The organism is Polaromonas sp. P1_G1 (assembly GCF_056405595.1).
In genome coordinates this window covers 56,156-113,826 of the sequence record NZ_JBFUBU010000004.1, presented here as the reverse complement: position 1 = coordinate 113,826, position 57,671 = coordinate 56,156, and the positions used below count along the sequence as shown (strand labels likewise).

Annotated in this window: 40 protein-coding genes (2 of these 40 running past the window's edge); 14 read left to right on the top strand and 26 right to left on the bottom strand. The window is 62.9% G+C overall.

Translation table 11 applies throughout. From position 1 onward, the window contains the following. The 3 genes in view from AC1D1Y_RS02900 to AC1D1Y_RS02890 are tightly spaced (at most 17 nt apart) and all read right to left on the bottom strand, a layout consistent with a single transcriptional unit that may run on beyond the window. Window positions 1-857, bottom strand: the start of a protein-coding gene (locus AC1D1Y_RS02900; protein ID WP_477681029.1) for a DUF6531 domain-containing protein. 1,480 nt of this gene lie to the left of the window's left edge; the window shows 857 of its 2,337 coding nt (coding positions 1-857); the start codon lies at window positions 855-857; its stop codon lies beyond the left edge, outside the window. Between the two features lie 17 nt (window positions 858-874). Beyond that, window positions 875-4,162 (bottom strand): LamG-like jellyroll fold domain-containing protein, encoded by a 3,288-nt coding sequence (locus tag AC1D1Y_RS02895; RefSeq protein ID WP_477681049.1) that lies wholly within the window; start codon window positions 4,160-4,162, stop codon window positions 875-877. A gap of 5 nt (window positions 4,163-4,167) precedes the next feature. Further along, the gene (locus tag AC1D1Y_RS02890) at window positions 4,168-6,858 is read right to left on the bottom strand and encodes a LamG-like jellyroll fold domain-containing protein (protein WP_477681048.1); all 2,691 of its coding nucleotides are present in this window, start codon (window positions 6,856-6,858) and stop codon (window positions 4,168-4,170) included. Window positions 6,859-7,800: 942 nt separating this feature from the next. On the opposite strand from AC1D1Y_RS02890, the gene AC1D1Y_RS02885 reads away from it, so the two are divergent. Next, window positions 7,801-8,850 carry a S1C family serine protease gene (locus AC1D1Y_RS02885; RefSeq protein WP_477681028.1) on the top strand — a complete coding sequence of 350 codons (1,050 nt, stop codon included), beginning with the start codon at window positions 7,801-7,803 and terminating at the stop codon, window positions 8,848-8,850. A gap of 17 nt (window positions 8,851-8,867) precedes the next feature. Here the strand turns inward: AC1D1Y_RS02885 and AC1D1Y_RS02880 are convergent, their stop codons facing one another. The 4 genes from AC1D1Y_RS02880 to AC1D1Y_RS02865 all read right to left on the bottom strand — a co-directional run bounded on the left by AC1D1Y_RS02880 (window position 8,868) and on the right by AC1D1Y_RS02865 (window position 21,578). Next, window positions 8,868-10,496 (bottom strand): methyl-accepting chemotaxis protein, encoded by a 1,629-nt coding sequence (locus AC1D1Y_RS02880; protein ID WP_477681027.1) that lies wholly within the window; start codon window positions 10,494-10,496, stop codon window positions 8,868-8,870. A gap of 838 nt (window positions 10,497-11,334) precedes the next feature. After that, the gene (locus AC1D1Y_RS02875; RefSeq protein WP_477681026.1) at window positions 11,335-13,026 is read right to left on the bottom strand and encodes a ShlB/FhaC/HecB family hemolysin secretion/activation protein; all 1,692 of its coding nucleotides are present in this window, start codon (window positions 13,024-13,026) and stop codon (window positions 11,335-11,337) included. A gap of 27 nt (window positions 13,027-13,053) precedes the next feature. Beyond that, window positions 13,054-20,247, bottom strand: coding sequence for a YDG domain-containing protein (locus AC1D1Y_RS02870; protein ID WP_477681025.1), 7,194 nt, complete (start codon window positions 20,245-20,247; stop codon window positions 13,054-13,056). Between the two features lie 404 nt (window positions 20,248-20,651). Next, window positions 20,652-21,578 (bottom strand): NAD-dependent epimerase/dehydratase family protein, encoded by a 927-nt coding sequence (locus AC1D1Y_RS02865; protein ID WP_477681024.1) that lies wholly within the window; start codon window positions 21,576-21,578, stop codon window positions 20,652-20,654. Window positions 21,579-21,639: 61 nt separating this feature from the next. Here AC1D1Y_RS02865 and AC1D1Y_RS02860 point away from each other — a divergent pair, with 61 nt between their 5' ends. Both AC1D1Y_RS02860 and AC1D1Y_RS02855 read left to right on the top strand, forming a co-directional pair. Then, on the top strand, window positions 21,640-22,692 hold the full coding sequence (locus tag AC1D1Y_RS02860) for a CDP-6-deoxy-delta-3,4-glucoseen reductase (RefSeq protein WP_477681023.1): 1,053 nt from the start codon (window positions 21,640-21,642) through the stop codon (window positions 22,690-22,692). Between the two features lie 232 nt (window positions 22,693-22,924). Further along, on the top strand, window positions 22,925-23,863 hold the full coding sequence (locus tag AC1D1Y_RS02855; protein WP_477681047.1) for a Bug family tripartite tricarboxylate transporter substrate binding protein: 939 nt from the start codon (window positions 22,925-22,927) through the stop codon (window positions 23,861-23,863). A 274-nt stretch (window positions 23,864-24,137) separates the two neighbouring features. On the opposite strand, the gene AC1D1Y_RS02850 is transcribed toward AC1D1Y_RS02855, so the two are convergent. From AC1D1Y_RS02850 to AC1D1Y_RS02830, 5 genes are all read right to left on the bottom strand, one after another. Next, window positions 24,138-24,524 (bottom strand): DUF2845 domain-containing protein, encoded by a 387-nt coding sequence (locus AC1D1Y_RS02850; RefSeq protein WP_477681022.1) that lies wholly within the window; start codon window positions 24,522-24,524, stop codon window positions 24,138-24,140. Between the two features lie 174 nt (window positions 24,525-24,698). Continuing rightward, complete coding sequence (locus AC1D1Y_RS02845) at window positions 24,699-25,418, bottom strand: ABC transporter ATP-binding protein (protein WP_477681021.1); 720 nt, start codon at window positions 25,416-25,418, stop codon at window positions 24,699-24,701. Between the two features lie 14 nt (window positions 25,419-25,432). Beyond that, complete coding sequence (locus AC1D1Y_RS02840; RefSeq protein WP_477652693.1) at window positions 25,433-26,200, bottom strand: ABC transporter ATP-binding protein; 768 nt, start codon at window positions 26,198-26,200, stop codon at window positions 25,433-25,435. Between the two features lie 11 nt (window positions 26,201-26,211). Further along, window positions 26,212-27,330, bottom strand: coding sequence for an ABC transporter permease subunit (locus AC1D1Y_RS02835; RefSeq protein WP_477652692.1), 1,119 nt, complete (start codon window positions 27,328-27,330; stop codon window positions 26,212-26,214). Window positions 27,331-27,363: 33 nt separating this feature from the next. After that, complete coding sequence (locus AC1D1Y_RS02830; protein ID WP_477652691.1) at window positions 27,364-28,293, bottom strand: branched-chain amino acid ABC transporter permease; 930 nt, start codon at window positions 28,291-28,293, stop codon at window positions 27,364-27,366. Window positions 28,294-28,662: 369 nt separating this feature from the next. Between AC1D1Y_RS02830 and AC1D1Y_RS02825 the strand changes: the two genes are divergently transcribed. Further along, window positions 28,663-29,556, top strand: a complete 894-nt coding sequence (locus AC1D1Y_RS02825) for a LysR family transcriptional regulator (protein WP_477681020.1) — start codon at window positions 28,663-28,665, stop codon at window positions 29,554-29,556. A 14-nt stretch (window positions 29,557-29,570) separates the two neighbouring features. On the opposite strand, the gene AC1D1Y_RS02820 is transcribed toward AC1D1Y_RS02825, so the two are convergent. The 3 genes from AC1D1Y_RS02820 to AC1D1Y_RS02810 form a co-directional block, all read right to left on the bottom strand. Continuing rightward, a complete protein-coding gene (locus AC1D1Y_RS02820; protein ID WP_477681019.1) occupies window positions 29,571-30,584 on the bottom strand; it encodes an asparaginase in 1,014 nt (337 codons plus the stop codon). A gap of 132 nt (window positions 30,585-30,716) precedes the next feature. Continuing rightward, the gene (locus AC1D1Y_RS02815; protein ID WP_477681018.1) at window positions 30,717-31,856 is read right to left on the bottom strand and encodes a branched-chain amino acid ABC transporter substrate-binding protein; all 1,140 of its coding nucleotides are present in this window, start codon (window positions 31,854-31,856) and stop codon (window positions 30,717-30,719) included. A 139-nt stretch (window positions 31,857-31,995) separates the two neighbouring features. Then, a complete protein-coding gene (locus tag AC1D1Y_RS02810; RefSeq protein WP_477681017.1) occupies window positions 31,996-33,297 on the bottom strand; it encodes a replication-associated recombination protein A in 1,302 nt (433 codons plus the stop codon). 132 nt (window positions 33,298-33,429) lie between these two features. Between AC1D1Y_RS02810 and AC1D1Y_RS02805 the strand changes: the two genes are divergently transcribed. Further along, on the top strand, window positions 33,430-33,810 hold the full coding sequence (locus tag AC1D1Y_RS02805; protein WP_477681016.1) for a nuclear transport factor 2 family protein: 381 nt from the start codon (window positions 33,430-33,432) through the stop codon (window positions 33,808-33,810). A gap of 12 nt (window positions 33,811-33,822) precedes the next feature. Here the strand turns inward: AC1D1Y_RS02805 and lolA are convergent, their stop codons facing one another. The 3 genes from lolA to AC1D1Y_RS02790 all read right to left on the bottom strand — a co-directional run bounded on the left by lolA (window position 33,823) and on the right by AC1D1Y_RS02790 (window position 37,591). Continuing rightward, window positions 33,823-34,467: an outer membrane lipoprotein periplasmic chaperone LolA gene (gene lolA / locus AC1D1Y_RS02800; protein WP_477681015.1), complete on the bottom strand. Its 645-nt coding sequence runs from the start codon at window positions 34,465-34,467 to the stop codon at window positions 33,823-33,825. Between the two features lie 5 nt (window positions 34,468-34,472). Continuing rightward, window positions 34,473-36,821 (bottom strand): DNA translocase FtsK, encoded by a 2,349-nt coding sequence (locus AC1D1Y_RS02795; protein WP_477681014.1) that lies wholly within the window; start codon window positions 36,819-36,821, stop codon window positions 34,473-34,475. A gap of 92 nt (window positions 36,822-36,913) precedes the next feature. Further along, window positions 36,914-37,591, bottom strand: a complete 678-nt coding sequence (locus AC1D1Y_RS02790; RefSeq protein ID WP_477652686.1) for a Crp/Fnr family transcriptional regulator — start codon at window positions 37,589-37,591, stop codon at window positions 36,914-36,916. Window positions 37,592-37,765: 174 nt separating this feature from the next. Here AC1D1Y_RS02790 and trxB point away from each other — a divergent pair, with 174 nt between their 5' ends. The 3 genes from trxB (at window position 37,766) to rpmG (ending at window position 39,287) form a co-directional block, all read left to right on the top strand. Continuing rightward, window positions 37,766-38,710, top strand: coding sequence for a thioredoxin-disulfide reductase (trxB, locus tag AC1D1Y_RS02785; protein ID WP_477681013.1), 945 nt, complete (start codon window positions 37,766-37,768; stop codon window positions 38,708-38,710). A 164-nt stretch (window positions 38,711-38,874) separates the two neighbouring features. Then, window positions 38,875-39,108 carry a 50S ribosomal protein L28 gene (rpmB, locus tag AC1D1Y_RS02780; RefSeq protein ID WP_092128623.1) on the top strand — a complete coding sequence of 78 codons (234 nt, stop codon included), beginning with the start codon at window positions 38,875-38,877 and terminating at the stop codon, window positions 39,106-39,108. Window positions 39,109-39,119: 11 nt separating this feature from the next. Continuing rightward, on the top strand, window positions 39,120-39,287 hold the full coding sequence (rpmG, locus tag AC1D1Y_RS02775) for a 50S ribosomal protein L33 (RefSeq protein ID WP_007863188.1): 168 nt from the start codon (window positions 39,120-39,122) through the stop codon (window positions 39,285-39,287). 228 nt (window positions 39,288-39,515) lie between these two features. On the opposite strand, the gene AC1D1Y_RS02770 is transcribed toward rpmG, so the two are convergent. From AC1D1Y_RS02770 to AC1D1Y_RS02755, 4 genes are all read right to left on the bottom strand, one after another. Then, complete coding sequence (locus tag AC1D1Y_RS02770) at window positions 39,516-39,911, bottom strand: diacylglycerol kinase family protein (protein WP_477681012.1); 396 nt, start codon at window positions 39,909-39,911, stop codon at window positions 39,516-39,518. A 127-nt stretch (window positions 39,912-40,038) separates the two neighbouring features. Continuing rightward, on the bottom strand, window positions 40,039-41,964 hold the full coding sequence (locus tag AC1D1Y_RS02765; RefSeq protein WP_477681011.1) for a linalool dehydratase/isomerase domain-containing protein: 1,926 nt from the start codon (window positions 41,962-41,964) through the stop codon (window positions 40,039-40,041). A gap of 415 nt (window positions 41,965-42,379) precedes the next feature. Then, the gene (locus tag AC1D1Y_RS02760; RefSeq protein ID WP_477681010.1) at window positions 42,380-43,579 is read right to left on the bottom strand and encodes a DesA family fatty acid desaturase; all 1,200 of its coding nucleotides are present in this window, start codon (window positions 43,577-43,579) and stop codon (window positions 42,380-42,382) included. 197 nt (window positions 43,580-43,776) lie between these two features. After that, window positions 43,777-45,030 (bottom strand): RsmB/NOP family class I SAM-dependent RNA methyltransferase, encoded by a 1,254-nt coding sequence (locus AC1D1Y_RS02755; protein WP_477681009.1) that lies wholly within the window; start codon window positions 45,028-45,030, stop codon window positions 43,777-43,779. 67 nt (window positions 45,031-45,097) lie between these two features. On the opposite strand from AC1D1Y_RS02755, the gene AC1D1Y_RS02750 reads away from it, so the two are divergent. Together AC1D1Y_RS02750 and AC1D1Y_RS02745 are read left to right on the top strand one after the other, a co-directional pair. Continuing rightward, window positions 45,098-45,358: a DUF1653 domain-containing protein gene (locus AC1D1Y_RS02750; protein WP_477681008.1), complete on the top strand. Its 261-nt coding sequence runs from the start codon at window positions 45,098-45,100 to the stop codon at window positions 45,356-45,358. Between the two features lie 25 nt (window positions 45,359-45,383). Then, window positions 45,384-47,000 carry a peptide chain release factor 3 gene (locus AC1D1Y_RS02745; protein WP_477652678.1) on the top strand — a complete coding sequence of 539 codons (1,617 nt, stop codon included), beginning with the start codon at window positions 45,384-45,386 and terminating at the stop codon, window positions 46,998-47,000. 103 nt (window positions 47,001-47,103) lie between these two features. On the opposite strand, the gene AC1D1Y_RS02740 is transcribed toward AC1D1Y_RS02745, so the two are convergent. Next, the gene (locus AC1D1Y_RS02740) at window positions 47,104-48,495 is read right to left on the bottom strand and encodes an esterase-like activity of phytase family protein (protein WP_477681007.1); all 1,392 of its coding nucleotides are present in this window, start codon (window positions 48,493-48,495) and stop codon (window positions 47,104-47,106) included. 200 nt (window positions 48,496-48,695) lie between these two features. Here AC1D1Y_RS02740 and AC1D1Y_RS02735 point away from each other — a divergent pair, with 200 nt between their 5' ends. Then, a complete protein-coding gene (locus AC1D1Y_RS02735; protein WP_477681006.1) occupies window positions 48,696-50,531 on the top strand; it encodes a sensor domain-containing diguanylate cyclase in 1,836 nt (611 codons plus the stop codon). 136 nt (window positions 50,532-50,667) lie between these two features. On the opposite strand, the gene AC1D1Y_RS02730 is transcribed toward AC1D1Y_RS02735, so the two are convergent. Beyond that, window positions 50,668-51,135, bottom strand: a complete 468-nt coding sequence (locus tag AC1D1Y_RS02730; protein ID WP_477652813.1) for an Lrp/AsnC family transcriptional regulator — start codon at window positions 51,133-51,135, stop codon at window positions 50,668-50,670. Between the two features lie 106 nt (window positions 51,136-51,241). On the opposite strand from AC1D1Y_RS02730, the gene mdeB reads away from it, so the two are divergent. Beyond that, a complete protein-coding gene (gene mdeB, locus AC1D1Y_RS02725) occupies window positions 51,242-53,899 on the top strand; it encodes an alpha-ketoglutarate dehydrogenase (protein ID WP_477681005.1) in 2,658 nt (885 codons plus the stop codon). Window positions 53,900-53,957: 58 nt separating this feature from the next. Here mdeB and AC1D1Y_RS02720 read toward each other — a convergent pair whose 3' ends face one another. Together AC1D1Y_RS02720 and purN are read right to left on the bottom strand one after the other, a co-directional pair. Next, window positions 53,958-54,512, bottom strand: a complete 555-nt coding sequence (locus AC1D1Y_RS02720; RefSeq protein ID WP_477681004.1) for a fasciclin domain-containing protein — start codon at window positions 54,510-54,512, stop codon at window positions 53,958-53,960. A gap of 184 nt (window positions 54,513-54,696) precedes the next feature. Further along, a complete protein-coding gene (purN, locus tag AC1D1Y_RS02715) occupies window positions 54,697-55,302 on the bottom strand; it encodes a phosphoribosylglycinamide formyltransferase (protein ID WP_477681003.1) in 606 nt (201 codons plus the stop codon). A gap of 155 nt (window positions 55,303-55,457) precedes the next feature. On the opposite strand from purN, the gene AC1D1Y_RS02710 reads away from it, so the two are divergent. Next, a complete protein-coding gene (locus AC1D1Y_RS02710; RefSeq protein WP_477681002.1) occupies window positions 55,458-56,639 on the top strand; it encodes an acyl-CoA dehydrogenase family protein in 1,182 nt (393 codons plus the stop codon). Between the two features lie 35 nt (window positions 56,640-56,674). Next, a protein-coding gene (locus tag AC1D1Y_RS02705; RefSeq protein ID WP_477681001.1) for an acyl-CoA dehydrogenase family protein crosses the window boundary here: on the top strand, window positions 56,675-57,671 show its 5' portion. Its footprint extends 119 nt past the window's final position; only the first 997 of its 1,116 coding nucleotides appear in the window; it begins with the start codon at window positions 56,675-56,677; the stop codon falls past the right edge of the window.

Genomic DNA, 57,671 nt, shown 5'->3' with positions numbered 1-57,671 from the left:
AACCCCGGCGTACCGGCAGTCAAGCTGTCGGCGCTGTTGGCGGCGTCCCACGTACCGGTGCCGGCATTCCAGTCAAAGACGCGTATGGAACCATCGCCGAAATTGACCTTGGCTTTGCTGCCGGCCGTCGATGGCGGCCCTTCAAAGTTCACCGACACCGCATGGTTGTGCGACCACGGCTGGCTTAAACCGGCTTCCACCGCAAAGCCTTTGGCGCCGCCGGCCGCCCACTGGCTTCGGTAGCTCCGCACAAACGCCAGCCCATCCGGGCCGGAACCTGCATAGTCCTGCTCAGTCTGGATCTTCTCTCCCGTTCCGGGAATGATGGGATTGGCGACGCGTTGACCGTCCGCCTGAGAGCAGAAATTTGGCTTCGGCTTTGGGTCTGGCGTCGGATCCGGCTTCGGGTCTGGTTTTGGCTCTGGCTGTGATTCCGGCTTTAGCTCTGGCTTTGGCTCCGGTTCCGGCAAGACGGGCTTGGCCCAGCAGATCATCCCGATGTCCGCCAGCTGCGGGCTGTCGTACCTGAAATTGGGATCGAGCTTATTCAGGTGGGAATAGGTCCAACTGACCCCGGCGTTGCAGCTCGTCATGAAGACCGGTTTGTTGTACACCTCGCGGGCATCGGATGCGGCCACGGCGGCCGCAGCCGCCCCGCACCAGCTGGCGCCCTGGTTCTCGGGCCTGAAGTCGTAATAGTAGAGAAAATAGTCCAGCACTTCACCGGCCGGGCAGGCCGTCATGCTGGTACCGTAATAGGCTTTTCGAGTCCATAGCGGGCCGGCCGAGGCACCCAGCGTCACACAGGCTAAAACCGCGACAACGACTGCGCGCTTCCTCAGATGATTGCGGCTCATTGAGTTGACTGCGGCTCTCAATTGCCCGCTCCAGTGACTTGCTGCACCCGGTTCAAGGCGTCGTAGACGCGCGTGATGTTTCTCTGCAGGTTGCTCGAGGGGTCCTTGACCTGCTCGCCGACCTTGTTGCCCATGGCGTCCAGGGTGTAGGTGACGGTATTGCCTTTGGCATCGGTGACACTGGTCAAGCGATGTGCTGCGTCATAGCTGTAGCTCATCGTCGTGGCATCGGGCATTACCACGCCGGTCAACTGGCCCGCGTTGTCATAGGTATAGGTGGTGGTGCGTGCAGTGCCACCGGGTGGCGTCACCACCACGCTGCTGACCCAGCCCCTGGGGGTGTAGCTCATGTCGGTGACGATTCCGTTGGGATCGACCATCTGCCTGACCCGCCCGGCCCTGTCGTACAGCGTGAACTGGGTTACATGCCCCGCGGCATTGGTGATGCTCTGCAGGTCGCCAGCCGTGTGGCCTACGGCATTTGGGTCAATGACCGGCGCCGCATTTGGAAATGCCTCGGCCGGTGGCGTGAAGCTGGCGGTGTAACGTGCAATGCCCTTGGTGATCCGGAGGTCGTCGATATACCCATTCACATACCGGGGACTGCTGTCAGCGAAACGTCCCACAAACAGCGACCAACCGGCCGTCAGCGTGTTCGGCGCAAAATTCGCGCTGGCCGAACTCTGCAGCACGCCGTTGAGGTACAGGGACAGGACACCGCCATTGCGCACGAACGCGAGGTGGTACCAGGTGTTTGCCGTCAAGGCGCCGGACGAGTCAACACTGTATTGATCGGCTCCGCTGTAAATGAAGGCGCGCACCTTCCCGGAGAGTAATGCGCCAAAGTGATGGATGCCCATGGCCACGTCGGCCCCGGCGGAAACGGACGGCCTGTTGACGCTGAGGATGGCCTGGTCCGTCGTCGCCGAACCGGCGTAGTACCAGGTCTCCACCGTGAAGTCACCCAGCCCGACGTCCAGGCTTGCATCGGCCGGTATCGAGAGGTAGCTCCCGCTGCCATTGAAGTACGCGGACGCGCCACCAAACCTGCTTTGCGCCGTGCTGACTCCGGCACTTCCGGCTGCGGTGATGGTTTTGGGGGCCGGGCTGCTGTCGGTGAAGAGGGTGCTGCCGTTGGCGCCGTCGCCGTGCAGCAAAAGACTCACGCTGGCAAAGCCTGCATCGCTGGTGCCGCTAAAGCTGGTGCCTGCATAGTAGGCGTAGCTGGTGGTCATGTTGCTCGGATCCACACGGGTGAGGACTCGGCCGCCGTCGTCATACGTGAAGCGGGTGATTCTGGCGAGCGTTGCCGGATCTGGGCTGCCATTGCCCAATGTGGCCTGTTCGATCCGCTTGCAAACGACAGGCAATACGGTGCCGCCCGGAAGTGTCGAGGCCGTCGTGCAGCTCGCTGCAATGTTGCTGTTGAAAGGGTCGGGCTGCCCGTGGTAAACCAAAGCTGTGTTCAGCAAGGGTTGAATCACCTTTGCAGGCAATCGCCAATCCGGATGCCAGGTGGTTTCAATTTTTCGGGCTCCTGAAGGCAACGCCGCGCCACTGGGCAAGACGGCGGTACACGATGCCGTGTTGGCCAGGCCTTCGACCCGCGTAGTCTCACGGTTGCCGCTGTCGTAGGCATAGCAGCTGCGCTGGCCGGTGAAGTCGTCCTTGCTCACGACATTACCGCTGGTGTCGTAGCCCAACACGCTGGTGGAGGCACTGCAGCCGGAGCCCGCCGGCTGGCTGATGCTGGTCATCGTGGGCGCTCCCAGCACTGCGCTGGCACCCAGGCTGGCACTTTGCGCATTGGGCGTGGACAGGCTAACGCCCGATGGAGCCTGCCATTCGTGGTAGCGGTAGGTGATGGCGGCCGCTGCGTCGTAGACCTGGTTGACGGCCACCGTCGGCGGCGTGCCGTAGCTCACACTGTAGCGGTTGACGCCGCCTGCGTATTCCGTGGAAATCGCCCGCCCGGCACTGTCATAACCGAAAGTGGACCGCCGGCTGTTGTTCTCGTCCACGACACCCGTCAAGGCCCAGCTCAACAGCGGGTTTTCATAAACGAACCGGCGGGTCTTGCCGTCCTCCCAGGCAAGAGAAGCCAGGTTGCCATTGGCGTCGTACGTCGTTGTGATGGGCTGGCCGGCCGTATTGATAATGGCGGAAACCCGGCCATCGGTGGCGGCTGCAGCTCCACCGGGCAATGTGTACTCAAAGCGCAGGCTGCGCCCGGTTTGGTCCGTCACCTGCACCAGGTATCCGCCCGCGGGGGCGACGCTGCTTGCACTCGCGCTGTAAGCAAAGTTCAGCGTGTTGCCGGAAGCATCCGCGAGGCTGCTGAGCTGCCCCGTGCCGGAGTAGGTCTCTATGCTTTTGCTGATCGAATCAAGATATCGATAGTTGCGCCCAACCCTGGTCAACTGGTCGCTGCTGTCTGGGTCGGTGACGTAGGCCCCGCCTTCATACCGGAAGCTGACGGCCGTGCCATCGCCCCGAAAGAGCTGGGCGCCAAAGCCCGCCGGGGAAATGACCAGGCGGCGATGCAGGCTGCTCAACCATAACCCCCCGAAAGACGGGGCATCGCCAAAGTCTTTCGCTGCCACCGCAGCCGCAGCGGCCGTGGTTTGCCTGGCGCTGTCATAGGTCAGGCGCAGCGCCTGTCCGCCAACGGTCAAACCCGTTTCTACAACTTCTTTTTTGCCCCCGGTCAGAGGGTAAATCGGGTTACCGAAACCTGGATTTAGCGCAGGGCACGAATTCCGGTTTTTACTCGCACGAAGCAGGTCTACCGTTTCACTTTGATAGCAACCGTCGTTGCCCGCATTCTGCAGATAGCCTGCATTGCAAGTACAGGTAGCGCCCGACAGGGTGGAGTTGGCCGGGCAATAATTTTCCAGCCAGGTATATATATAGAAGGAGCCGGCACCAGAGTAGCTGTTGCTCCCCTTTGCATACTGGTAATAGGTAAAGGATTGCGAACCCGTCGCGGTGTTGGACAAGGAGGTGACAGTGAATGAACAGCTACCGGGAGAGCCGGGCTGCCCAACATAGTTGGCGCAAATGTAATACGAGGCGCTTTGCTGCGTTAACAGCATCGCCGAGGCCGCCGCATTCGCATCCAGAAATCGCGGAGCCGGCGCCGCGCCCCAATAGAACACCCGTGTGTTCGACGCCGCAGGGAATGTGGCATGCGCATCTGTCCATGCCGTGCCCAGTGCACATGCCAGAAGTGCCGCAACGCCAAAACGCTTGAGCCAGCTTGGAGCGACAACACGAGGCCTCTTGTTGAGGCTGCTTTCTGGCATGTTTTTCAATTGCCCGCTCCCGTGACTTGCTGGACCCGGTTCAGCGTGTCATAGATGCGCGTGATGTTTCTCTGCAGGTTGCCCGAGGGGTCCTTGACCTGTTCGCCGACTTTGTTGCCCATGCCGTCCAGCGTGTAGCTGACGGTGTTGCCCCTGGCATCGGTGACGCCGGTCAAGCGATGCGCGGCGTCGTAGCTGTAGCTCATCGTCGTGGTGTCGGGCATTACCACGCCGGTCAGCTGGCCCGCGTTGTCATACGTATAGGCAGTGGTCCGGGCCACTCCACCCGGCGGCGTCACCGCCACGCTGCTGACCCAGCCACGGGGGGTGTAGCTCATGTCGGTGACGATCCCCTTGGGATCGACCATCTGCCTGACTCGCCCGGCTCTGTCGTACAGCGTGAACTGTGTGACGTGACCTGCTGCGTTGGTCACACTTTGCAGGTCGCCCGCCGTGTGGCCCACGGCATTGGGATCAATGGCGACGGGTGCGCTAACGGGAAAGGCCTGAGTCGGTGGGGTGAAGTTGGCGGTGTAACGGGCAAACCCCTTGGTGATCCGCAGATCAGCGAGATAACCGTTCCAGCCGCCCGCGCCGATCGAGTCGGCGCCGATGGCAACATTGCGCGAAGAAACGTCCAGGCTGGCGGAAAGCGCTGCGGAGCCAACACTGATGCCATTGACGTACAAGGTCACCAGGTTGCCATTGCGCACTGCCGCGAGATGATTCCAGGTGTTCAGGGCAAGTGCACTGGGCGCATTGATGACAGCCACCAGTGAGCTGCCCGCGAAGAAGGCGGCCTGGGGACGCCCCTCAATGGTGAGCAATCCAAAGCTGGCGTTTCCATTTATACCCAGCTGGTACTGGCCCACGATGCTTTGAATCCCCGATGGGTAGCCCGTGGTGTTGTTTGCCTGGTAGACCCAGCTTTCAATGGTGAAGTTTCCCGCGCCAAACTGGAAGGCCGCTGCGGCGGGTGTCGATACATAGGAGCTTCCACCGTCAAAAAGAATTGAACTGCCGCCGAATTTGCTCTGGGCCGTGCTGATCTGCGCGTTCCCCAACACAGTTAAAGGCTGGGACGACAAGCTGCTGTCGACGATGGGCGAGCCGGCCGCACCGATACCCTTGAGCAGCAAACTGACGCTGCCGAACACAGGGTCGGTATTGGCTTCGTTGGGCACCGTGCCGCTGAAGCTGGTGTTGCTGTAATAGGCGTAGGTCTGCTTGACGATGCCGTTGGCGGTCTCGGTGGCCAACAGGCCTTGCGGGTTGTAAGTCCAGCCGGCGGTACGCGTCACATTGCTGGCCGTGTCGGTGACGGCCTGGCTCAGTTTGTTGCCTTGCGTGTCGTAGGTGTAGGCGGTGGTTCTTCCCGCCTCGGTCACAAGCACCGGCAGCCTGAAGCTGGTATGCCATTGGGTTGCCGTGGTCTGCACTTCGGGCAGGCCCGCTGCTTTGCTTGTCGTCAACGGAAGCCGCCGGTTGATGTCCCAGGTGTACATGGTGTTCACGCCCAGGAAGTCGGTCTCCTGGGTGATGAAACCGTTGGCATCCTGCACGCGGCTGGCCGCCGAACTGTTGCCGCTGCCGCTGGGCTTGTCCGCTCCGGTGACCGCGAGCTTGCCTTTGGTGCTTCCGTAGTTATAGGTGCGTTGTGTCCCCAGGGGATCGGTGACTATGGCGACTCCGGCGGCACCGTAGCTCACCGTGTACAGATTGGCGCCGCCTGCATACTGGGTGCTGATGCCTCGGCCTTGTGCGTCGTAGGCATAGGTCGCAAGCCGCACGCCCAGCTCATCGTTGATACCGGTGAGCAGCTGCGGGAAGATGGTGTTCTCGTACAGGTAGGTTTTGCTAACCGTACCTCCTGCGAGTCCGGGGTAGGTGACGGTTATCAGGCGAGGTGCTGCTGCGGTGCCGCCGTAGGTGTAGCTGGTGACCTGGCCGTCGCTGCCGGTCACGCTCGCCAGCTGGCTGCCGGCGGTGTATGCAAAGCTTAAGCTGCGGCCGAACTGGTTGCTCACGGTGATGAGCAAACCGGGTACGGGAGCAATATGAAAGGGAGTGCTGGCGGTGCTGTAGGTGTAGGTAGTGGTCCAACCGTTCCGCTGGGTCACTGTCAGCAGCTTGCCCGCCGCATCGAACTGCCACTGGCTGTCGTCGTCCAGGCGCTTGTACAGCAGGCCCAGAGTATTGACCACCAGTGTGTCGGCGCTGTTGCCGGCACTCCAGCTGCTGCTGCCCAGATCCCAGTCAAAGGTGCGTACGCTGCCGTCGCCGAAGATGACCCGGGCCACGCTGTTGGCTGTGCCTGCAACGCCTTCCCATCTGATGGACACGGCGTGGTTGTGCGACCAGGCCTGACCCAGTCCCGGGTTGACGGCCAGATCCCTTCCGCCAATACCAGCCTGGCTGCTTCGGTAGTGCCGCACCAGGCTGAGCGGGTCCGCGCCTTGCCCGCTGAGGTCTGTCTCGCTTAAAACCTTCTCTCCCGTCGCCGGCAAGATAGGGTTACCGGCTTGGACTCCATCAAGTCTGGGTTTATCGGTCGGGCACGGGCATACCTTGCATTGCTTGGGGGGGCTCGAAATGACTGGAACTATTGGCTCCGGCCATGGCTTGGGGGGGTTCGAAATGACCGGAACTATTGGCTCAGGCTCTGGTGGAACAGGCGGCACTGGTGTGCACACCATGGTGATGTAGGAAAGTACCGGGCTGTTGTACAGGAAGGACGGATTGCTGACCAGGGTATGGGAGTAAGTCCAGGATTCACCCGGCACGCAACTGGTGACCCATGCAGGTTTGTCTGGTTCGACTGAGTTGCTGTACTCAATCGCCTTCTGGGCCGCGCCACACCAGCTGTCGGCATGGAAATACGGCGGGTCCGAGTAGTAGTAGAAATAATTTAACGCTGTTCCGGCAGGGCAGGCCGTGAGGTTTGTGTAGTGGTGCCTGATCGGGATCAGGCTGATGCTGGGTGTCTGGGCGATTGCGCTGGTAGCGAGCGCTACGGCAACACCGCATGCGAGTGAAAGCGTTTTGCAAACGGCAACACAGCTTCTTGCGAGCACCTTGGCCATAGTCCCCCTCCCAGAGGTTGCTGCTCCCGGTTGCCTTGGCTGGCAATCTTTTTGATGCAGCGTGTCGGCTGGTCACTTGAAGGACGTCGCCAACTTATTGAAGTTGGAAGGGAGTGTTGATGAGGCCTGGGTGGCCTGTCAATGCGAAAACGTTGTCAGTGTGCTTTTAACAACTGCAATTATTTACGCAGGTAAGTAGAAAGAATTGAATGCGCGCGCCGAAATTTTTCAGTGCATTGGATAGTTCTCAATTGCTTGCAGCCGTGATGCGTTGAGCGCGATCAAGCGTCGTCAATGCACGTGTATTTTTGCGGTTTACCTTTTCGAACGCCTGCGCCGCCCGCTGAGCTTTAATCAAACGCCTCAAAACGCCCACCAGTTTTGTCCGCACGGCCATGGGTGACCCAAGCCGGTGCAAGGTCTGCTCGCTTGTCTTCACGGGCGGCCCTTTGACCCTGCCGCTTGCAACGCTATTCAATAAGGCGCATTCTTCCAGCGCGGCCGGCCGTTTCCCCAATCTGTGCCCCACGCCCCTCGCCGCGTCAGGAGTCCGTCATGTGCACCCTGCATCTGCGTCATTGGCTCTACCTCCTCCTTTCAGGCACTTTGCTGCTGGGCGCGGCCCACGCGGCCACGCCACCGCCGCCGCCCGCGCAGGCCATGATGGACGCGCTGAACCGGGCCACGACGGCGGTGGTGGGTGTCAAGGTCACTGCGACGGAAGACGCGCGGTCGGCCGAGACGCTGGGCCTGCGGCGCGCCGGTTCGGGCGTGCTGATCAGCCAGGACGGGTTGATCCTGACGATCGGCTACTTGATGCTGGAGGCCGAGCAGATCGAGATCGTCACCCAGGACAACAGGACGCTGCCGGCACGCGCCGTGGCCTACGACCTGGCCACGGGTTTCGGCCTGCTGCGCCCGTTGCTGCCGCTGCGCAATGTGGCGGTGGCGGCGCTGGGCAGCAGCCGGGACCTGCAGCCGGGCGAGCCGTTGATGGCGGTGACGGGCCCGCAGCCGGACGAGGATGGCGATGTGAGCATGACGCGGCTGGTCAGCCGGCGCGCGTTCTCGGGCAGCTGGGAATACCACATTGAGTCGGCGCTGTTCACCAGCCCGCCGGTGCTGGCCAGTGGCGGCAACCACAGCGGCGCACCGCTCTTCAACCAGCGCGGCGAACTGATGGGCATAGGCTCGCTGTTCGTGTCGGACGCGACGGGGGAGAACCGGCGCCTGCCGGGCAATATGTTTGTGCCGGTGGATTTGCTGCGCCCCATCCTCGCGGAGCTGCAGCGCGCAGGTTACAGCGCCAAGAGCCGCAGGCCCTGGCTGGGCATCACCTCCAACGACCAGGGCGGGCGCATACAGATCCTGCGCGTGAGCAAGGAAAGCCCGGCGGACCTGGCCGGGCTGTCGGCGGGCGATGTGGTGCTGGCGGTGGACGATGCGAAAGTCGCGACGCTGGAAGCGTTTTACAAAAAGCTCTGGGACCACGCCGCACCGGATGCGGAAATCCGCCTCACGGTGCTGCAGGGCGCGGAGATCAGGACCATCGTGCTGCGCGGCCAGGACCGCATGCAGACGCTCAAAAAACCGCCGGGTATCTGACCGGCGGCGCTACGGCGCTATGCCGGAAGCGGCGCCGTGCGGTGCAGGTTCTTGCCTATCGCCTGGAAGTGAAGCGCGGTGGACGGCGCGGCTTCGGGTTCCGCGTCCAGCTTGAACTCATCGACGGCGGCCTGCAGCTGCAGCGTCTGCTCGGCCAGTGAGGCGGCGGCGGTGGAGGCCTGCTCGACCAGCGCGGCGTTCTGCTGGGTCGCCTTGTCCATCAGCACCATGGCCTGGTTCACGTGTTCGATGCCGTTGCTTTGCTCGACCGAGGCGGCGGAGATCTGCTCGAGCAGGCTGCTCACGCGCTTGACGGCCTGCACGATGTCCTGCATGGTGCGGCCGGCCTGGCCGACCAGCTCGGAGCCGTTCTCGACATGCGCCACGGAGTCGGCGATCAGCGCCTTGATTTCGCGCGCGGCTTCGGCGCTGCGCTGGGCGAGGCCGCGCACTTCGCTGGCCACCACGGCAAAACCRCGGCCCTGCTCGCCGGCRCGSGCGGCTTCCACMGCCGCGTTGAGCGCCAGGATGTTGGTCTGGAAGGCGATGCCTTCGATGACGGCGATGATGTCGACGATCTTTTTGGAACTGCCGCTGATGGCCGCCATGGTGTCGACCACCTGGGCCACGACCGCGCCGCCTTGCTCCGCGGTGTCCGAGGCAGTGGCCGCCAGCCCGCTGGCCGAGCGCGCATGCTCGGCGTTGAGCCTGACGGTGGAGGTCAGCTCTTCCATGCTGGAGACGGTTTCTTCCAGTGAGGCGGCCTGCTCTTCGGTGCGGCGCGACAGGTCGGCGTTGCCGGCGGCGATGTCGCCGGACGCCAGGGTGATGGAGTCGGTCGAGGCCTTGATGCGGCTGACCAGGTCGGTCAGCGTGTCTTCCATGTCGCCCAGCGCGCCCAGCAGCCGGCCGAAATCGCCGCCGCGCTCGGTGGAAAACTCCTGGCTTAGGTCGCCGGCGGCCACGGTTTCGGCGATGTAGATCGCTTCATTGAGCGGCTGCGCGATGCCGCGGCCCAGCCGCCAGGCCACGGCCACGCCCACCAGCAAAGCGGCCAGCGCCAGGCCCAGCATCCAGCGCTGCGCCGATGCGATGCCGCTTGCGACAGCCTCGCCGCCAGCTTTGGCCGCCCGTGCCTGCAGCTGGGCCAGCGCGGCCAGTTCCTGCTGCAGCCGCTCCAGCGCTGGACCGGCCTCGCCCGTCCAGGCGCGGGATGCTCCGTCGCGGTCGCCCGCTTCGAACTGCCTGGCCGTTTTGGCAAGCGCCTGCGCATGGGCGGCCTGCGCGCCGCGCACGCCGGCCAGCAAGGCTTTCTCTTCGGCCGGCGGAGCGCCGGCCTCCAGCACCGCAAGTGCGTCCGCCATGTTCTTGTCGCCAGCCGCCAGTTGCCGCCGCGCGGCGGCGGCCTGCGCCGGATCGCCCGAGAGGGACAGTTCCAGGGTGGCGCGCGCAGTGGCCTGCGATGAAGCGGCCAATGCCGCCACGGCGCCGGCACGGGTCCAGGCGTCACCGCTCACATCGCGGCTGAAGGCGCCGGCGCCGGCCAGCTGGCCCAGGCCCACGGCCAGCAAGCCGCCGGTCAGCAGCAATACCAGGCCAAAACCCGCGCCCAGCCGCGTGCTGACCTTTAAATTGTCCAGTTGCATGGTGTTGTCTCCTGCAAGCCGCTTCCGTCTGAAGGCGCGGGAGAGGCCAAGCTCATGCACGGTATCAAGAAAAGTTCGGGCGCTTGTGCCCGAACAAGACGCAAAACAGGGTTTTGTTCATTGAATTGAAAGGGCTTTCTGGCCGGGGCCGGGTCTTGCTCCAGCGGTGCGCTCTTTGCTGAGGGTTGCTGGCCGGGGTAGCCCGGCGGCTACTCACTTTTCTTTTGCTTCGCCAAAAGAAAAGTAAGCAAAAGAAAAGGCGACCCTGGTTGCTGCGTCCCTCCGCTGCGCTACGGGCAACCTGCGGTGCTCGGTTCAGGCGGGGTCTCGCTAAACTCGCTTCGCTCAAACAACGCGATCCCTGATCCGCCTGAACCTCCGCTCCTCGGCGCATCCACAAGGGGTGGGGACTAGAAAGACAAACACCAATACTTGAAGAAACAAGGACTCGCCACGGCGAGTCCTTGTTTGTATTTGTCTTCTTGGTATTTTCGTTTTCTGTCTTCTTTCCCCGCTCCCGATTGCCCCGTCCTGGCTGGGCCGAGGAGCGCAGACGTAGGCGGATCAGGGATCGCGCTTGTTTGAGCCGCAGGCGAGTTTGCGCGAGACCCCGCCGTAGTCGAGCACCGCAGGTTGCCCGAAGCGAAGCGTAGGGACCCAGACTGCGGGTCGCCTTTTCTTTGGTGACTTTCTTTTGGCGAAGCAAAAGAAAGTTACTTGCCGCCGGGCAACCCCCGGCCAACCGCCCTCAGCAGAGAGAACAAAAGCACAAAGGCCGGAGCAAACCCGGCCAGCAAGCCTAAGCAAAAAGCAGCAGCACTCATAAGAACAAAGAACATCAGAACCGGTAAGCCACTTCTGTCCACATCCGCATCGCATCCGGCGCCTTGACCAGTTCCGGCGCCGGTCCGAGCGGCGAGGCGAGGTAGGCCCGAGCCCGCCACTGGTTGAACCCGGTCCAGTCAAGCCCGACCCCGGCGCCGCTGAAGCTCGCGCTGTTGGTGCCGGCCGTCCAGGGGCGCTGGTTGACCTTCAGGTAAGCGCCGTCCCAGAACGCCAGCGCCTGGAGTTTCCCGCCGCCGGCCTGCCCCAGGTCGTAGCGCAACTCAATGCTTGCGCGGTAGCCGGCATCGCCCGACAGAGCGCTCACGTCGTAGGCGCGCACGGAGTAAGGCCCGCCCACGGACATTTTTTGCGACGAGTCGAGGTTGGTGTTTGCCCATTGGCCCGCCCAGGACAAATACACCGTGCCTTTTTCTCCCCAGCGCTGCAGCCGGGAGAAGTTCAGGTTGGTCTTTGAGAACCAGCCTTCCGTCCTTGCGCCGGCAGCGTCCGCCAGTTGGGCCTCCGCAGCATCAAAACCCACCCGGCCACGGGTCCATACCAGGCTCCAGGTGTTGATGCCGCCGGACATCAAGGTGTCGCGCCAGTCCCCGCTCAGGCTTGAAACCCAGCTGCCGAGATGCCGGTCGGTCTTCATTCCTGCCATGTCGATGCGCTCACGCAACTGCAGGTTGTCGTACTGGACCTGGCCGTAAACGTTGACGGCCTGGCTTCGCAGCAGCGGATGCCTGCCCCACACGCTTTCGGTTTCGGCGGAACCATGCGCGCCTAGCTCCTGCAAGGATCCGCCGATTTTGTAGTTCAGCATGGAATAGGCGGCGCCGCCGCGCGTGCCCTGCCCGTTCAACAAGGACTCGTAACTCACGCGCCCGTAGTTGACCCCGGAGCCAGAACTCAGGCCGCCCACGCCCAGGACATCGCCACGCCGCAAGGGATTGTTGAAGTACACCGTGCCACCGAGCCGGCTCCTGCCTGTGTAGCTGTTGCCGTAGTCGTCCAGAACCAGGCTTCCGGAGACTGCCTGGCCGGGCGCGACCTGGATGCTCAGGTCCGAGCTTCCTATGCCGTCGCCGGGTCTCAAGGTCGCCTGCACCACCACGCCGGGTATGTCCGACATCAGCAGCAGCGACCTGTCGAGCAAGGCCTGCTCGACCGGCTGCCCRCCTTGCAGCGGCGCCGCCGTCGCCTGCAGCAGCAGGTCGTTCACGCGCGTCTGGTTGTCGATGCCGACCTTGCCGTAGCGCGCCTCTATCACCAGAAGGCGCACAATGCCCGACTGGATCACCTGCGCGGGCACCACGGCCCGCGCGAAGCTTTGGCCCCGGCCGCGGTAGAACCTGCTGATGCGTGTCGCCATTTCATCGAGCTGGTCCAGCGTGAGGGTTTTGCCTTCCGCATCGGCCACCAGCCCATGCAGGGTGTCCGTCTCGACCAGGGTGTTGCCGAGGATCTGGATCGATTTGACGTCCACCGAAACCGGGGGACGTACGGGCGGCGCCGGGGCATTTTCCTGGTTGTTGAGGGACGGCCCTTCCCCGCGGGGCGGCGGAGCGAAGGGCTGGGACGGCTGGACCTGCTGCAGGATGCTGCCGATATCGACCGGCTGGGCATCGGCCACCCGGGCCGCCAACAAGGGCGCGGCGGCCAGTAGCAGCAGCGCGTGCTTTCGGGATACGAGGCATTTCATGAGAAAACTTCCGTGGGGCGACCGGTTTTATTTTTTGGCGGAGAGCACACCGATCCGCAGCTGCACGCCGCCGTCAACGATGTGCAGGCGCGGGTCTTTTCTTCCCGTGGCAAGGGGCGTGCCCTCCACCATCACCTCGGCGGGCCGGCTGGAGAGCTCCAGCGCCTCACCGCCCGACGATGCGTCGGTGCTTGCGCTGTGGGTCACACGCAGGGTTGACGATGCCTCGGTCGAGCTGGCGTTGGGATTGGATTTGGCGTTGGAGTTGGCGTTGGCGTTGGAGCTGGATGTAGAGCGCTCCGTATCCAGGGCCTGTTGCATGGCCGAACGTATGCCGTCACCATCCGCCCCCAATCCCCGCCCGGACGTCGCCGGCGCGGGAGCGGGCGTGGGAACAGGTGCCGCCGGCAAGGGCGTGATGGCGGCCGTCAGCCCGGTGGGCTGCACCACCGTGTAATTGCCGGCGTCAATACCACCCAGGGTAAAGCCGGTCACGGTCACGGCTTTGCCATTGCCCACGTTCGGGTCGGCAAAAGCACCGCGGCCGCCGCCGCCGACGCTGACCACGTCGCCGGCCAGGGCCGTGACGGCTGCGGTGCCGCCCAGGGTGGCTGCGGTTGTGCCATCGAACACCTTGTTCTGGGCGTTCACACCGGTGACGGCCAGGCTGGCCTGGGTGATGTTCGCGGTGACGCCGCCGGGTTGCGCGATGACGTAGTTGCCGGCATCGGCGCCGCCCAGCGTGTAGCCGGTGACGGTCACCGCCTTGCCATTTCCTGCGTTCTTGTCGGCGAAGCTGCCGCTGCCGGTACCTGCCACGCTGACCACATCGCCACCCAGGGCCGTGACACCGGCCGTACCGTTCAGCGTGGCGGTGGTCGTGGTGTCATAGACCTTGTTGTTGGCGCCCACACCCGTGACGGCCAGGCTGGCCGGGGTGATGTTGGCCGTGATACCGGCAGGTTGCACGACGGTGTAATTGCCGGCATCGGCACCACCCAAGGTGTAGCCGGTGACGGTGACGGCCTTGCCGTTACCCACGTTCTTGTTGGCGAAGGCGCCGCTGCCGCCGCCAACCGTCACCACGTCACCGCCCAGGGCCGCGACGTTTGCCGTGCCATTGAGGGTGGCGGTGGTCGTGCTGTCGTAGACCTTGTTGTTGGCCCCCACGCCCGTGACGACCAGGCTGGCCGGCGTGATGTTGGCGGTGACGCCGGTGGGCTGGACGACAACATAGTTGCCGGCGTCGGCGCCGCCCAGCGTGTAGCCGGTGACGGTGACAACCTTGCCGTTGCCCACATTCTTGTTGGCGAAATTGCCGCTTCCGGTGCCGCCCACAGTGACGACATCACCACCCAGGGCTGCAACGTTTGCTGTGCCATTGAGCGTGGCGGTGGTGGTGGTGTCATAGACCTTGTTGTTGGCACCCACACCTGTGACGGCCAGGCTGGCCGGTGTGATGTTGGCCGTGACGCCGGTGGGCTGCACGACGGTGTAGTTGCCGGCATCGGCACCGCCCAGCGTGTAGCCGGTGACGGTGACGGTCTTGCCGTTACCCACATTCTTGTTGGCGAAGCTGCCGCTGCCCGTGCCACCCACAGTCACGACATCACCGCCCAGGGCCGTGACACCGGCCGAACCATTCAGGGTCGCCGTGGTGGTGGTGTCATACACCTTGTTGTTGGCCCCTACACCCGTGACGGCCAGACTGGCGGGCGTGATGTTTGCGGTTACCGCCGTGGGCTGCACCACGGTGTAGTTGCCGGCATCGGCACCGCCCAAGGTGTAGCCGGTCACGGTCACGGCCTTGCCGTTGCCAACGTTCTTGTTGGCGAAATTGCCGCTGCCGGTGCCGCCTACCGTTACCGTGTCGCCACCCAGCGCCGCCACCGATGCTGTTCCGCCGAGCGTGGCCGCAGTCGTGGTGTCGTACACCTTGTTGTTGGCATTCACGCCTGTGACTGTGAGGCTGGCGGGCGTGATGTTGGCGGTCAGCCCGGTGGGCTGTACCACGGTGTAGTTGCCACCATCGGCACCGCCCAGCGTGTAGCCGGTGACAGTCACGGTTTTTCCGGTGCCCACATTCTTGTTGGCAAACGCACCACTTCCACCGCCAACCGTCACGACGTCACCCCCCAGGGCCGTAACAGCCGCCGTTCCGCTGAGCGTCGCGGTGGTCGTTGCGTCGTAGACCTTGTTGTTTGCACTCACACCCGTCACCGCCAAGCTGGCAGGCGTGATGTTTGCGGTCACTGTCGTGGGCTGCACCACGGTGTAATTGCCGGCGTCCGCACCGCTCAGCGTGTAGCCGGTGACGGTAACAGCCTTGCCGTTGCCTGCATTCTTGTTGGCGAAGCTACCGTTGCCCGTGCCGGCCACCGCCACGACGTCGCCGCCCAAGGCCATGACGGCCGCCGTTCCGTTGAGCGTCGCCGTGGTGGTCGTGTCGTAGACCTTGTTGTTGGCGCCCACACCCGTGACGGCAAGGCTGGCTGGCGTGATGTTGGCCGTTAGGCCCGTGGGCTGCACCACGGTGTAATTGCCGGCATCGGCACCTCCCAAGGTGTAGCCCGTGACTGTCACGGCCTTGCCGTTGCCCACGTTCTTGTTGGCGAAGGTGCCGCTGCCACCGCCAACCGTCACCGCATCGCCACCCAGGGCGGCAACGCCGGCAGTCCCATTGAGCGTGGCCGTGGTGGTGGTGTCATACACCTTGTTGTTGGCATTCACACCGGTCACCGTCAGGCTGGCGGGTGTGATGTTGGCGGTCACCGCCGTGGGTTGAACCACGGTGTAATTACCGGCGTCGGCACCACTCAGGGTATAGCCCGTGACAGTCACGGCCTTGCCGGTGCCCACGTTCTTGTTGGCGAAATTGCCGCTGCCGGTGCCGCCCACCGTCACGGTATCGCCAGCCAGGGCCGTAACGGCCGCTGTTCCGCTCAGCGTCGCGGTGGTCGTTGCGTCGTAGACCTTGTTGTTGGCTCCCACACCTGTGACGGCCAGGCTGGCCGGTGTGATGTTGGCGGTCACTGCCGTGGGCTGCACCACGGTGTAGTTGCCGGCGTCGGCACCGCTTAGCGTGTAGCCGGTGACCGTCACGGTCTTGCCGTTACCCACGTTTTTGTTGGCGAAGGTGCCGCTGCCGGTGCCGCCCACCGTCACAACATCACCGCCCAGGGCAGTAACACCAGCAGTGCCATTAAGGGTAGCCGTGCTGGTGGTGTCGTACACCTTGTTGTTCGCGCCTACGCCGGTGACAGCCAGGCCGGCCGGCGTGATGTTGGCCGTGACACTTGTGGGTTGCACCACGGTGTAGTTGCCGGCATCGGCGCCGCCCAGCGTATAGCCGGTGACGGTCACGGCCTTGCCGTTACCGACGTTTTTATTGTTGAAATTGCCGCTGCCGGTGCCACCCACCGTCACGGTATCGCCAGCCAGGGCCGTGACAGCCGCCGTTCCGCTGAGGGTGGCGGTGGTGGTGGTGTCGTAGACCTTGTTGTTTGCGTTCACGCCGCTGACAGTCAAGCTGGCGGGTGTGATGTTTGCGGTCACCGCAGTGGGTTGAACCACGGTGTAGTTGCCGGCATCGGCGCCGCCAAGGGTGTAGCCGGTGACAGTCACGGCTTTACCCGTACCAACGTTTTTGTTATTGAAATTGCCGCTGCCGGTGCCGCCAACCGTCACCGCATCGCCGGCCAAAGCCGTCACGCTGGCCGTGCCATTGAGCGTGGCGGTAGTGGTGGTGTCATAGACCTTGTTATTCACCCCCACACCGGTGACCGCCAGGCTGGCCGGTGTGATGTTGGCGGTCACTGCCGTGGGTTGCACCACGGTGTAGTTGCCGGCATCGGCACCGCTTAGCGTGTAGCCGGTGACGGTCACGGCCTTGCCGTTGCCCACGTTCTTGTTGGCGAAGGTGCCGCTGCCCGTGCCAGCCACAGTGACCGCATCGCCGCCCAAAGCGGCAACACTGGCCGTGCCATTGAGCGTCGCCGTGGTGGTGGTGTCGTAGACCTTGTTGTTCGCGCCTACGCCGGTCACAGCCAGGCTGGCTGGCGTGATGTTTGCCGTGAAACCTGTGGGTTGCACCACGGTGTAGTTGCCGGCATCGGCGCCGCCCAGCGTGTAGCCGGTCACGGTAACCACCTTGCCGTTGCCCACGTTCTTGTCGGCAAACCGGCCGATGCCCGTGCCGGCCACGTTCACCGTATCACCGGCGAAGGCTGCGACGCTGGCCGTGCCGTTGATGGTGGCGGCGTCGTTGGCGTTGTACACCTTGTTCTGGATCGTCACACCGCCAACGGCAAGGCTGGCCGGCGTGACGTTCGCGGTCAGGCCCGTGGGCTGCACGATGACATAGTTGCCGGCGTCGGCGCCGCCCAGCGTGTAGCCGGTGACGGTGACGGCCTTGCCGTTGCCCACGTTCTTGTCGGCGAAAGCACCGCTGCCGCTGCCGGCCACGCTTACCGTGTCGCCGGCGATGGCCGTGACGCTGGCCGTGCCGTTGAGGGTGGTACCCAGGCCCGCGTCATACACCTTGTTGTTTGCGCCTACACCTGTGACCGTCAGGCTGGCGGGATTCACCGTCAGCACGCCATTGACAATGTTGATGTCATAGCCTTGCTGGTTCGAATACAGGCCGGAACCCGTCACCGTGTAGCTGCCGGCATTGACCGCTCCCTGGGCGGTTCCGCCGAAACTGATGCTCCCTGACAAGCTGCCGCAGGCCACGTTGGAGCAACTGATGCCGGTTCCGCCATTCCAGGACAGCTTGTCGTAGGTCTTGCTGGCATTGCCAACGGTGACCGTGGTGGCCTTCATCAGTGATTTGAGCAGGGGACGGCTATTCCCCTCATAAATCCGCCAGACGTTGCTGAGGTCCCAATTCGGGTTGACGTTGCCGTTGGCGGCCGTGGCTGAGTTGAAGTTGGCCTGTTGCTGCATCTGGGCTGTGGTCATGCCCATGCCGCCGCCCGAGCTGGTGGCCTGGCCGGTCGTGGTGCTATCCCAAAAGCTGCCGCTGATCGTTCCTGTCGTCCGGCTTCCCACCAACCCGCCAACACTGCCGGCCGTACCGGTCACCTGCCCGGCGGCATAACTGTTGCTGAGGACACCACCGTTATTGCTCATGTCCCCCACCAAGCCACCCGTCTTGGTGGTGCCGGTGACGGTGCCAGTGGCGTAACTGTTGCTGATGCTTCCGCCGCTGCCGCTCCACAACCCAACCAGCCCGCCACTGGTGTCGCCGGAATTGTTGACCGTGGCGCTTGAATAGCTGCTGCTGATGGCGCCGGTATGGAGCATGTAGCCCACCAGGCCGCCGGCATTGTTTGAGCTGGTCACGGTGCCGGTGGCATAACTGCTGCTGATGTCGCCCTGGTTGTAGCCCGCCAGCCCGCCGGTAAACACCGTGCCGTTCACAGCGCCTGTCGCGTAACTGTGGTCAATTTTTGAGCTGCCGCTGGTCCCCCCCACCAGTCCGCCGGCATCGCCTCCTCCGGATACGGTGGTGCTGGCGTAGCTGTTGCTGATAATGCCGTCGTTCCATCCTGCCAGCGGGCCCGTGTCGCTGTCGGTGCTCTTGACCGAACCGCCTACCAGTCCCACATTGCGGATGACGCTGGTCGAGCCGGTGGAACCAAACAGGCCGGTGAACCGGGTCGTGCGATCTATCGTGAGGCCGGTAACGGTGTGGCCCAGGCCGTCAAAAGTGCCATAAAAACAGTTGGGGGTGCAGCTGACATTCCCCGTTCCGATCGGTGCGAAGCCTGCACCGCTGTTCCAGGCACTGGTGGGCGCAGCATTGATGTCGGCGCCCAGCACGTAGCGCCCGCCGAGATTGCCGCTGATCCCCTGCAGGTCGGTGGTGGTGCTGCTGCCCGCGGCGCCCAGGTCGGTGATGACGGTATACGCGAGGGTGGCGCCGGTGCTGCCTCGTTTGGTGCTGAAGTTGTTGCCCGCCGGCAGATTGACTTTCGCGCCGTTGTTGACGGTGTAAGTGTTGCCGGTACCGCTGGTCGTGCCCTGGCCGTATTCCAGCGCCAGCTTGCCCGTACCCGAAGCATTGAGGTTGGCATTGATGTTGATGTTGTTCTGCGCGTTGAGCGTCAGCTGGTTGGCGCTCCAGCTCACCACGTCATTGACGTTGACATCGCCCGCCGTGCCTGCATTCCCGCTGCTGCTCTGGATGATGACGGCGCCCGCGCCCAGGTTGGCGCTCAGGGTCGCGCCGGTGATGTTCCCGCCCGAGGCGGCGATGGTGAAGTCGACCGGGTCGATCAGCCAGGTGCCGCTGTTGCCGGCGGGGGCCGCCGTGGAAATCCGCGCGCCGCCGGCAATGTTCACCTGCGCGCCCGAGGTCTCAACGAAACCGCCGTTGCCGCCGTTGGGCGCCGAGGCGTCCAGCGTGCCCGCAACATTGGCCGTACCGGCGGCCATGCCGCCCAGCAGGATGATGGTGCCGCTGCGGTTTTCCACGGTGCGCGCCTGGATCACCCCGCTGTTGTTGACCGCACTGGCCAGCAGGGAATCCCGGGCACCGGCGCTCATGAGCGCCTGCCCGCCGTCGGCCAGGATCAACCCGCCGTTCTCGGCCAGGCTGTTGAGAACGCTCTGGTCCACTTCGATCTTGAGCAGCTGGTTGCCCTGAAATGTCAGGGTGGCGGCGCTGCCGGCCGCCAATGCCACAGTGCCCTTGGCGGCATTGATGCTTCCCTGGTTGCGCACGGTGTTGCCGATCAGGGCGACATAGCCGCCCGTGGCGGCATTGATGCTGCCCTGGTTAACCACACTGCCTGCACCCGCGCCGCTGAAGCTGCGCTTGCCGCTGCCGAGGTCCGCATCCTTGACATCCAGCGTTGACGCCACAAGCCCGCCCACGTTGACCTGCGCGCCGGCACCGAACAGGATGCCGTTGGGATTGATCAGGAAGACCTGCCCGTTGGCGTTGAGCTGGCCCAGGATCTGGCTGCCGTGGGTGTCCAGGATGCGGTTGACCGCGATCGCGATGGCGGAAGGCTGCACGAAGTTGACGCTTTCCTGGGCGCCGACGTTGAAGCTTTTCCAGTTCAGGGAAGCGTTCTGGCTGGACTGGGTGATGGTGGTGGCGGAGCCGTTCCGGGAAATGCTGGCGGCGCCCGAGGTGACCTGGCCGTCCACCGGCCCGGCCTGCGCCGTTGCGGCGCCGAGCAGCAGAACGGCGGTGACGGGTTTGCGCAAGGTCCATCTGCCCGCCGCGCGACTGGCGTTCCGGCCCAATCCATCACGGACCGGCGGAGCGGCAGGGAACACCCGCCAGCCAATATTTGTTACAAATTCCGCAGCCTTTGGTGCACTGCCCCTCGAATTTTTTTTGTGCATTTTTCACACTCCGCAAAAACCCTTTTTTCAGCCGATTGCTGGAAAGGGCCGTCAAAGTGATGGTATGCAGAATGGAATCACCGCAGATCAGTGCAAAAAAAGATCTTTTAACGGTTAATAGAAACGGCTCCAAGTGAAGTCCGCAAGTTTCAAATAGTTACTTCTTTTGTAACAATATTCACAAATATGAATGTTGCAAAAAACATACAAATGAAAAAGCGACTTGCCCGGAAACGGCTTCGCCGCGCACCGGGCGTGCGTTTTTAATGCTCGCGCAGGCCGATTTCCACCGTCGGGTAGCGCAGGCGAAGCCGCAATTCCCGCTTCAGGCGGGTGTTGTCGAGCCGGCGCGATTCGCTCATGAAGCTCAGCAGCACCGGGGGCAGTTCATCATGGGCGCTGCCGCGCGCCAGGCGTGGCGGCCGCGGCAGGCCGTAGAGGTCGGCGGCCAGGTCGAAGTAATCGCCCATCTTGAGCTGGCTGTCGTCGCTGGCGTTGCTCACGCGCTGCGGCTTGCCGCGCCACAGCGCTGCCAGGCAGGCGCGGGCCAGGTCGTCGGCATGGATGTGGTTGGTGTAGACGTCGTCTTCGGCGCGCAGCACCGGCGTGCCCTTGAGCAGCCGGCCGCGCGGCGTGCCGCCTTCGCGGTCGGGCGCGTAAATGCCCGGGATGCGCAGCAGGTGCACGCGAGTGCCGGTGGCCCGGCCGAACAGCCGCACATGCGCCTCGGCATGCACGCGGCGGTGGGCGCGCGGCGTGTGGGGGCTCAAGGGCCGGGTTTCGCGCACCCATTCGCCGCCGCAGTCGCCGTAGACCCCACTGGTAGAGGCGTAGACCAGGGAGCGCGGCAGGCTGCGCAGCCGCAGGGCGCGCAGCAAGGCCAGGGTGCGCGGGTCGCTGCGCTCGTCGGGTTTGTCATTGGGGGGCGGCGCCAGGTGCAACACCCGGGTGGCCAGGCCGGCCAGCCGGCGCAACGAGGCGCCGTCGTCCAGGTTGCCTTGCAGCGGCGTGATGCGATGGGCGCGCAGTTCGGGCGCGCGCGCGGGCGAAGACGTGAGCGCCATCAGCCTGGCATTGCGCGGCAGTTGCCGGACGGCGCGCAAGCCCACGTCGCCGCAGCCGACGACCAAAATCCGCTCCCGGCGGAAACGGAAAGGCAGTGCACCTAGGGGGTTCAGGTTTGAGGGCAAAATTGGGGGGTTGCCGGGAAAACCGGCCAAGTCGAGAACAGATACCGCAAGGATACCGAATATGAGCTTTAACGTGACCGTGCAGCCCAGCGGCCGGACTTTCATTGCCCAGGTGGACGAAGCCCTGCTGGCCGCCGCCATACGCCAGGGCATAGGCCTGCCCTACGGCTGCAAGGACGGCGCTTGCGGTTCCTGCAAGTCGAAAAAACTCGAGGGCACGGTGACCCACGGCGCGCACCAGGTCAAGGCCCTGTCGCCCGAAGAGGAAGCCGCCGGCTTCATCCTCACCTGCTGCGCCACGGCCCATTCCGACGTCGTCATCGAATCGCGCCACGTGACCGACGAAAGCGCTTTCCCGGTCAAGAAGATGCCGGTGCGCATCAACAGCCTGGCCAAGGCCTCGCACGACGTGATGGTGGTGCGCCTGCAGCTGCCGGCCAGCGACGTCTTCAAGTACCACGCCGGCCAGTACGTGGAGTTTTTGCTGCGCGACGGCGACCGCCGCGCTTATTCCATGGGCAACGCGCCGCACACCCAGGCCGAAAACCCGGGCGTGGAACTGCACATACGCCACATGCCGGGCGGCAAATTCACCGAGCACGTGTTCGGCCCCATGAAGGAAAAGGAAATCCTGCGCATCGAGGGCCCCTTCGGCAGCTTCTACCTGCGCGAAGACAGCGACAAGCCCATGGTGCTGCTGGCCTCGGGCACCGGTTTTGCGCCCATCAAGGCGCTAATTGAGCACCTGCAGTTCAAGGGCAGCACGCGCCCGGCGGTGCTTTACTGGGGTGGCCGCCGGCCGGCCGACCTGTACATGGACGAATGGGTCAAGGCCAGGGCCGCGGAAATGCCGAATCTGCGCTACATACCCGTTATTTCGAATGCCCTGCCCGAAGACAACTGGACCGGCCGCACCGGCTTTGTCCACCAGGCGGTGCTGGAAGATTTCGCCGACCTGTCGGGCCATCAGGTGTATGCTTGCGGCGCGCCCATCGTGGTGGACTCGGCCCAGGCGGCCTACACCGCGGCCGGCCTGCCGGAAGACGAGTTTTATGCCGACTCTTTTGTGACTGAAAAAGAAAAAGCCCAGGCCACTGTGCCCGCGGAGACCTGAACCCTGAAACACTGAATCCGGTGGGCACACTCCCGACAAACAAGAAGAATAAAGAAGAAGAACAAGAAACGCCCCGGCTGATGCATCAGCCGGGGCTTTTTTATGTGGATGAATCCCGGGGGACAAGGACTGCGCGACGGCGAGGCGCAATATTTTTTTGCAACAATAGGGCATGAACATTCGTCCTCTCACCCTTCCCTCCCTGCTGGGCAAAAGCCTGGCGGTATGTTTTATGGCCGGCGCGGCCCTGTCGCCCGCCCCTGCACTGGCCCAGGCCAAGATCATGCGCATCATCGTGCCGTATGCGGCCGGCGGCCCCATCGACGCAACTGCCCGCCTGATGGCCGAGCGCGTGAAAGACTCGCTGGGCACCGTGATCATTGAAAACAAGCCGGGCGGCGGCGGCAACATCGGCGTCGACGCGATCGCCAAGGCCCAGCCCGACGGACTCACGGTCGGCATTTCGGCGGTGGCCACGCATGCCATCAACCCCTGGCTTTACAGCAAGATGCCTTACAACGCGGCCACGGATTTCGCGCCCATCACGCAGATGGTGCGTGTGCCCAATGTGCTGGTGATGAACGCCGAGACCGCGCGGCGCCTGAACATCAACACGCTGGCCGACCTGATCAAGTACGCCAAGGCCAACCCGGCCAAGCTCAACTACGCCAGCGGCGGCAACGGCAGCGCGGGCCACCTGGCCGGAGAGATGTTCAAGGCACGGGCCGGCATCTTCGCGCTGCACATTCCCTACAACGGCGGCAACCCCGCGCAGCTGGCGCTGCTCAGCGGCCAGGTGGACTACAACTTCGACAACCTCGCCACCGCCTCGGCCAACATCAAGGCCGGCAAGCTCAAGGCCCTGGCGGTCACGACAGCCCAGCGCAGCGCCATGCTGCCCGACGTGCCGGCGGTCGCCGAGACACTCAAGGGCTTCGAGATCGACACCTGGTGGGGCCTGGTGGCACCCGCGGGCACGCCGAAAGACGTGGTGGCCAAACTGAACCATGCTTTTGTCGCCGCGCTGAACTCCCCCGAAGCCAAGGCCCGCTTCGCCACCCTGATGGCCGAGCCCGTGGGCAGCACGCCCGAACAGTTCGGCGCCTTCATGAAGAGCGAACTGGCCAAGTACGAAAAAGTGGTGAAGGCCTCCGGCGCAAAGGTGGACTGATCCCGGGGCCTGGAGCGATCCAGCGCCCCTAAAAAAAGGCCGGCGTCCAAAGGGAGCCGGCCTTTTTTATTGAGCATCGCTATGGGGGGCTCTTAACCCAGCAGGGGCCGCGGGACTGGCTTTGCCAGACCGCAGGCGCAGCGGCCCCCGAGGGGCTGGAGCCCGCGGCTCCAAGCCTGCCTGCGCAGGCTTGGACGGGCGACAGAGGCGAAGCGTCTCGCGAGCCGCGGCCTGCAAGGCCTCGGGAGCTACACGAAGTGAGCGACCGTGGGGGCTATTTCACCCGGTCGCCGTAACGAATGGTTGTGAGCGACCCGCCCTCAAACAGCAGCATGGTCATGAACTGCCCATAGCCGGGGTTGTAAGTCCACTCTTCGACCTGCTGGCAGGTGTTGACCGTGACGTTGGTGGTGGTGCCACCGGAGGTAGTGGGCACTGTCGGCGTGGTGACCGGCGCGCTGGACACGGTTTCCTGAACGGGTTTGCAGAAGCTGTCTTTCAGGACTGGCTCGCCGCATTTTTGCAAAATGGTGCCTTTGGAGTTGCCGATCTGCGCAAGGTCGCCCTTGCAGCGCAGCGACTGGGCGGAGGCGCCGGTGAACGCGGAAGAAGCCAGGAAGGCCAGGGTCACGGCGGCTGCACGGACAAAGATTGGATTCATTTTTTGCTTCCCAGGGTTCGATAAAGATGCGCGCGCGGCGCACCCTTTGAACTTTATGCGCAAAGATTTGGCGCGGCAAGGCATTTATGGCCCCGGGGCCGGGCCGCCGGTATTACTGCTGCAGTGCGCATCCCGCGGCGCCGTGCGGCGCGCGGGCTGGCGCAATGCAATGACTTACTCGCCGAGGTAGGCGGCGCGCACGCGCGGGTCGCTGAGCAGCTGTTTGGCGTCGCCGTTCATGGTGACGTTGCCGGACTCCATGACGTAGCCGCGGTTGGCGATGCCCAGCGCGCGGCTGGCGTTCTGCTCGACCAGCAGCACCGTCACGCCGCGGGAGGAGACGTCTTTCACGACCTCGAAGATCTTGTCGACCATGATGGGCGACAGGCCCATGGAGGGCTCGTCGAGCAGCAGCACCTTGGGACGGCTCATCAGCGCGCGGCCCATGGCCAGCATCTGCTGCTCGCCGCCGGACATGGTGCCGGCCAGCTGGTCCTTGCGCTCGCGCAGGCGTGGGAACAGCACGAACATCTTCTCGATGTCTTCGGCGATGCCGGCCTTGTCGCTGCGGATGTAGGCGCCCATCTGCAGGTTTTCAGTGATRGTCATGCGGGTGAACACGCCGCGGCCTTCSGGCACCATGGCCAGGCCTTSCTTGACCAGGTCCCAGGCGCCGCGGCCCTTGATGCTCTTGCCGAGGTATTCGATGTCGCCGTCCAGCATCGGCAGGGTGCCGGTGATGGCCTTCATGGTGGTGGTCTTGCCGGCGCCGTTGGAGCCGATCAGCGTGACCAGTTCACCGTCGTGGACTTCGAAGTCGACGCCCTTGACCGCCTGGATGCCGCCGTAGGCGACCTTCAGGCCGGTGACCTTGAGGAGTGTGTTTGCTGCCATGTTCTTGCTTTCCTTCAATGACCTGTGCCCAGATAGGCGGTGATCACTTTTTCGTCTTTTTGCACGTCGGCGGGCGCGCCTTCGGCGATCTGCTTGCCGTAGTCGAGCACGGTGACGCGGTCGCACAGGCCCATGACCAGCTTGACGTCATGCTCGATCAGCAAGATGGTGCGGTTGTCCTTGCGGATGCGGTCTATCAGTTCGCGCAGCTGCACTTTTTCGGTGGCGTTCATGCCGGCGGCCGGCTCGTCAAGCGCAATCAGCTGCGGGTCGGTGGCCAGGGCCCGGGCGATTTCCAGGCGGCGCTGGTCGCCGTAGCTCAGGGTGCGGGCCTTGAAGTCGGCGTACTTGCCGATGCCCACGTAGTCGAGCAGTTCCTGCGACCGCTTGGCGATGGCGGCTTCCTCGTGCTTGAAGCCCGGCGAACGGAACACGGCGCCCAGCAGGCCGGACTTGGTGCGGATGTGGCGGCCGACCATCACGTTCTCGAGCGCGGTCATGTCGGCGAAGAGGCGTATGTTCTGGAAGGTGCGGGCAATGCCGGCCTTCGCGACTTCATGCACGGCGGTGGGCTTGTAGGCCTTGCCGGCGAGCTCGAAGCTGCCGCTGTCGGGCGTGTAAAGGCCGGTCAGCACATTGAAGAAAGTGGTTTTGCCGGCGCCGTTGGGGCCGATCAGGCCGTAGACCTGGCCGCGCTCAATGTGGATGCCGACGTCGCTCAGGGCCTGCAGGCCGCCGAAGCGCTTGGAGACACCGGAGACTTTAAGAATGGTTTCGCTCATGTCCATTCTCCTTAAGGGTTGATTGACTGAATGGGGTCTTTGCCGACGACCTTGTTCAGCGACTTGCCGTGTTCCGCGGACGGCCAGAGGCCGCGCGGACGCATCAGCATGATGGTGATCATGGCCAGCGCGATCAGCAGCTGGCGCAGGATGGCGGAATCAAGGCGGCCGTCGGTCATGGCCTGCAGCGGGCCGGCGACGTGGCGCAGCACCTCGGGCAGCGCGGCCAGCAGCAAGGCGCCAAGGATGACGCCGGGAAGATGGCCGATGCCGCCCAGCACCACCATGGCGACGATCATGACGGACTCCATCAGGCTGAAGGATTCGGGCGAGACAAAACCCTGGAAGGCCGCGAACATCGAGCCGGACACGCCGCCGAAGGTGGCGCCCATGCCGAAAGCCAGCAGCTTCAGGTTGCGGGTGTTGATGCCCATGGCCTTGGCGGCGATCTCGTCTTCGCGGATGGCCATCCAGGCGCGGCCGATACGGGAGTTTTCGAGACGGTGGCAGATGACGACCGAGACGATCACCAGCACCAGGAACAGGTAGTAATACATGGACACCGAGTTGACCTCGAAGCCGAAGAACTCATGCGGCTTGCCCAGGTCGAAGCCGAAGAACTTCATCGAGTCGATCTGGTTGATGCCCTTGGGCCCGTTGGTCAGATTGATGGGGCGGTCCAGGTTGTTCAGGAACACCCGGATGATTTCGCCGAAGCCCAGCGTCACGATGGCCAGGTAGTCGCCGCGCAGCTTGAGCGTCGGGGCGCCCAGCACCACGCCGAAAAAGCCGGCAAGCGCCGCCGCGGCCGGGATGATGGCCCAGATCGGCAAATGCAGCCCGTTCGGGAACTGCGCAGCGATCCAGGGGAAGGCATCGGCCAGATGCGGCGAGCCCAGCAGCGCGAACAGGTAGGCGCCGACGGCGAAGAAGGCGACATAGCCCAGGTCCAGCAGGCCGGCGTAGCCGACCACAATGTTCAGGCCCAGGGCCAGCAGCACATAGAGCAGCGCCATGTCGACGATGCGCACCCAGGCGTTGCCGCCCTGCTGCAACAAGAGGGGCAGCACCAGCAGCGCCGCCGCGACGACCAGGAAGGTCACCAGTTTTTTGGATTGTGTGGAATTCATCAATATTCTCCTTGTGTACCGGATGGACAGGCCTTACGCCCGGTCCGCCACACGCTCACCCAGCAAGCCCGAAGGCCGCAGCGTGAGGACAAAAATCAGCACGATAAAGGCGAAGATGTCGGAGTACTGGCTGCCCAGCACGCCGCCCGTCAGCGGCCCGATGTAGCCCGCGCCTATCGATTCGATCAGGCCCAGCAGGATGCCGCCCAGCACCGCGCCGCCCAGGTTGCCGATGCCGCCGAACACGGCCGCCGTGAAAGCCTTGAGGCCGGGCAGGAAGCCCATGGTGTGCTGTACGGTGCCGTAGTTGGAGGCGTACATCACGCCGGCCAGCGCCGCCAGGACGGCGCCGATGATGAAGGTGGCCGAGATGACGGTGTCGGGCTTGACGCCCATCAGTGCCGCCACGCGCGGGTTCTCGGCGGTGGCCCGCATGGCGCGGCCCAGCTTGGTGTAGTGCACCAGCCACATCAGCACGGACAGGGAGACGGCGGTGGCGCCCAGGATGAAGAGCTGGGTCACCGTGATGACGGCGCCGCCGACCTGGAAAGGCTCGCTCGGCAGCAGGGTGGGATAAGGTTTGTAGTTGGGCTTCCAGATGATCATGGCCAGTGTCTGCAGCAGCAGCGACATGCCTATGGCGGTGATCAGCGGGGCCAGCTTGGGGGAGTTTCGCAGCGGCCGGTAGGCGATTTTTTCAATCGCGAAATTGAGGGCGCCGCAAACGACAAAGGCGATCAGCAGCGATATCAGCAGGATCAGCCAGCCCGGCGTGCCCGGCATGGCGCTCTGCATCAGGCCGATGATGGTCCAACTGGTGAGCGCGCCCACCATCAGTACCTCGCCGTGCGCGAAATTGATCAGGTTGATGATGCCGTACACCATCGTGTAGCCCAGGGCGATCAGGGCATACATGCTGCCCAGGACCAGACCATTGATGATCTGCTGAAGCAATATTTCCATAACTCACTCTCCCGTCCGATTGATGAAATTGCAAGCTCCGCCTTGCGGCCGCCCACTGCCGGGATCACCGGCCGCTGGCGCGAGCTAACAAAAAGCCCGCCTATCAAAACCAGGTAACTGGGTTGGGTGGCGAGCTAATCCGCGAATTGTAGCCATCGGCCTTAAGCGAGAATCGGGCCAAGCAGGCGGTTTTCGCGGGGTTTACCCTTAACATTCTGTGAAACGTCGAATTTTAATTTTTCATTAGTTGTTCTTATGTAGGTTACTCTTCAAAATCAAGCCTAATGTGAAACCAGGTGCGACATCGGCCTCGCAGCATTTCGCCAAGCCGCTTGAATAAAGGCAATTTCTCCATTTTTGGATTGCGATATGCGGTTTCATAAATACGAGGCTATCAACGCGGTGTTCCTTTGCGGCACGGTCACGGGCGCGGCAAAAATGCTCAACCTTTCGCAGCCGGCCGTGTCCCGCCTTATTTCAAGCGCGGAAAATGAACTAGGCTTCCTTCTGTTTCATCGCCAGCAAGGGCGAATGGCACCGACGGACGAAGCCCAGCAACTGCGCCCGGCGATTCTGAAAATCATGGAATCCATGAGCCACGCTGCCTCACTGGCCGCGGGCTTGCGCATCGGCGGCACCAGGCAACTAAGGATTGCAGCCGTCCCTTCGCTGGCCACAGCCGTATTGCCGCGAGCGGTTAAATCATTCATTGAGCAATATCCCAAATGCAAGCTGACACTGGAAACCTACCATTACGACTCCCTTGTTGATGCGCTTCTGGCCGGACACGTCGATGTCGGATTTGTTTATGAACCGGTAGCGCATGCGGCGTTGGCGACCACAGACCTGCTGCAGGCATTCTTCTGTTCGGTGTCCACATTCGGCTATTTTTCGAAAGCCAAAAAATCCATTTCCGTCCAGGACCTTGCCTCCTGCAACATCATCGGATTGAGCAAGGATGACCTGGTCGCGTCGCTGATTGCCCAGACGGACGGGATGGCGGACATTGCGCTCACCCGCAATGTTTCGGTCGAAACCAGCGTGGTGGCCATGCATCTGGCCGCGCAAGGGATGGGCGTCGCCCTGGTTGACTCGCTGACGGGTGCACTGGGAAAGCTGCACGGAGCGCAGGTTTTGCCCTTTAGCCCCGAAGTGCCCATACGGGTGGCCGCGATGCGTCTGGTCACACATCAAGCCACACTGCATGAGAAAAAGTTTGTTGAGCATTTCGCGGCCCAGGCCCGTCTGATTCAAGCTGGTTGACATCGCAAATCGGCTCAGTAGCTGTCAAAGTAGCGCTGCAGCTCTGGTGCGTACTGCGTCAGGGTCAGTGCCAGGCTGAGCAGCACACGGGCTTTTTGCGGGCTGAGCGTGTCAGAGCTTATGCTGCCGAAAGCGTCGTCGTTCATCGCGCCGTTGCGCGACACAAGGCCGCTTCCGGTGCGGGAGCTCCTGACGACCGCGACGCCACGGAGAATCGCCTCACGATAAGCCGTCTGGTGAACGCTGGAAATCGACCCGTTTCCGGTGCCCGCATGCACAAGGCCGCGTGCGCCACCGCCCAGGAAGGCCTGAATACTTTCGCTGCCCCCGCCGGCGTAGGCATAAACAATATCCACCTTGGGCAGGCTTTGGAGGCCCGACACACTGAAGGGCGAACTCAGCGTATGGTGGCGTGAGGGCATCCGATGAAGTTTGACATCACCGTTTTGCATATAGCCGACGCACCCAAATTCGGGACTGCAAAAACTGTCGATCGATGAGGTATGGGATTTGGTCACTTCACGGGCCGAAAAGATCCGTTCATTTGCCACCACCATCACGCCAAATCCTCGCACCTGGGGGCTGGCCGCCAGTTGCACCGCCCGCAGGAGATTCAAAGGCCCATCCGCACTGATGGCGGTTGCGGGCCGCATGGCCCCCACCACCACGACCGGCTTGGCCGTCTTCAAGGCCAGATGCAGAAAGTAGGCGGTCTCCTCCAGCGTATCGGTTCCCTGCGTCAGCACAAAGCCGTCCGGCTCTTCGGCCTCGTCGAGCCGAGAAATCGCGTTGGCCAGGAGAAGCCAGGTATCGGTGGAAAAGTTTTCGCTGCCCAACTGGCTGATCTGCACCGTGAGCAATTCGACCTCTTTGGGCAGATAAGGCGCCAGCGGCAGCAAAGTGTCGGCCGCGGAAAGCTGCGAATCCTGGTAGCTGAGTACATCGGATGCGGAGCTGGCTTCGCCTGCGATGGTGCCCCCGGTGCCCAGAACGGCAATCCTTGTTTTTCGCATCAATGTTTCAACCATTGCGTTAAAGATAATGGTGCCGCCCACTGGCGATCACACGACGGATCGCACCGCGGGGCGGACACCAGGAAGACAGCGGCAGTGGCATCAACGCCGCTGTCTTTTCGCCTGGCGCCTGATGGCCAGGCGCTGTCACTTCATGGTGACAAGCGTGGTTTTGACACCCTGCGGATAGGTGGACAGCGTGACGGCAGCGTTCTTACGCTGGCCTGCGCCGTCAAATTCAATATGCCCGGTGATGCCTTCATACTTTGTCTTTCCGACATAGGCCAGGTATTTGGCGGGCTCCGCAGAACCGGCAGCCCGCATGGCATTGGCCAATATCATGACGTTGTCGTAGGCATAAGGTGCGTAAACCACGACGTCGGCTTTGTAGGCGGCCTTGTAGCGTTGAGCAAAACCGGGGCCTCCCTTCATGTCCATCAAGGCTTCGCCGCCGTCGCCGCAAATCACGTTTTTACCGACCGCCTGCGCACCAAGCTTGGGCAAATCACCGGTGCAGACACCGTCGCCCCCCATGAAGGGAAGCTGCCCAATCCCCAACTGGGCCATTTGGCGAAGCATGGAACCTGCCTGTCCATCCAGGCCACCAAAAAAGACGGCCTGCGCCTTCTTGCCCTTGATCGTCGTCAGGATGGGAGAAAAATCAGTTGCCTTGTCACTGGTAAATTCACGCGCGACGATTGTTCCGCCCAACGATTTGAAGGTTTTTTCAAACTCGTCCGCCAGGCCCTGGCCATATGCCGTACGGTCATCAATCAAAGCGACGTTGTGAATTTTGAGCTTTGTGGCCGCAAAAACAGCCAATGCGCTACCGATCATTCCGTCGTGGGCAATGGTACGGAACGTGGTTTTGTAGCCCAGTTGCGTGAGTTTCGGATTGGAAGCCGCAGGCGTGATGTGCGGAAGGCCGGCTTCGCTGTAAATCCGGGCGGCGGGAATGGTGGTGCCGCTGTTGTTATGCCCCACGACGCCATTGACACCGCTATCGACCAGTTTTTGCGCAACCGCGGTTCCCTGCTTCGGGTCAGCCTGATCGTCTTCAGAAACAAGCTCGAACTTCACGGTTTTGCCGCCAATCCTGAACTGGCTGGCATTGAGGTCTTCAATAGCAAGCTGCGCACCACGCTCGTTGTCCTTGCCGTAGTTTGCGGCAGGGCCGGAGAGCGGACCGACGATGGCAATTTTTACTTTGTCCTGGGCGCAAACCGAAGCTGCCGAAACAACTACCAGCACGGAAAGAACGCTTTTTACGCAATAACTTGGCGACATGCACGACTCCTGATGAATTGAGGAATCGGTAGTATCAAGCGGAGGTTTCCCCTTGAGGCATGCGCAGACGAGGCATGCCATGCAGAAAGCGTATGCGCTGTTTTGGGGAGCACCGGCCTGCAGGCCACCTGCGCGCGTCCTATTTCTTCGTGTCGTTTTTTACGCGCAGTTGCTCGAGCTTTTCGGCAATTTTTATTTCCAGCCCTCTGTTGACCGGCCGATAAAAGTCCGGGGCCTGCATGCCTTCGGGAAAGTAGTTTTCACCGGCCGCGAAGCCGCCTTCCTCGTCGTGGGCGTAGCGGTAGTTTTTACCGTAATCCAGCTGTTTCATGAGCTTTGTTGGTGCATTGCGCAAATGCAGGGGCACCGGCCGGGTGCCGTCCCTGGCGATAAAAGCCTTGGCTTCGTTGAAGGCCTTGTAGACCGCGTTGGACTTGGGCGCCACCGCCAGGTAAATCACGCACTGGGCCAGCGCCAGTTCGCCCTCGGGCGAGCCCAGGCGTTCATAGACTTCGGCGGCGTCCAGCGCCATGCGCAGCGCCCGCGGGTCGGCCAGGCCGATGTCCTCGCTGGCCATGCGCACCAGCCGGCGCGCCATGTAGCGCGGTTCGGCGCCACCGTCGAGCATGCGCATGAACCAGTAAAGCGCGGCGTCGGGGTCTGAGCCGCGCACCGACTTGTGCAGGGCCGAGATGGTGTCGTAGAACTGCTCGCCGCCCTTGTCGTAGCGGCGCAGGCGCTCGCCCAGCACCTTGAGCAGCCAGGCGTCGGTGACCTCGGTAACCTTCTCGGCCTTGGCCGCCACGCTGAGCGACTCGAGCGTGTTGAGCAGGCGCCGGGCATCTCCGTCGGCATAGGCCACCAAGCGGTCGGCAGCCTCCGCCGCGATGGTCTCGATGGCCGGCAGCGCTTTTTCGGCCAGGACCTTGGCCACGATCTGCTTCAGGTCGGCTTCGCCCAACGGCTGCAGCACATAGACGACCGCGCGCGACAGCAGGGCCGAGTTAACCTCGAACGAGGGGTTTTCGGTGGTGGCGCCTATGAAGGTGAAAAGGCCGCTTTCCACATGCGGCAAAAACGCATCCTGCTGGCTTTTGTTGAAGCGGTGCACCTCGTCGACAAACACGATGGTGCGGCGACCGCTTTGCGCCTGCCAGATGCTGGCCTGCTCCACCGCTTCGCGGATGTCCTTGACGCCGCCCAGCACGGCCGAGATGGTGATGAAGTGCGCGTCAAAACTGCTGGCCATGAGCCGCGCGATGGTGGTTTTGCCCACCCCCGGCGGCCCCCACAGGATGCAGCTGTGCGGCTGGCCGGACTCGAAGGCGATGCGCAGCGGCATGCCCTCACCCAGCAGGTGCTGCTGGCCTATGACCTCACCCAGGTTTTGCGGGCGCAGGCGTTCGGCCAGGGGCTGGTGGGTAGAGGAAGCGGCTTTCACGGGAGGGCGGGAAACAGGGGAGACCAGAAAATCGGAAACTGCGATGCCAGAAGTCTAAGCCACCGAGCCGGGTCGGCGGCAGGGTTACGGCAAGTCGTGTAAAACACCATCACCCCCTTCCAAGGAAACGCCATGCCAAGCCCCGAAACACTGGAACGATTTATCGCGCGCGTTGAAGAAAACGCCCACGCCGAAGCCATTGAAGAGTTCTACACCGAGAACGCGTCCATGCAGGAAAACCAGTCCGCCCCGCGCGTCGGCCGCGCCAACCTGGTCCTGGGCGAGCAGAAGGTGATGGAAAGGGCGAAGTCGCTGACTTCGACCTGCGTGCGCCCCGCCCTGCTCAACGGCGACCACGTGGTGATCCGCTGGATCTTCCGCTTTGAGTGGCAGGACGGCAGCCGCACCGAGATGGAGGAACTTGCCTGGCAACGCTGGGAAGGTGAGCGCATCGCGGAAGAAACGTTCTTCTATGACCCCGCACAGCGGCTTCCCAAACCTCCACTGGCCTGAGCCTTTTACTCTTTACTGCCGGATCACGTCAGCACCCTTGGGCGGCGTGAAGCGGAAGGTATCGGGCGGCAGGCTGGGATTGACCTCGACCTTGCTGAAGCTCAGCACCGAGCGCTGGCCAAAACTGTCGATGATCTCCAGCGCGGCCAAGCCCGAGGATTTTTCACCGGGGCGAAAACCCACACGCACGGCCTGCAGCTGGCCCTCTTTGCTTTTGGGCGTGGCCACCACCCATTGCAGGCCGTCGGCATCGGGTGCAGCGGCCAGGTTGAAATCGGCCTGCAAGGCGCGCAAATCGGGGGCCGCGGCAATCAGGGCCGCGGGTGTGGAACCCAAGGCGCTGGACTGCTTGCGCGAGGTGACCTGGTTCAGGTCCACATCGTGCAGCCAGAGGGTCTGGCCGTCGGCCACGATGCTTTGCTCAAACGGCTTTTTATAGACAAAACGGAAGCGGTTCGGCCGGGAAAACTCGAACGTGCCGGTGGAGGTCTTGCTGCGCGCGGCCTGGCCGTCCCTGGCCGGCGCGGTGACGACCTGGGTGAACTCGGCGCGGCCGCTGCTGACGGTCTTCACGAAAAGCTCCAGGCTGTCCAGGCCGTTGGCCCAGGCGGGATGCGCACAAACCGCCACCAGCATCGTTGCAATAAATTTCTTCATGATCGTCACTCCGCCCTTGCGGGCACCAGGATGTCGCGCTGGCCGCTACCACTCATGGCGCTGACCAGCCCGGCTTTTTCCATGTCTTCGACCAACCGCGCGGCGCGGTTGTAGCCGATCTTGAGATGACGCTGCACCAGCGAAATGCTGGCCTTGCGGTTCTTGAGCACGACCTCGACGGCCTGGTCGTACATCGGGTCTTTCTCGCCGCCGCCGTTGCCGCCACTACCACCTTCTCCCAGCAGGTCGCCGTCTTCGCCGTCGACGGTGCCGCCTTCGAGCACGCCGTCAATGTAGTTGGGCTCGCCCTGCTGCTTGAGATAGGCCACCACGCGGTGCACTTCGTCATCACTCACAAACGCACCATGCACCCGGATTGGAAAGCCTGTACCACTCGGCATGTAAAGCATGTCACCCATTCCTAACAAAGCCTCGGCGCCCATCTGGTCCAGGATGGTGCGGCTGTCGATCTTGCTGCTGACCTGGAAGGMMAKMCGGGTCGGGATRTTGGCCTTGATCAGGCCGGTGATCACGTCGACGCTGGGGCGCTGCGTGGCCAGCACCAGGTGGATGCCGGCGGCCCGGGCTTTTTGCGCCAGGCGGGCGATGAGTTCCTCGATCTTCTTGCCGACCACCATCATCAGGTCGGCCAGCTCGTCGATCACCACCACGATGTAGGGCAGGCGCTCCAGCGGCTCGGGCTGCTCCGGCGTGAGGCTGAAGGGGTTGTAGATGAATTCGCCCTTGGCCTTGGCTTCGTCGATTTTTCCGTTGTAGCCGGCCAGGTTGCGCACGCCCAGCTTGCTCATGAGCTTGTAGCGTTTTTCCATTTCGGCCACACACCAGTTCAGGCCGTGGGCTGCCTGGCGCATGTCGGTGACCACCGGGGCCAGCAGGTGCGGAATGCCTTCGTAGACGCTCATTTCCAGCATCTTCGGGTCTATCAGCAGCAGCCGCACGTCGCGCGCATCGGCCTTGTAGAGGAGGCTCAGGATCATCGCGTTGATGCCGACCGACTTGCCCGAACCGGTGGTGCCGGCCACCAGGCAGTGCGGCATTTTTGCGAGGTCGGCCACCACGGCGGCGCCGCTGATGTCCTTGCCCAGGCCGATGGTGAGCAGGGACTTGGCCTCGTTGTAGACCTGCGAGCCCAGGATTTCGCTGAGCTTGATGGACTGGCGCTTGGCGTTGGGCAGCTCCAGCGCCATGTAGTTCTTGCCGGGAATGGTCTCGATCACGCGGATGGAGACCAGGCTCAGGGCGCGGGCCAGGTCCTTGGCCAGGTTGACGACCTGCGAGCCTTTGACGCCGGTGGCAGGTTCGATCTCATAACGCGTGATGACGGGGCCTGGCGCGGCGGCAACCACACGCACCTCGACGCCGAAATCCTTGAGCTTCTTCTCGATCAGGCGCGAGGTCATCTCCAACGTTTCGGGCGCCACGGTTTCCTGGCGGCTCAGCGCGCCGTCGAGCAGGTCGACCTGCGGCAGCTTGGAGTCGGGCATTTCGCTGAAAAGCGGCTTTTGCCGCTCCTTGGCGACGCGCTCGCTCTTGGGAATGTCGACCAGCACGGGTTCGATCAGCACCGGCACCGGATGGTGTTCCTCGATTTCGATGCGTTCGTCGATCAGCGTTTCCTCACGCTCGCGGGCCGCCAGCTTGCCGAAGGCCAGGTCTTCGGCGATCTCGCGCTTTTCGCGGCGCGAATCGATCAGGTTGTCTATCCAGGCGCCGACGCGCAGCGCCACATGGGCCCAGGAAAAACCGAAAACCGCCGACACGGCAATGACGCCCAGCGCGATGAACACCAGGCCGGAGCCGGCGAATCCCAGCCAGTTCTCGCCCATCGAGCCGACCAGATAGCCCAGCACCCCGCCCGCATGGCCGGGCAGTTTCAATTCAAAACGGTAGAGGCGCGACCATTCCAGCGCCGTACAGGCCACCAGCAACAACGCCAGGCTGAGCCAGAAACGGATGCGGTGGGACTCCCCGTCCGCCACCGGTTCGCCGCGCAACCACCTCGCCAGCGATCGCAGCCAGGCTTGGCCGCCGGCGGCCAGCGCCCACCAGACCGAAAAACCGAGCAGGTAATAGCTGGCGTCAGCCAGCCAGGCACCCACACGCCCGCCCCAGTTGACAAGGCTCGTGGGGTGGCCGCCGGCCGCGGCTTGAGCCGTTCCGGAAGTCGACCAGGCCGCGTCCTGCGGCGAGTAGCTGAGCAAGGCGGCCAGCCAGAAAACCAGGCCGAGCAGGCCCAGGATCAGGCTGACTTCATGGGCAAAGCGTTTGATGCCGCCGGGCGCGCCCGTGGCGGGGGAGTTTCTGGAGTTCAGGGTGTCAAGTGAGTAAGTCATGGCCCGTCGCTAAGCTTACCGTAGTTGGGCAAAGGCTTTGAGGGGCGCCACGGGCGCCAAATGAGATGGCGGGCGGGAGTCGGCGGGGAGTGCTACCCCAAGGTATGCAGCCGTTCTTTCACCAGCACGGAGCCGTCTTCCCGGGTTTCGATGAAGCCACGCTCCTCCAGGTCTTTCATGACCCGGCTGACCATTTCGCGCGAGGCGCCGACCATCTTGGCCAGATCCTGGCGTGAGACCTTGTCGCGGATCACGGTGTTGCCGGTGCCGTCGTCACTGGCAAATTCCAGCAGCGCCCTGGCCACGCGGCCGTAGACGTCCATCAGGGCCAGCGATTCGATCTGGCGATCGGCATGGCGCAGGCGCTGCACCAGCCCCTTGAGCACGGCATAGGCCATGGAGCTGTTCTCGGGCAGGCAGCGCGCGAATTCGAGGCGGCCCAGGATCAGGGCGTCGGTCTGGATCTCGGCGCGCACCGTGGCCGAATGGGGTTCGTTGTCGATCAGGCTCATCTCGCCGACGTAGTCGCCCGGGTGCATGGTGGCCAGGATGACCTCGCGGCCTCGGGCGTCAGTGGTGACGACGCGGGCGCGACCCGTCAGGATGATGGACAGGGCATTGGATTTTTTGCCCTGCTCGACGATGGGCTCGCCCCGCTTGAAGCGGCGCTTGACCACCGTATCGGCGACGGATGCGGCCTGGGCGGCCGTCAACACGGAGAAAAGGGGCACCCGGCGAATCAATTCCAGGTTGGACACCATCGTCGTCATATCTGATATCTCCCAACCTCACAAACAACGGGACGTCGCGTGAGTTCTTACAATGGCACGTAATTTATAAAACCAAATGCCGCAAAAGTATTACCCGACGGTTTTTACCTTGCGCTGCGCTTATGCGGCACGACTCTACCTGAGTTCTTACACTTTCCCAATCAGTTTTTCAACATGAAACATTCAAGAGTCTTAATCCTCGGTTCGGGACCTGCCGGCTATACCGCAGCCGTCTACGCGGCGCGCGCCAACCTCAACCCGGTGCTGATCACCGGCATTGCGCAGGGCGGCCAGCTCATGACCACCACCGATGTCGACAACTGGCCGGCCGATGTTCATGGCGTGCAGGGGCCGGACCTGATGCAGCGCTTCCTCGAACACGCCGAACGCTTCAAGACCGAGATTATTTTCGACCACATCAACAAGGTCGATTTCAGCAAGCGCCCCTTTACCCTGACCGGTGACAGCGGCACCTACACCTGCGACTCGCTGATCATCGCCACCGGCGCCTCCGCCAAATACCTGGGCCTGGAATCCGAAAGCGCCTTCATGGGCCGCGGCGTTTCCGGCTGCGCCACCTGCGACGGCTTCTTCTACCGGGGCCAGGAGGTCTGCGTGGTGGGCGGCGGCAACACGGCCGTGGAAGAGGCCCTGTACCTGTCCAACATCGCGAGCAAGGTCACGCTGGTGCACCGCCGCGACAAATTCAAGGCCGAGGCCATCCTGATCGACAAGCTGCACGACAAGGTCGCGGCCGGCAAGATCGAACTCAAGCTGCACCACACGCTGGACCAGGTGCTAGGCGACGCCTCGGGCGTGACCGGGGTGCGCCTCAAAAGCACCCAGAACGACACGACGCAGGACCTGACCCTCAAGGGCTGCTTCATCGCGATCGGCCACCAGCCCAATACCGACATCTTTGCCGGCCAGCTGGAGATGAAAGACGGCTACATCATCACCAAAACCGGGCTGCAGGGCTTTGCCACCATGACCAGCGTGCCCGGCGTGTTCGCCGCCGGCGACGTGCAGGACCACGTCTACCGCCAGGCCATCACCAGCGCCGGAACCGGCTGCATGGCCGCGCTGGACGCCCAGCGTTTCCTGGAACAAGCGGAGTAAGTCAAAAATCCCTTATAATTCAAGGCTTTGCTAAATTCGCCCCAAAAAGGCCGGGTTTGGCAGTCTCGGGTTACCGCCACCCTATTCTGGCGAGGTGAGGCAGGAATGACGACAGGCAGCAAATGCCTTCGACACGACTGCTGTTGAAAAGTACTGGAGTGCACATGGCACGCGTATGTGAAGTCACGGGCAAAGGCCCAATGGTCGGAAACAATGTTTCCCACGCCAACAACAAAACCAAGCGCCGGTTCCTCGTGAACCTGCAATACCGCCGCTTCTGGGTCGAGACCGAAAACCGCTGGGTTCGCCTGCGCGTTTCGAGCGCTGCACTGCGCCTGATCGACAAGAAGGGTATTGATACCGTGCTCGCAGACCTGCGCGCACGCGGCCAAGCTTAAGGAGCACCATCATGGCAAAAGGCGCACGCGAAAAAATCAAGCTGGAATCCACCGCCGGCACCGGTCACTTCTACACGACCACCAAGAACAAGAAAACCACGCCCGACAAGATGCTGATCATGAAGTTTGATCCCAAGGCACGCAAGCACGTGGAATACAAAGAAATCAAGCTGAAATAAATAGCTACGAATCCGTGTGTAGTAAAAACTACCACTCGGTCAGTACATTCAATAAAGGACACCTCGGTGTCCTTTATTTTTTGGGATTTAGAAAGCAGAACTCCCACCAAACAAGCAGCTTGCTACGTGGTTCGCTTGCATCCTGTTGAAATCTGATCCACATAAGCCCTATCTGTGATTTAAGCCTTGCCACAAAGGCGGCGCATCACGCACAGCGCCACAGCGCAATCACCTGGCACCCAAATAAGGCCAGAAGGTTATGACACCGATTGCCGCTGCAGCACAAGCCGCAATTAACACGCCGCCGGCGGCAAGATCCTTTGCACATTTGACTGCCAATGAATATTGTGGCGACACAACATCGCAGAGCGACTCCACTGCTGTGTTCATGGCCTCTGCCATCCAAACCATGGTCATCGCGCCAATCAGCCAACGCCAATCGCCGGCGTTCACTCGGCACCAGCCGGCCAATCCCGTCACCAGCATTGTGGCAATTAGATGCAGCCATGCGTTGTGCTGCGTTTTAAGCATCAAAGCTATCCCCTCGAAGGCATACCCAAAGCTCTTGAGGCGTGCGGCCAGAGTGAATCGCTGCAGAGCGCAGGCATGAGGGATTTCTTTCATTTCTCATCCTTCTTATTGACCAACCGCCAAGCCTGGGCAACACATGAACGTCGAACAGTGCACATCTGCATCGCCTGCAACCCATACAAGCAGCCCCATACCGTGGCCATCAAAATACAGCAGCCCATTACAGTGCGCCGGCCGGCTCCAGCGTCAAACAGGTGCGCCCAGCGAGCGGAATCTGCAAGCACACCTTTCCCATGTCGTCAGCCCGAACCTGCGTCAGGCATGCACCTGTGACCCGATAGGGTGCCAACGGGCGCAAGCCCGACACGCCCAAGCTTTTAATGCCATCGCCGGCTCCGCCGTACAGCACCGCTTGCAAAGAGCTGCTCACATCATCGGAGTGCGCAGCTGCAACCAGCACATCGGGATAGGACAGGGGTTCCAACCTGGGACCTTTTGATAAAAGTGGGTTACTGATCAAGTTTCGAAAACTGTCGCGCCCTCCGGAGTGCGCCATCAGCTCGACACCATGCGCCCATACCGAGGCCTTACTCCGGTGGGCGACCCCATGACTGAGAGTGGTTGGACACTCGTGCTCCAAGGCATCCATGCAGTTTTGATACACGCACTCATCGCCCAACTCTGCTGCCGCCAAAGCCGTCGCTGCGTAGGCACTGCCTCTTGAGAAACCATAGTTTCCTGTGTCGATGGGCCAGAATTCATTGCGCCGAAGCCGCTCATGACTATCGAACAGCTGACGTCTCAACAACAGCCATTGGCGACGCGCCAAGTCAGGTTCCAGCGCATTCAAAAAGTAGCAGGGCATCGCCAGAGGCATCGCGCCACCAATGGCGGGCAAGGCCAATCCCGTATACGTCGAACGGCATGGCACGTAGCGGCCCATGCCATCGAGAAACTCCGCGTCCAGATGCCGGCGAAACTCTGGCGCGTGACCGGCCCATTTCATCTCACCGTGCTGCGCATCGTGGGCACGCAGCGCTGCGGCTCCCATTGTGTTGCACAGGGGATAGACCCAGTTGGGCTCGCAGGCCATCAAATAAAAGGGTGAACGTTCGTATTCTTTTTCCAACCTGGACAGCAAGGACTCGAAACTGTGTTCGTAGCGTTTTCCGTTCGGATGCACCAGCGTAAAGGCACCTTTTTTTGAAAATTCCTGATTTCCCGTGCTGGCCTGGAACAGGGCCATCTGCAGCGCCACGAAGCCCGTGTACATGATGTTCTCACGGGCAGTGGGGTCGGAGTTCCACCGTAAGTTTCCCCATAGATTTTCCAGCCACCAGTAGGCCCACGCGCGGTGCTGTGTCTGCTTTTTCAGTAGCTTGCTTTGCGCGTCGCTCATGTATCCGCCCAACGCAGGCGTGAAGCGTGCCTGCGTCAAGGCAATGCCATAAGCCAGAAAGTTGACTTGATACCGAAGCGCCGCCGTCTGAAATTGATCGCGTTGCTCGAACCCCGAAAATTCATCGCGGGGTTGCAGGGCCCGATCGAGCGCGAACCTCACACGATGCAGATGCGCCAACGACATTTCCGGTTTTTGCCTTGATGGTTGGGCTGTGAAGATCGTGTCCAATCTAGCCGCTTGCCGGACCAGGTAATCGTTGTCGATGCGCCTTTGCCGGCCTGAAAACATAAACCAGCCCAGCATCGACAGGCAGCCCGCCGCAGCAGACAGCGCGAGCACGTAGTACACATTCAGTACCACGCCTGGCTGGATTGCGCCGTGGTTCATGCTCGCGGCCCAAAACGCCGAACCGAACCATACAAACGGAGGCAGCAACACATTGCCCGTACCAAACCAGACCAACAGCGCAAACGCCAAGGCACCCACCGAACACAGCCAGGCGGCTAAATGCCCCATACCACTGCCGGTGCAGATATCAGCATGCGCCAGAAATCCACCGCCCGGCACCATCAACCCCAAGCCGAAAATCTGCAAGGCATCCTGATGCGCAAAAAGCAGCAAAACCGAGCCACCCGCGACGAGCAGCAGATACAGTTTTAAAAGCCGGACAGTCTTTCTTGTCGTTACCGGACCGAAAATTCGTGTGTATGGCGGAAGAGTAGCAACGCTACGGATTGAACTCACAGACCGACCTTTCTTCGAAATGAAGCATCAGATTGATGCACTCGGCTTTCGACAGGTGCAGTCTGATACGCGTCTGTGAGGCCTTGATGAGCTATATGAAGTTGGGGTGAAGTCACCTGCCAGACGGCCATTTACGTTGCGGAACATCGACCCAATCGCCCGTTTTGAGTTGCAGGTGTGTGGAGGTCAGGCTTCAGCGCAATTCGCATGAAAGTTCTCTTCCGTGTGCAGAAGATGACTAATCTCGAACGCTCTGAACAGTACGCTGGTAGCGACCCTGCTCATTATCAAATCTTGAGGCGCTCGATCACGGAGTTCGTACTTTGCGCCGAACAATAAAAAACCGCTCTCGGATTCCTCCGGAGCGGTTTTTAAGAGGTATCGACCTGAAACCAGGCCGGTATGCAACGCCAGGTCAGGCGCGGGCGGCGCGCAGCTTCATGGAAAACTCGCGCAGGGCGGCAATGCCGCTTTCTTCCGCACGATGGCACCAAGCTTGCAAGTCGGTTGCAAGCTGCTCGCGGGAGGCAGAGGTGCTCATCCACATCTGGCGCAGCTCTTCGCGCATGGTGACCATCTTGTCGAGCACGGGGTGCTCGGCACGGGCTTGGGCCAACTGCGGCTTGGCGGCCGCGGGCACCTTGTCGTCGTCGCGGTGCAGCCAGCGATTGGCCGCGCGCAGCACGGAGACGTCGGCTTTTTTCGCTTTCAGCACTTCGATCTCGGCCTTGCCGGCACGGCGCAGTTCGCGTGCAAAACCGGCCATCACTTCGTAGCGGTGGGCGATCAGCGCTTCCAGCGTTTTCTCGTCGGCCACGGGCTGGATGGAACCCAGCTGGAGCTTGGGCGGAACCTTCTTCACGGAAGCCAGGCCGACCTTTTCCAGGGCGCGGATGTAGATCCAGCCGATGTCGAATTCGTAGGGTTTGACCGAGAACTTGGCCGAGGTCGGGTAGGTGTGGTGGTTGTTGTGCAGTTCTTCGCCGCCAATCATGATGCCCCAGGGCGAAATGTTGGTGCTGGCGTCGGGCGCCTCAAAGTTGCGATAACCCCAGTAGTGGCCGATACCGTTGATGATGCCGGCGGCCGTCACGGGAATCCAGGCCATCTGCACAGCCCAGACCGCCAAGCCTGCCACGCCAAAGAAGGCCAGGTCGATGATCATCATCAGGCCCACTCCTTGCCAGCTGTAGCGGGAATAGACATTGCGCTCCATCCAGTCGTTCGGCGTGCCATGGCCGTACTTGGTCATGGTTTCCTTGTTCTTGCTTTCGGCGCGGTACAGCTCGGCGCCTTCMMAGAACACCTTCTTGATGCCGTGGGCCTGCGGGCTGTGCGGATCTTCAAGGGTTTCGCACTTGGCGTGGTGCTTGCGGTGAATGGACACCCATTCCTTGGTCACCTGGCCCGTACCCAGCCAAAGCCAGAAGCGGAAGAAATGCGAGGGAATCGCGTGCAGATCCATGGCGCGATGCGCCTGATGGCGGTGCAGGTAAATCGTCACGCTGGCGATGGTGATGTGGGTGGTCACCAGGGCGTACAGCACGATTTGCCACCAGCTGGCGGCGAGCAATCCATTTGCCAGCCAGTCGAGGGCGGCATCAAACAAAATCATAAAAATCCTTTAAACAAGCTGCACCAGCGCCATCCAAATTTGTCTCCGGGCGCTGCACCAGACGAGGCCTTATTGTAAGGCGAACCCCCATAAATACCAAGTCTCCTGGGGTACAGAGCCAAGGGTCAAATCAGTGCGAAAAATCACGAATGAATGTGTAACATCAGCCCATCTGTCGTCTTTTGCTCGCAAAAATATCAGGACTTTTGCCAAACCGCCGCGAAAAACCCGTCAGTCTGGTGCAAGTAGGGCCAGAGTCGAAGGTAGGGGCCGCGGCACAGTTTTTCCGCATGCTCCACCCCCAGATGGGTCAACAAAGGCCCGGTTTCAAGGACGTTGAACCCCGTATTGGCCGCGCTGAAGGCTTCGGCAATCGCCTCGTTTTCTTCACGCAAGACGCTACAGGTGGCGTAAACCAGCCGGCCGCCGGGCTTTAAAAGCCGCGCGGCACTCTGCAAAATCGCGGTCTGCTTGGCCCTGAGCTCTTCAATGGCCTTGGGGTTTTGCCGCCATTTGAGGTCGGGGTTGCGCCGCAAGGTGCCCAAACCCGAGCACGGCGCATCGACCAGCACACGGTCTATCTTGCCGGCCAAGCGCTTGATGCGGTCGTCACGTTCGTGGGCAATCGCCACCGGATGCACATTGGAGAGCCCGCTGCGCGCCAGCCGGGGCTTGAGCGCATCCAGCCTGTGGCCGGAGGTGTCAAAGGCATACAGCCGCCCGGTGTTGCGCATGGATGCGCCCAGGGCCAGCGTCTTGCCGCCGGCGCCGGCGCAAAAATCGACCACCATCTCCCCGCGTTTGGCGTCCACCAGCAGAGCCAGCAGTTGCGAACCCTCGTCCTGCACCTCAATGGCGCCGCGGGTGAAAGCGTCCAGCTTGGCCAATTGAGGCTTGCCGTCGATGCGCAGGCCCCAGGGCGAATACGGCGTGGCGACGGTTTTGATCGCCGCTTTCGAGAGCTCTTTCTGGATTTCGGCGCGCTTGTCCTTCAACGTGTTGACGCGCAAATCCAGCCCGGCGGGCGCGTTGAGGCTCTCCACCAGCGGCCAGAAATCGTCGCCCAGCTGCTCCTTGAGCGGTTCCACCAGCCACTGCGGCAGGTTGTGGCGGTGCAATTCCATCAAGTCGGCCGGCTTGACCTGGTCGCAGCGCGCCAGCCAGTCTTTCTCCTGGTCGGTCAGCGCGCCCAGCAAAAAGTCGCGGTCGGCCGCAAAGCCGAGGATGGCCAGCCGCCGCTCCGGCGCGCCGCTGCCGTGCTGGGCCAGGTAGGTGTAGAGGTTTTTCTTGCGCAGCACGCCGTAAACCGTTTCGGCCACGGTGGCGCGCTCGCGCGGGCCAAGGCGGTAGTCACGGAAATAGCGCGACACCACCATGTCGGCGGGGTGATCAAATTTGAGGACCTGCTTGAGAAGCTCGGAACAACTGTCGAGTAAGGCTTTAGGATGCATAACCCCCATTGTCCCACTCCGGTCTTGCAGTACCCGTTTTTAAACCCCTTTACAGCCCCGAACTGACATGCCCGAAACCCTTGCCGAAGCACTCCCGCCCCTGATCGAAACCCCGCCCGGCCTGTACCGCCACTACAAGGGCATGTTATATGACGTGATAGGCACGGTGCGCCACAGCGAAAGCCTGGAGCCGATGACGCTGTACCGTGCGCTCTACGGCGAAAAAGGCCTGTGGGTAAGGCCCGCAGCCATGTTCAATGAAGAGGTGGTCATCGACGGCGTGAAACAGCCACGATTTGCCCGTCAGCCCGGTCCGGCGCCGCAATAGGCGCCGTCACCGATAATCGTGGGTTATGTCCGAATCCACCGAAATCGAAAAACAGGTCAAACGCCGCCGCACGTTTGCCATCATCTCCCACCCCGACGCGGGTAAAACCACGCTGACCGAAAAGCTGCTGCTGTTCTCGGGTGCGATCCAGATCGCCGGCAGCGTCAAGGCGCGCAAAGCCGCGCGCCACGCCACCTCCGACTGGATGGAGATCGAAAAGCAGCGCGGAATCTCGGTGGCCAGCTCGGTCATGCAGATGGAATACCGCGACTGCGTCATCAACCTGCTGGACACCCCCGGCCACCAGGATTTCTCGGAGGACACCTACCGCGTGCTGACCGCCGTGGACGCGGCGCTGATGGTGATTGACGCGGCCAACGGCGTTGAGCCGCAAACACGGCGCCTCTTGCAGGTCTGCCGCGCGCGCAACACCCCCATCCTGACCTTCGTCAACAAGATGGACCGCGAAGTGCAGGACCCGATGAGCGTGATGGACGAGATCGAACGCGAACTTGGCATGACGGTCATTCCTTTCACCTGGCCGGTCGGCATGGGCAAGCTTTTTCACGGCGTCTATGACAGGCGCGAGGACCGCATGCGCGTCTTCAGCCCCGGCGAGGAAAAAGCCGGCGGCGACGACGAAATCCTGGCCGGCCTGGACAACGCCGAAGCCGCCAGACGCTTCGGCGCCGAATACACGCAGGCCCAGGGCGAGATCGAGCTGGTGGCCGGCGCCACGCCCGAGTTCAACCGTGCCGAGTTCCTGGCCGGCAAGCAGACGCCCATGTTTTTCGGCTCCGCCATCAACAACTTCGGCGTGCAGGAGGTGCTGGACGCGCTGGTCGACCTGGCGCCCGCGCCCGCCGAGCGCGAGTCCATCCAGCGTGTGGTGCACCCCGAGGAGAAAAAATTCTCCGGCGTGGTGTTCAAGATCCAGGCCAATATGGACCCGGCCCACCGCGACCGCATCGCCTTCCTGCGCGTGGCCAGCGGTGAATTCACGCGCGGCATGCGCCTGAAGGTGGTGCGCAGCGGCAAGGAACTGCGGCCCAACACCGTGGTGAGCTTCATGAGCCAGCGCCGCGAACTGCTGGACACCGCCTTTGCCGGCGACATCATCGGCATCCCCAACCACGGCGTGCTGCAGCTCGGCGACACGCTGACCGAAGGCGAAGCGCTGCAGTTCACCGGCCTGCCCTTCTTCGCGCCCGAAATGTTTCGCGCCGTCGAGGTGGCCGACCCGCTGCGCAGCAAGCAGCTGCGCGCCGGCCTCACGCAGCTCGGTGAAGAAGGCGCGATCCAGGTGTTCCGGCCTATCGCCGGCTCATTGCTGCTGCTGGGCGCGGTCGGCCAACTGCAGTTTGAAGTGGTCGCTCACCGCCTGGAACATGAATACGGTGTCAAGGCCCGCATCATGGGCAGCAACTTCAACCTCGCGCGCTGGGTCACCAGCGACGACGCCAACGAACTGAAAAAATTCATGGATGCCAACGCCCACCGCGTGGCGCTGGACGCCGTCGATGCACCCACCCTGCTGGTGGATCACAGCGCCACCCTGCGCGCCGTGGAACAGCAATGGCCCAAGATCAAGTTCCATGCGCTGCGCGAGCACGCCGGGCTGGTGTTCCAGTCCAAGATGTAAACGACTTCACCTCGCTCCGTCAAGACGTAGAACGGGCGTCAGCCGCTATCCCATGGACAGTGACTGACGCCCGTAGCTTTTTATGCGTTGATGCTGCGCCGGCCTATTTAGCGTTCAAAAGCTCGCCGACTTCAAGCAGGACCAACTCGTTGTCATCGGCCTTGTTCGGCTCGCGGCTGCTGGAAAACGGCAGATTGTTGTCGTTGCCGACCACGATGTGCGTCGCGTCCACCACGTCCACGTTTTCAATCGTGAAGAAGGGGAACTTGAGCACACCGTCGTTCAGCGGCTTGCGCGCCAGCTTTTGCGGGTCGGCGATGTTGAGCAGGTCGATGTAGCCGACCTTGCGCACCGGCCCGCCCACGTTGGCGTCCGTCATCTCGATCTTGTAGACGCGCTTGAATTTCGCGATGTCGTGGAAGCAGTCGCTGCGCTTCTGGCCTTCGGGGCAGGCCTTGTCGGCCGTGCCTTCGCCGTTGTCGCGCTCGATGATCAGGCCCGTGGTGCCGTCGACCATGTTGAAGTCGCCGATGGCGTTGCCGTTGGCCTCCAGCGGGTACATCCACGAGCGGCCGCTCCACTTGCCGGCTTGCACGTCGAACTCCAGCACGCGCAAAGCTTCCTTGCCGGCCACACGTTCATAGTCTTTCGCCTCGGCGTTCCACACCGGGCCTTCCAGCAGCGCGTACAGCTTGCTGCCGTCCTTTGACGACGCCATGCCTTCGAAGCCCTTGGAACGTTTGATCTGGAAATCGACCGCACCGCCGGGAGCGCCCGGCGTGGTGACGGCGGGATGGTCGGGAGAACGCACCACCTTGCCGTCGACCAGAGTCTCGAACACCGCCAGCACCTTCCCCTTGAGGTCGGCCTTGATCAGGAAGGGGCCGAACTCGTCGCCTATCCACAGCGCGCCGCCGGCGAACTGGAAGCTTTCGGTGTCGAAGTCACTGCCCGTCAGGTAGCGCTTCTTCGTGCCTTCGTGGACGATGCGAAACGGCACTTTTTTGTCCGGGTCATGCAGGAAAACGGTTCCCAGCCTCGTCATGCTGCCGGCCTTGAAGTCCACTTTGTAGTGGTTCAGGTAGAGCATGGCGTCGGGCGAGTTCGCCTTGGCGCCGAAGCCGTTGTCCGTGAGGATCCAGAAAGTGCCGTCGGCCATCTTCTTGATACCGGAATGGCCCTGCAGCGGCTGGCCCTTGAAAGGCAGCGAGACACCGGTGGGCCGGCCCGCCGACATACCCTCCACCGTGCCCGGTGCTTCGGTGCGCTGTCCGTTGCTGAACTTGCCGCTGACCTGCAGGTCCTGCGGCGCATCCTTGGGCGCGGCGATAAAGGATCTGGCGGGCAGCACGGCATGGCCGGCCAGCGTGGCCGGGAAAGCCGTCTGGGCCTGCAGCGGCGACACCAGCGCGGCAGCGGCCACCGCGAAGAAGAGGGCTTTGACGGGAGCGTTGAAGGCAGGGTGTTGCGTTGCGGAAAAACGGAAAAACGGCATGTGCAATCCACAGTTGATGAAAAGCGGATGGTGTGCAACTCGTGTGACGCCCTCATTACAGAAAGCGGAGGGCCACCCCCTCAGGAAAATCTTCGGGACGATGCTGGTTTCCGGTTTAAACAGCTGTTCACGGTATAAATTGCCCGAATCGGCCGGCCGCCGGTTGTGGTCACGCCGCTCTTTTGCCATAAGCTATGCCCATGTCCCTCAAAGCAAGCCTGCGTTGTCTCCTCTTCATGTTGCTCTGCGCCATTTTCGGCGCCAGCCATGCGCAGGTGTTTGACCGGCTGTATGAAAACAGCCCCCAGATCACCTTGGCCCAGCCGCTGCAATGGGTCGCCGTGCCCAAGGACTCCGTCACCTCGCCCGACGCCTTCAGCACCGCAGAATCCGGCGCCGAAAAACGCATCTTCCAGCCTTACACCGACAACACCATCCTGCCGACCTCGGAGGCCCAGGAAGTCTGGGCCAGCTTCSCCTTGCCGGTCACCGAGAACCTGCAGACCTGGTATATCCGGCTGCCCGCCCAGGCGATCTTCAAGGTCAGCCTTTATGCGCGCGACCCGCAAGGCGGCTGGCAGGTCCACGCCGCAGGCGAGGCGATCGCCCCGGCCTACTGGGCATTGCGCACCCGCGTCCCGAGTTTTGAGCTGCAATCGCACGCCGACCAGCCGCAGGTCTATTACCTGCGTTTCGAGCATCGCCGGCCCATCACCGAACGGCCCATGCTGCTCACCCCCATCGAATACATAGACGGCGCCTCGCGCGTCGGCGTGGTGATTGGCCTGATGTGGGGCATGTTCAGCGTGCTGGCCCTGCTGTGCCTGGCCGCGTTCAGCATGTCGCGCAGCAAGGTCTTCCTGTGGTTCGGCGCCGTGGTGGTCACCCTGATGTTCACGCAACTGGTGCTGATCGGCTATGGCGGCTGGCGCATCTGGCCCTACAGCGTGCACCTGAACCAGGTCATGGGCTGGGTGTCCGCCACGGTCACCATGGCCGCGGCCGCCTGGTTCTGCGCCCAGGCCAGCTATGCCCGGGACGGCCATCCGCGCCTGTACCGGCTGCTGGCCGCCGTCACGGCGGGCAGCCTGCTCATGGCCTGCGTGATGATGGTCCGCCTGGACTTCGTGCCGCGCGACCTGCGCAACCTGTGGCTGGCGCTGGCCACCATGGCAATCCTGGCGAGCCTGGTCTGGATATCCTGGCGCGGCCAGACATGGAACCTCCTGTTGCTGCTCGGCGCCGCGCCTATCGGCCTGGCCGCGCTGGCGCGGCTTTCCTACAACGCGGGCTGGGTGCTGAATGTGGAATCGGCGCAGGCCGCGGGCGTGCTGTCGGCCATGGTCGGCCTGCTCTGGGTTTTCGGGGTGCTCGCATGGCGCAGCCGGGCGGCGCTGTTCTCCAATCACCGCGGCGCCACCCTCGCGACCTACGACGCCGCCAGCGGCTTGATGCTGCCGCGCATCATCGAAGCCAGGCTGCCGGCCATGCTGCTGCGTGGCCGCCGGCAGAAGTTGGCCTGCGGCGCGCTGATGCTGCACTGGCTCAACCAGGCCCCCAGCCATGACGAGGTGGGCGACCAGAAGCGCGGCGCCGCGCTGTCCCGCATCGGCGAGATCCTTCGCCGCGCCGCGCGTGACGTGGACACCGTGGCGCGCTGTGACGAAAATCATTTCCTGGTGCTGGTCGAAGGCCCCGTCAGCCGCGCCGTCCTGTCGGAGGTTTCCACCAAAATCCTGGCGGACTGCATACGCGCCTCCGAAAAATTCGCCGACGCGGGCGCCTTCAGCCTGCACATCGCCATATGGCACGACACGCCTCGCGAACAAACCGCCGCGGATGTGACCGATTCACTCAAGGTACGCCTGCACCACATGGCCTCCGGCACCAAACGGCCGGTGCAGTTTGTCGATTCGCCGCTGGAGCCCGGCAGCGCTGCAGCCGAGGGCGCCAACCGGCGTGAGGACCTGCTGGCCAAGATCAATGCGATTGAAACCTCGCATCCCTCGCTGGCGGGAGAGCGCGGCTCCCGCTGAGCCCAGTCCGTAGATTTTCCGCCCAGGGCCGTTCACAAAACCCAGCGCAGCGGTCCTGGCTAGGCGCGGCGGCGCAGACAGTGCACCAGCACGGCAAGGCGACTGCAACAACGCCAGGAGGGTTTTGTGAGCGGCCCTAGCGCCTGGGCAGCGGCAAGGCGGTCTTATATCTGACCTGCTTGAGCGCAAAACTCGAGCGGATTTTTTCAATCCCTGAAATCGGCGACAGCTGCTCGAGGATGAACTTCTCCAGCGCACCTATGTCGGCCACCGCCACGCGGATCAGGTAATCGCTGTCGCCCGACATCAAATAACACTCCATCACCTGGTCGTGCTCGGCGATGCGCCGCTCAAAGTCGGCCAGCGACTCCTTGCTTTGCGTGCGCAGGCTGATGGAGATAAAGACATTGAGGCCCAAACCCAAAGCCGCGGCATTGGCAATCGCCACATAACGGTCAATCACACCGCCGGCCTCCAACGCTTTGACGCGGGCCAGGCAAGGCGAGGGGCTCAGGTGCACACGCCGCGACAGCTCCACGTTGGACAGCGAGCCGTCGCGCTGCAATTCGTCGAGGATTTTCAAATCAAGGGCGTCAAGCTGCATCATCTGTAAAAATCCATTTCTACGGCATTTTATGCCTCTGAATCGCCTGAAACCCCGATATTGAGGCTACACCTTCCGGGAAAAGCTGCGTACAGTCGTTTCTGCCATGAACGATTCCACCCCCCACCATTTGCTGATGCAGGCCGCCACGCCGGCCGATCCGGACCCACAGGAAACCGCCGAATGGCGTGAAGCCTTTGAGGCGCTGGCCCTGACCCACGGCCCCGCCCGCGCGCGGCACATGCTCAACGAATTGAGCCGCGTCGCCCGCAAGCAGCGCATAGGCTGGCAGCCCGAGCTGGCCACGCCCTATATGAATACCATCGCCGTGGACGAGCAGCCGGTGTTCCCCGGCGACCTCGCCATGGAAGAACGCCTGGCCTCGCTGATGCGCTGGAACGCGCTGGCCATGGTGGTGCGCGCCAACCAGGCCGAGACCGGCGGCTCCGCCGAGCTCGGCGGCCACATCGCCAGTTACGCCAGCGCAGCCGACCTGTTTGAAACCGGTTTCAACCACTTCTTCCGCGCGCGTGAAGGTGTGGGGGAAGGCCAGCACCGCGGCGACCTGGTGTTCTTCCAGCCGCACAGCGCGCCCGGCGTCTATGCACGCGCCTATCTCGAAGGCCGCCTCAGCGAAAAAGACCTGGGCTTTTACCGCCAGGAACTCACAGCACCCGGCCAGGGCGCGCAAGGCCTGTGCAGCTACCCCCACCCTTATCTGATGCCGGACTTCTGGCAGTTCCCCACCGGCTCCATGGGCATAGGCCCCATCAGCTCCATCTACCACGCGCGCTTCATGCGCTACCTCACGCACCGGCGTTTGCTCGACTGCACCGGCCGCAAGGTCTGGGGCGTATTCGGCGACGGCGAGATGGACGAGCCTGAATCCATGAGCGCGCTGACCCTGGCCGCGCGCGAAGGCCTGGACAACATGGTCTGGGTCGTCAACTGCAACCTGCAGCGCCTGGACGGTCCGGTGCGCGGCAACGGCCGCATCATCGACGAGCTCGAAAAGCTGTTTGCCGGCGCCGGCTGGAACGTCATCAAGCTGGTCTGGGGCAGCGACTGGGACGGCCTGTTCGCGCGCGACCTCACCGGCGCGCTGACCCAGGCCTTCGCGCAAACGGTGGACGGCCAGATGCAGACCTTTGCCGCGAAAGACGGGCGCTTCAACCGCGACAACTTCTTCGGCCAGAACGCCGAACTCGCGCGCCTGGCCCAGGGCATGACCGACGAGCAGATAGACCGACTCAAACGCGGCGGCCACGACCTCGTGAAAATCCACGCCGCCTACGCCGCAGCCGCCAACCACCAAGGCCAGCCCACCGTGATCCTGGCCCACACCAAAAAAGGCTACGGCATGGGCAGCGCCGGCCAGGGCCGCATGACCACGCATTCACAGAAGAAATTCGACGGCGAGGACCTGATCGAATTCCGCAACCGCTTCAACCTGCCGCTCTCCGACGAGCAGGCCAGGAACCTGGCCTTCTACAAACCCACTGCCGACAGCGCCGAGATGCAGTACATGCACGCCAGGCGCGCGGCGCTGGGTGGTTATCTGCCACGCCGCGAAACAACGGCGAACGTCGTGGACATCCCTGCCCTGCCCTCCTACGCCCAGTTCGCGCTGGCCGCCGATGGCAAGGAGATGAGCACCACCATGGCCTTTGTGCGCATGCTGGGCGGCCTGCTCAAGGATTCGGCGCTCGGTCCGAAGATTGTGCCCATCGTCGCCGACGAGGCACGCACCTTCGGCATGGCCAACCTGTTCAAGCAGGTCGGCATCTATTCCAGCGTCGGCCAGCGCTATGCGCCCGAAGACATAGGCTCGGTGCTCAGCTACCGCGAAGCACTCGATGGGCAAATCCTCGAGGAAGGCATCAGCGAAGCCGGTGCCCTGGCCAGCTGGACGGCCGCCGCCACCAGCTACAGCGTGCACGGCCTGGCCATGCTGCCCTTCTATATCTATTACTCCATGTTCGGCTTCCAGCGCGTGGGCGACCAGATCTGGGCCGCCGCCGACCAGCGCGCACGCGGTTTCCTGCTGGGCGCGACCTCGGGCCGCACTACCCTGGGCGGCGAAGGCTTGCAGCACCAGGACGGCAGCAGCCACCTGATCGCCGCCACCATTCCCAACTGCAAGGCCTATGACCCGGCCTTCGCCGGCGAACTTGCCGTGATCCTGGATCGCGGCATGCGGGAAATGATGGTCGAGCAGAAAGACGTCTTCTATTACGTCACGCTGATGAACGAGAACTACGCCCAGCCCGACCTGCGGCCCGGCGCCGAGGCCGACATCATTCGCGGCTGCTACCGCTTCGACAGTTTCCTGCCCGCCGGCAAGAAGGCGGCCGGCGAAGTGACCCTGATGGGCTCGGGCGCCATCCTTACCGAAGTCATCAAGGCCGCGCAACAGCTCGCGCAGCAGGGCATCGCCGCCACGGTGTACAGCGTGACCAGCTGGAGCGAACTCGCGCGCGACGGCGCAGCCAACCAGCAAGCAGCGCTCAGCGGCGAAGCGCACGCTGAAGCCTTCGTCGCGCAGCAGTTGAAAGCCAGCACCGGCCCCATCATCGCCGCCACCGACTATGTGCGCGCCGTGCCCGAAAGCATTCGCGCCTTCCTGCCCGAAGGCCGGCGCTACCTGACCCTGGGCACCGACGGCTTCGGCCGCAGCGACACGCGTGCCGCGCTGCGCGAATTTTTCAGCGTCGATGCGCAAAGCATCGTGAAGGCCGCGCTGCACCTGCTCAAGCTGGCCTGAGCGAATGCAAGCAGGCCCGTGCACGACACACGGGCCTGTCAAAAGCCCCGCCTCAACCTTACTTGGGCAACAACACCTTGTCGACCACGTGAATCACGCCGTTCGACTGGTAAACGTCGGCGATGCTCACGGTGGCCATACCGCCCTTCTCATCGGTCACCGTGACCTTGCCGCCGGCCGATTTGGCCACCAGCGTGCCGCCGGCGACTGTCTTGATGGAGGCCATGCCCTTGCCGTCGGCGATCATCTTGCCGATGGCCGCGGCATCCCATTTTCCGGCGACCACGTGGTAGGTCAGCACGCCGGTCAGCATGCCCTTGTTCTCCGGCTTGAGCAGGGTGTCCACCGTGCCGGCGGGCAGGGCCGCGAAGGCGGCGTTGGTGGGCGCGAACACCGTGAACGGGCCCGGGCCCTTGAGCGTGTCGACCAGGCCCGCGGCCTTGACCGCCGCGACCAGCGTGGTGTGGTCCTTGGAGTTGACGGCGTTGTCGATGATGTCCTTGCTGGCCAGCATGGGCGCGCCGCCCACCATGACCTGCGCGAACGAAGGAATCGTGGCGAGCGACAGGGCCAGCGCCACACCGAGGGAAGCGAGTTTGTGTTGGGTCTGCATGTGAAGTCCTTTGAAAGAAGTTGAACTGAGATGAACCAGGAGCCGAAATCACGGGAATTCAAGCGGCTGTGATGAATACGGGGCACAGGCCCCGCTGGATTCAAAACAGATCCGGTTTCAACTTTTTTTTCAAGGCCGTSACTGGCAACCAGAAGTAAGCCCGCTTGTCGGCGGGCCGGCAAACTCAGGCTTTGCGTTCGAAAAACGCGCGCACGGCTTGCGGGAAGATCAGGTGCTCCTGTGTGAGCACGCGCGCAGCCAGGGTTTCGGCGGTGTCCCCCGGCAGCACCGGCACCACGGCCTGGGCCAGGGTGGCACCGTGGTCGAGTTCGGCCGTCACCTGATGCACCGTCGCGCCCGCCACCTTGCAGCCGGCGTCGATCGCGCGCTGGTGCGTGTTGAGGCCAGTGAAGGCCGGCAACAGCGAGGGATGGATGTTGATGAGCCGCCCCGCGTAGTGCCGCACAAAGCCGGGCGTCAGGATGCGCATGAAGCCGGCCAGCACCACCAGCGCCGGCATATAGCCGTCTATACGCGCCATCAATTCGGCGTCAAAAGCCTCGCGCGAATCAAAGGCCTTGTGCGGCACCACGGCGGTGGCGATACCCAGGCCTTGGGCCAGTTCCAGCCCGGCGGCGTCGGCCCGGTTGCTGATCACGGCGGCCACCTGGGCGCCGTAGAGGCCGCGCCAGCCTTCCTTGTCCGCCGCGCGGGCAATGGCGGCCATGTTGGAGCCGCTGCCGGAAATCAGGATGACGATGTTTTTGTTCGGTTTGTTCGCGCTGGCCATAGCCCTCTAGTTTAGAACGGGGCAGGAACCCGGCCAGCGTCCGTTTTGCCGATGTCCCAACTGAGACATAAAATTGCGAACGACCGTGCTAAAAATAAGAAATCGACTGCAGGCGACTGCAGAACCGCCGCCAACCGCTCCGGAGACATCCCGCCATGGACTTAGCTTTCACCCCTGAAGAACAGGCTTTCCGCGAAGAGATTCGCGCCTGGGTCCACGCCAACCTGCCGTCCGACATTTCACACAAGGTGCACAACGCCCTGCGGCTGACGCGTGACGACATGCAACGATGGGCCAAGATCCTCGGCAAAAAAGGCTGGCTGGGCCACGGCTGGCCCAAGGAATTCGGCGGCCCGGGCTGGAACGCGGTGCAAAAACATTTGTTTGAGGAAGAATGCGCGCTGGCCGGTGCGCCGCGCGTCGTGCCCTTCGGCCCGGTGATGGTGGCACCCGTGATCATGGCTTTCGGTACCGCCGAGCAGCAAAAACGCTTCCTGCCCGGCATTGCCAGCGGCGAAGTCTGGTGGAGCCAGGGCTATAGCGAGCCCGGTTCTGGTTCAGACCTGGCCTCGGTCAAATGCCGGGCCGAGCGCCAGGGCGACAAATACATCGTCAACGGCCAGAAGACCTGGACCACGCTGGGCCAGTACGGCGAATGGATTTTCTGCCTGGTGCGCACCAGCACTGAAGGCAAGCCACAGACCGGCATTTCTTTCCTGCTGATCGACATGAAATCGCCCGGCGTGACGGTGCGCCCCATCGTGCTGCTGGACGGCGAGGCCGAGGTCAACGAGGTCTGGTTCGACAACGTCGAAGTGCCGGCCGAAAACCTGATCGGTGAAGAGAACAAGGGCTGGACTTACGCCAAGCACCTGCTGAGCCACGAGCGCACCAACATCGCCGACGTAAACCGCGCCAAGCGCGAGCTGGAGCGCTTGAAGCGCATCGCCAAGGCCGAAGGCGTCTATGACGACCAGCGCTTCCGCGACGAGATCGCCAAGCTCGAAGTCGACGTGGTAGCGCTCGAAATGCTGGTGCTGCGCGTGCTCTCGGCCGAAAAATCGGGCAAGAACTCGCTGGACATCGCCGGCCTGCTCAAGATACGCGGCAGCGAAATCCAGCAACGCTACAGCGAACTCATGATGCTGGCCGCAGGCCCCTTCAGTCTGCCCTTCATCGAAGAAGCCATGGAAGCCGGCTGGCAAGGCGACTTCCCCGGCGGCCTGCCGGGCGACGCACCGCTGGCGTCCACTTACTTCAATATGCGCAAGACCACGATTTACGGCGGCTCCAACGAAGTGCAACGAAACATCGTCTCGCAAGTCGTCCTCGGCTGAGCGGCCGCACCAGAAAAGAAGACAGGAAACACATCATGGATTTCGATTTCACCGACGACCAGGAACAGCTGCGCGACGCCGTGCGCAAATGGGTGGACAAAGGGTACGACTTCGAGCGCCGCCGCGGCATCGCCAAAGCCGGCGGCTTCTCGCGCGAGGCTTACGGCCAGATCGCCGAACTGGGCCTGACCGGCCTCTACATCCCGGAAGCCGACGGCGGCCTGGGCATGGGCCCGGTCGAGGGCATGGTGGTGATGGAAGAGCTGGGCCGCGGCATCGTGCTGGAGCCTTTTGCCCAGGCGCTGATTGCCGGCGCCGTGCTCGCCGGCTACGCGCCGGCCGCCCTCAAGGCCGCCTGGTTGCCCAACATCGCATCAGGCGAAAGCCTGGTGGTGCTGGCCTACCAGGAACGCGCGGCGCGCTACGATTTTGAAAAATGCGAAGCCACGGCCACTGCGGCCGGCGACGCCTGGACGCTGAACGGCACCAAAAGCATAGTCCCCGCCGGCGACCAGGCGGATGCCTTCATCGTGCCCGCGATGGCCAAGGGCAAGCTCGCGCTGTTTTTAGTTGAACGCACGGCGGCCGGCGTGGCCACGCGCGGCTACGGCACGCAGGACGGCGGCCGCGCCGCCGAAGTCGTGCTCAAGAACGCGCCCGCCGCCCTGGTGACGCTGGACGGCATGGCCGCCCTGGCCCAGGCCATCGACATCGGCATCGCCGCAGCCTGCGCCGAAGCCGTGGGCGTGATGGACAAGACCCTGGCCATCACCGTCGAGTACATGAACACGCGCAAGCAGTTCGGCGTGGCCATCAGCAGCTTCCAGGCCCTGCGCCACCGCGTGGCCGACATGAAGATGCAGTTGGAGCTCGCCCGCTCCATGAGCTACTACGCCTCGCTCAAGCTCAACGCGCCGGCCGACGAGCGCGGCCGCGCGCTGGCCCGCGCCAAATACCAGTTGGGTGTGTCCATGCGCTTCGTCGGCCAGCAGGCGGTGCAGCTGCACGGCGGCATAGGCGTGACCGACGAAT

Coding starts and splice junctions, on each gene's coding strand:
- AC1D1Y_RS02890 (WP_477681048.1), bottom strand. CDS start 6,858: ATGGTGTGCACACCAGTGCCGCCTGTTCCACCAGAGCCTGAGCCAATA.
- AC1D1Y_RS02755 (WP_477681009.1), bottom strand. CDS start 45,030: ATGCATCCTAAAGCCTTACTCGACAGTTGTTCCGAGCTTCTCAAGCAG.
- purN (WP_477681003.1), bottom strand. CDS start 55,302: ATGGCCAGCGCGAACAAACCGAACAAAAACATCGTCATCCTGATTTCC.
- rpmB (WP_092128623.1), top strand. CDS start 38,875: ATGGCACGCGTATGTGAAGTCACGGGCAAAGGCCCAATGGTCGGAAAC.
- rpmG (WP_007863188.1), top strand. CDS start 39,120: ATGGCAAAAGGCGCACGCGAAAAAATCAAGCTGGAATCCACCGCCGGC.
- AC1D1Y_RS02805 (WP_477681016.1), top strand. CDS start 33,430: ATGCCAAGCCCCGAAACACTGGAACGATTTATCGCGCGCGTTGAAGAA.
- AC1D1Y_RS02745 (WP_477652678.1), top strand. CDS start 45,384: ATGTCCGAATCCACCGAAATCGAAAAACAGGTCAAACGCCGCCGCACG.
- AC1D1Y_RS02820 (WP_477681019.1), bottom strand. CDS start 30,584: ATGGTTGAAACATTGATGCGAAAAACAAGGATTGCCGTTCTGGGCACC.
- AC1D1Y_RS02835 (WP_477652692.1), bottom strand. CDS start 27,330: ATGAATTCCACACAATCCAAAAAACTGGTGACCTTCCTGGTCGTCGCG.
- AC1D1Y_RS02825 (WP_477681020.1), top strand. CDS start 28,663: ATGCGGTTTCATAAATACGAGGCTATCAACGCGGTGTTCCTTTGCGGC.
- AC1D1Y_RS02840 (WP_477652693.1), bottom strand. CDS start 26,200: ATGAGCGAAACCATTCTTAAAGTCTCCGGTGTCTCCAAGCGCTTCGGC.
- AC1D1Y_RS02770 (WP_477681012.1), bottom strand. CDS start 39,911: ATGAAAGAAATCCCTCATGCCTGCGCTCTGCAGCGATTCACTCTGGCC.
- AC1D1Y_RS02740 (WP_477681007.1), bottom strand. CDS start 48,495: ATGCCGTTTTTCCGTTTTTCCGCAACGCAACACCCTGCCTTCAACGCT.
- AC1D1Y_RS02885 (WP_477681028.1), top strand. CDS start 7,801: ATGTGCACCCTGCATCTGCGTCATTGGCTCTACCTCCTCCTTTCAGGC.
- mdeB (WP_477681005.1), top strand. CDS start 51,242: ATGAACGATTCCACCCCCCACCATTTGCTGATGCAGGCCGCCACGCCG.
- AC1D1Y_RS02860 (WP_477681023.1), top strand. CDS start 21,640: ATGAGCTTTAACGTGACCGTGCAGCCCAGCGGCCGGACTTTCATTGCC.
- AC1D1Y_RS02750 (WP_477681008.1), top strand. CDS start 45,098: ATGCCCGAAACCCTTGCCGAAGCACTCCCGCCCCTGATCGAAACCCCG.
- AC1D1Y_RS02730 (WP_477652813.1), bottom strand. CDS start 51,135: ATGCAGCTTGACGCCCTTGATTTGAAAATCCTCGACGAATTGCAGCGC.
- AC1D1Y_RS02895 (WP_477681049.1), bottom strand. CDS start 4,162: ATGCCAGAAAGCAGCCTCAACAAGAGGCCTCGTGTTGTCGCTCCAAGC.
- AC1D1Y_RS02830 (WP_477652691.1), bottom strand. CDS start 28,293: ATGGAAATATTGCTTCAGCAGATCATCAATGGTCTGGTCCTGGGCAGC.
- AC1D1Y_RS02720 (WP_477681004.1), bottom strand. CDS start 54,512: ATGCAGACCCAACACAAACTCGCTTCCCTCGGTGTGGCGCTGGCCCTG.
- AC1D1Y_RS02850 (WP_477681022.1), bottom strand. CDS start 24,524: ATGAATCCAATCTTTGTCCGTGCAGCCGCCGTGACCCTGGCCTTCCTG.
- AC1D1Y_RS02815 (WP_477681018.1), bottom strand. CDS start 31,856: ATGTCGCCAAGTTATTGCGTAAAAAGCGTTCTTTCCGTGCTGGTAGTT.
- lolA (WP_477681015.1), bottom strand. CDS start 34,467: ATGAAGAAATTTATTGCAACGATGCTGGTGGCGGTTTGTGCGCATCCC.
- AC1D1Y_RS02710 (WP_477681002.1), top strand. CDS start 55,458: ATGGACTTAGCTTTCACCCCTGAAGAACAGGCTTTCCGCGAAGAGATT.
- AC1D1Y_RS02790 (WP_477652686.1), bottom strand. CDS start 37,591: ATGACGACGATGGTGTCCAACCTGGAATTGATTCGCCGGGTGCCCCTT.
- trxB (WP_477681013.1), top strand. CDS start 37,766: ATGAAACATTCAAGAGTCTTAATCCTCGGTTCGGGACCTGCCGGCTAT.
- AC1D1Y_RS02855 (WP_477681047.1), top strand. CDS start 22,925: ATGGCCGGCGCGGCCCTGTCGCCCGCCCCTGCACTGGCCCAGGCCAAG.